This window comes from Streptomyces sp. NPDC014734 (assembly GCF_043083325.1).
In the GTDB taxonomy this organism is placed as follows: domain Bacteria; phylum Actinomycetota; class Actinomycetes; order Streptomycetales; family Streptomycetaceae; genus Streptomyces.
Window position 1 is genome coordinate 1 of sequence record NZ_JBIBYN010000019.1, and the last position, 55517, is coordinate 55517.

The window sequence follows — 55517 nt, forward strand, 5'->3', positions numbered from 1 at the left end:
AGCCTTTCAGCGCCGATGGTACTGCAGGGGGGACCCTGTGGGAGAGTAGGTCGCCGCCGGACTCCTTTTGTGGGAAAGCCCCGTGCCCTTGTGGCACGGGGCTTTTTCGCGTTCACAGGGCCTTTCCCCGGATGGGGAAGGGCCCTTTTTTGTTTCAGGCGGGGGTGCTCGGGTGAGTTACCTCTGCGGTCACGGGCGGGGCGTGCCGCGGACGCGCGGGAGGAAACGTGTTTGTGCAGGTCGGGGCGGTGGCGGCAGGATCGGTGGATGGAACATGTGATTCGGGTGGTGCGGGCCGATGAATGGCGTCGGGTGAAGGAGTTGCGGCTTGCCGCGCTGCGGGATCCGGTCGCCCCGGTGGCCTTTCTGGAGACGTACGAGCAGGGCGTGGCGTACTCCGACGCGTTCTGGCAGGACCGGGCGCTCGGCGGGTCCGAGGACGGGGGCGGCGAGGTGCGGCAGTTCGTCGCCGTGGCGCCCGACGGACGGTGGGACGGGAGCGTGACGGCGCTGATCGAGCGGCCGGACGCGGAGGTGCGGTTCGGCGAGGCGGCCGACGTCCACCAGGCACACGTGGTCGGTGTGTTCGTACGGCCGGAGGCGCGGGGCGCGGGTCTGGCCGAGGAACTGTTCCGGGCCGCGACCGGCTGGGCCTGGTCCTTGGGCGAGCCGCGGATCGAGAGGGTGCGGCTGTACGTCCACGAGGACAACCCGCGAGCGGCAGCGTTCTACCGGCGGATCGGGTTCGTACCCACCGGGGAGTCGGCGCCGGTCCCGGGGGATCCGTCGGCCCGGGAGATCGAGTACGCGGTGCGGAGGCCGGAACGGGAGCAGGTGGGCCGGAGCCGGGGCGGGAGCAACGGGCTGGAGTAAGGGGGCGGGGGAAGCCTGCTCGGTGACGGTGACGGTGACGGTGACGGTGTCGGCCGGGTGCCGACCACTTGTCACTGGGGGCCCGTGAGCTCCTGGCGCCAACGGGCGCGGGCCTGTTCACGGGAACGGAGAAGGGCAAGGGTGGGCAGGCCCATGGTGTGGCCGGTCGACAGCAGCTCCGGCAGCGCGGGGAGGGGCGCCACGGCGGCGACGTCGTCCAGCACGAGTGTCATTGGTGGGCCGAGCCGACCGTCAGTTGACCGTGCGGCCAAGCGGCGGCCGTGCTCGACCACGTGTGAGGCGAGCGCCGTGAGCAGGGGCATCGCTCCGGGGCCCGAACGGGGATCCTCGATCGGCTCACCCACCACGAAGAGAGTGCCCCCTTCGTCGATGAAAGATGCCAGCGCGAGTGAATCCGCGCGATTCGATGTGCAGGCGTTGCGGATGTGGACGGAGGAGAGCGCACCGAACGCCCGTACCGTCAGCTCCTGTGCCATCTCACGGCGTTCGGGGTGTGCGGTGAGAGCGGACTCCAGCAGGCCGGCGAGACCGGGCGCGGCCTTGGGGTGCGTACGGAGCAGACGCACCGGCTCGTGGGCGCTGCCGCCGAGGGCCCAGCGGTGGACCTGCCGGAAGGGCCGGCCGTCGACGGCGGCGGCGTGCAGCCAGCACTTCAGGAGCGTCTCCGCGGTGTCGGCCGTCGCCGCGTCCATACGGGCCTGTGGCCGTATCGGGGCCAGCAGTGCCCCGGCCCGGGCCGCGGCCGTGTCCGGGTCCTCGCACCCCGCGGTGGGGGACCAGCGGAGGCGGGCCGGGGTGTCGCAGAGGTGTCCCGGATCGTGGACGAGCACCGGGCCGAGCTTGGCCCGGGCGTCCTTCGTCTCGGCCCAGACCGTGGGGTCCGAGGTGATGACGAGCGCCGGGCCGCCGGCCTCCTGGATCGCCTGCACGACGGTGGGGCGACGGGTGGCGGGCGGCCCGTAGACGACGAGCGGGGCGGTGCCGGAGGAGGGCAACGCGGGGGCCTCCCCGGACGGCACGCGCTCCGCCGGAGACGGTACGGAAGCGGCGCCGGGACGAGGGGCCGGGGCAGTCTCGCGGTCGGGCCCGGGAACAGGTGCGGTAACGAGTGCGGAGGGGGCGGTGGTGGCCGGGGCGGGCCGCGCGGAGGACTGCGGTTCCGGTGCCGGTACGGATTCGACGGCGGCGGGCTCCGGGGCGGAGGTGTACCGCCCGGAGGGCTCGGGATCGGAGTAACGGGGCGTCGGCTCAGGGTGTTCCTGGGGCCTTTGGTGTTCCTGGTTCGGCCGTGTGGGTGTTCCGGGCCGTTGCCGGGGGTCGGGCTTCCGCCGGCGGGGCCGTGCGTCGGCGGCGGCGTCGGCCCCCGTCCCCGTCGCCGGATACGCACCGGGGTCCCCGTACCGTTCCTCGCGCATCCGTGCCCGCACCGCCCGCCAGCGGGTCACCACCCCCAGCACGAACACCGACAGCACCAACAGCACCATCAGCTCGCCGATGAACAGCCCCCAGAACAATCCGTAGCCGGAGAGCTGATCCGCCGGGGTGCTGGGCCAGGCTCCGGGGAGGTCGTGCGGGGTGGCGGCGAGCCGGCGCATCGCGGACGGGGTCTCGGTGAGGGTGACCCCGTCCGGCCAGGCGCCGTGCGCGAACAGGCCGGACAGGCCGGTTGCCGTCCACGCCAGGAGCGCCAGCCCGAGCAGAAAGGCAAGCAGGCCGATCAGCAGTCCGTCCGGGATGCCGCCGCCGCTGCCTCCGTTGCCGCCGCCGGTTCCGGTGCGTACCTCGCCGCGCCTTGCCATGTCATGCCACCGTTGACTCGGACGACTCGTTCAGCCGTTTCTGCCGCTCGATCTGTGCCGCGCGTTGCTCCGCCTCCAGATCGGCGGCGAGCATGTCGTCCGGGACGCTCTCGGCGGCGGACGACTCGGTCATCGCGCGGTCGGTGAAGACCAGGGGCCGTTCCGCCTCGGTGATCAGGTGTTTGACGACCTGAACGTTGCCGTTGACGTCCCAGACCGCGATTCCCGGGGTGAGGGTCGGGATGATCTCGACGGCCCATCGGGGCAGGCCGAGCACGCGGCCGGTCGCCCTGGCCTCGTCGGCCTTCTGGGCGTAGATCGTCCGCGTCGAGGCCATCTTGAGGATCGCCGCTGCCTCGCGGGCAGCCGCACCGTCGACGACGTCGCTGAGGTGGTGGACGACCGCCACGAACGACAGACCGAGCCGCCGCCCGAACTTCAGCAGGCGCTGGAAGAGCTGGGCCACGAAGGGTGAGTTGATGATGTGCCAGGCCTCCTCGACCAGGAAGATGCGCTTCTTCCGGTCGGGCCTGATCCAGGTGTGCTCCAGCCAGACGCCGACGATCGCCATCAGGATCGGCATCGCGATCGAGTTCCGGTCGATGTGCGAGAGGTCGAAGACGATCAGCGGGGCGTCGAGGTCGATGCCGACGGTCGTGGGCCCGTCGAACATGCCGCGCAGGTCACCGTCGACCAGTCGGTCCAGGACGAGGGCGACGTCCAGGCCCCAGGCCCGTACGTCGTCTATGTCGACGTTCATCGCCTCGGCGGACTCGGGTTCCGGGTGGCGGAGCTGCTCGACGATGTCGGTGAGGACCGGCTGCCGGTCGGTGATCGTCTCGTTCACGTACGCGTGGGCGACCTTGAGCGCGAAGCCGGACCGCTCGTCCAGGCCGTGCCCCATCGCCACTTCGATGATCGTGCGGAGCAGTGCGAGCTGACCGGTCGTGGTGATCGAGGGGTCGAGCGGGTTGAGCCGGATGCCGCCGTTCAGTGCCGCGGTCGGGTCGAGACGGATCGGGGTGAGCCCGAGCTCCTGCGCGATGAGGTTCCACTCGCCGACACCGTCCTCGCCCTGTGCGTCCAGGACGACGACCTGTCGGTCGCGGAAGCGGAGCTGGCGGAGCACATACGTCTTCTCCAGCGCCGACTTTCCGTTGCCGGACTCGCCCAGCACCAGCCAGTGCGGGGCGGGCAGTTGTTGTCCGTACAACTGGAACGGGTCGTAGATGTAGCCCTTGCCGGAGTACACCTCACGTCCGATGATCACACCGGAGTCACCGAGGCCGGGGGCCGCGGTGGGCAGGTAGACGGCCTGGGCCTGTCCCGTCGACGTACGGACGGGCAGCCTCGTCGTCTCCACCTTCCCGAAGAGGAAGGCGGTGAAGGCGTCCGACAGTGCGGACAGCGGATCTCGCATGGCGTGACCGACCTCCCTCTCGGTTCTCTCGGTCTTCTCGGTCTGCTCGGTTTGCGGAGCGGCCGGAGTGTGTCCGGGCTCTCGGTGCTCGGTGCTCGGTGCTTGTCGTGTGGTGCTTGGTGTTCGTCGGGTGGTGCGGGTGTTCTTTCCGGGTGTTCCGTTCCGCGGTCAGCGCCGGATGCCGGTGGCGAACGGCAGGGTGTTCACGAAGGCGCGGTGGTGCTCGCGGTCGCACCACTCCAGCTTGAGGTACGACTTTCCGGCGGAGGCGCGGATCGTCCGCTTGTCGCGGGCGAGTGCCTCGGGCGACCGCGAGGACACGGTGATGTACCCCACGAGGTTCACCCCGGCCGCGCCGCTCGCGAGGTCCTCGCCCCGCTGGTCGAGCCGGCCGTGCGCGGCGATGTCGCGCGGGTCGACGGTGCGGTTCATCTTGGCCTGACGGCTGGCCTCGGCCTCGTCGTTGGTCTTCTCGGTGAGCATCCGCTCGATGGCGATCTCGGTGGGTTCGAGGTCCATGCAGACCGCGACCGTACGGATCACATCGGGTGTGTGGACGAGGAGCGGGGCCAGGAAGTTGACGCCGACGGGTGTCATCGGCCACTCCTTCACCCAGGCCGTCGAGTGACACCAGGGGGCGCGGGTGGCCGACTCGCGGGTCTTGGCCTGGAGGAACGTCGGCTCCATCGCGTCCAGTTCGGCCGGCCAGGCGTTGCGCTTCGTCATGGCCTGGATGTGGTCGATCGGGTGGTCCGGGTCGTACATGGAGTGCACGAGGGAGGCGAGCCGACTCTGGCCGAGCGGCTGGCGCACCCGGATGTCGGCCTCGGCGAGACGGGCGCAGATGTCGGTGAGCTCGCGTGCCATGACGACGGCGAGACCGGCGTCCCGGTCGAGTTTCCGGCCGGCCTCCGGGCGGGCGGCACGGGCCATGGCGTTGGCCTCGGCGGCGAGCTCGCGGGTGTAGTGCATGCAGGCGACGAGGTAGGCGCGGTGCTGCTCGCTGGAGGTGGAGACCATGGACTGGAGTTGCTCGTACGAGTCCTGCAGCCAGGGCGGGGAGGTCTTGTCGCCGCGCTGGGCGACGTCCTTGGCGTGCGCGTCGGGGTCGGCGGGGAGGGTACGGGCCAGCATCTGGATGCGGGTCACGAAGCCGTCCCCGTTGGCGACGTGCTTCAGCAGGGTGCCGAAGCGGTCGACGAGTGCCTCCTGGTCCTCGCTGTCACGGAGACCGACGCCGGGGCCCTCGATCTCGATGGCGGCGGTGACGGTGCGGCGGTCGGCGTGCAGGAGCACGGCGATCTCGTCCGGGCCGAAGGGGGCGGCGAGCCAGTTGATCCGGCCGATGCCGGGCGGCGGGCCGATCTCGACCTCGCGCCCGTCGGCGCGGATGCCGGCCTCCATGGCCCCGGAACGGTAGGCCGTGCCGCGGCGCAGGGAGCGCTTGTAGCTGCGGTTGATCTCGAACCACTTGTAGAAGGTGCGCTGCTTGTACGGGACGTACACGATCGCCAGGGCCAGGAGGGGGAAGCCCACCAGCAGCATGATCCGCGGGCCCAGGTACGGGACGGCCAGCCCGCTCATCATGCCGAGGAACGCACCGGCGATGATCAGCGCGATCTCTCCGGTCTCGCGGTTCTTGCCGACGATCGCGTTCGGCCGGGCCCGGCCGATGAGATACGTACGGCGGGGCGCGATCGTGTGGGACGGAGTCGTCAACGCGCTCCACCTCCCGTGCTGTTGTTACCTGTGCTGCCTGGTCCGCGGCCGGTGCGGCTGCTGTGGGGGGTGCCCGAGGTGGGGCTCGATCCGCTGCGCGGCGACGGCGTGGCGGGGGACCCGCCTCCGGAGCCCCGCGAGCCGTGCGCGGCGACGCCGCCGCTGACCGGGTTGGCGGGCCTGGCTCCGCTGCTGCCGCCTCCGTCGTTCTGACCGTTGCGGCCGCTGTGGGTCTTGATGCCCTGGGAGACCAGTGCGGCGGGGGAGCTGATCATCGCGGCGGCCTGCGAGCCGTCCGTGGCCTGCTTGCGGTTGGTGCGCGCGCCCTGGATCTCGTCGCCGAAGCCGGGGACGAAGCGGTAGATCATCGCGGAGGCGAAGATCGCGAGGAGGATGATGGCGAGGCCGGACACGACGGCGGAGAACGCGTTCGGTCCGTCGTCCTGGGAGAGCGCACCGGCCAGTGCGAGCACGATGACGATGACGGGCTTCACCATGATCACCGCGATCATGATGCCTGCCCAGCGGCGGACGTGCCCCCACATGTTCTTGTCGACGAGCCCGGCGTAGACGACCGTGCCGAGAAGGGCGCCGACGTAGAGCAGGGCGGCCCGGATGACCAGCTCCAGCCAGAGGACGCCCGCGGCGAGGATCGACACCAGCGAGACGACGATCAGCATGATCGGTCCGCCGCCGATGTCGGAGCCCTTCTTGAGGGCCTCGGCGAACGATCCGAAGAACACGTCGGTCTGCCCGCCCGAGGACGTGGCGATGATCTCGGTGACGCCGTCGGTGGCGGAGACGACGGTGTAGAGGATCAGCGGGGTGAAGGCCGAGGCGAGGACCGTCAGCCACAGGAAGCCGATGGCCTCGGAGATGGCGGTGGTCAGGGGGACGCCGCGGATCGCGCGCTTGGCGACGGCGAGCAGCCACAGGACGAGCGTCAGGACGGTCGAGGCGGCGAAGACGATCGCGTACTGCTGGAGGAACTTGGTGTTCGTGAAGTCGACGTTGGCGGTGCTCTTCACGGCCTCGCTGAGCTTGTCGACGATCCACGCGGCGGCGTCGGCGCACCCCCTGGCGAGGGAGGTGAGGGGGTCGAGGGAGTCGTTGAGGCCGGAGCCGCCGCCCTCGGGCGGGCGGGAGACGGCGGCGTCGCCGTTCTCGCAGATCTCCTTGGCCCGTCCGAAGATGAGGTCGCACGAGCTGTTGCTCGGGGTGGGCGAGGGCGTGGGTGTGGTGGGGGCGGGGGTGCCCGAAGGAGAGGGCTCCGCGAGAGCCGGTGAGGCCAGCAGGAACAGCGTGGTCGGCAGGGCGCTCAGGACCGCGGCGACGGAACGCGCGCGTGTGCGTCGGCTATCGGGCATAGGTGAAGCCTCCGTATCCCTTGACCGCGTCGGCGATCTCGTCCGCGGTCGAGGCGCGGTTGTCGCCGTTGACGGGTGTGGGGCCCTGGGTCTGGCTCGACGACTGGATCTTCCAGTCGCCGCCGATCCACTTGAGCTTCTCCGTCACCGTGAACCACGACGCGGCGACGGGCTTGGTGGAGTCCTGCCCGGCCAGCCCGACGAGCCCCGTGCACCAGACCTCGACGGTGGCCGTGTCGCCGCTGTGCTCGACCGTCTTCGTGCCGACGGGGATCGTCCGGGAGACGAAGGTCAGGCCGTCGGGTGCGGTGCCGTCCGCGTTGAGTCCGATGTTCTGGAGGAAACCCGGCGAGTACGCCTTCGCCAGGCCGGTCAGCAGGCTCTCCACGACGGCGGGGTCGTGGGTGGCTTGGACAATGGTCCGGCGGGTGTCCGCGCCGAACATCTCGATGGATCCCAGCGCCACCGCGAAGTTGGAGGCCGCGCTCTGCGCCCCCTGCTCGTCGTGGGCGAACCCCGAGGGAAGGGAGCCGTTCTTCTCCGTGACCGGCTTCGTCCCCGTGGCCGCGGTGGACGACGAGTCCGGTTTGCCGCCGGCCTTCCCCGGTGCGCCGCCGCCACCCCGGTCGTCCCCGCCCATGTTCGCGAACGCGATAGCCCCGAAGAGAAGGACGACCACGCCGACCACCATGACGAGGGAGCGGGAGGTGCGGGCGGGGCGGCGGACGCCGCCGTAACCGTCGCCCTCGCCGTCGGGAAGGCGGGTACGGGTCTGGCGCGTCCCCCCGATGGTGCTGTAGGGATCATCGGTACGGCCCGGGCCGCCGCCGTATCCGCGCTCGTCGTCGGGACTCATGCCTCGTGCGCTCCCTCAGCCGTTTCCTCTGCCGTTGCCTGAATCAGGTAGTACGACGGTAGCCGTGCGGGCTCCCGCGCGGGCGCGGTGTGGTGACTCGACATCAGGGAGACGCAACCTCTGCCGGTGGGCACGACGGACGGATGGTGGAGGAGTGGCGGACGGGGGAAGTGGGCGGCGGAGCCGCCCCCGGCGCGGGGGGGGGGGGGGGGGGGGGCGGGGCCGGCCCCCCCCCCCCCCCCCCCCCCCCGGCCGGTCGATCGACTTTCGGGCTGTCGGTCGACTGCCGGGCTGTCGGTCGGCCGATTGGCTGTCGTACTGCCGGGCTGTCGGACTTTCCGACTGTCGGTCTGTCAGTCGGGTGGCGGGTCCGCGCCTTGACGGGTCAGCGGGTCGGTAGGTCGGCGAACGGTGGGTCAGCGGATCGGTGAGTCAGCGGGCCGTGGGTCGGCGGGTCGGCGGGGCCACGGAGTCAGACGGCCATCCCGTAGACGATGGTGAACAAGGTCCCCAGCGATCCGATGATGAACACACCGGTGAGGCCGGCGACGATCAGCCCCTTGCCCTGTTCCGCGCTGAACGTGTCGCGCAGTGCCGTGGCGCCGATGCGCTGCTTCGCCGCACCCCAGACCGCGATGCCGAGGCAGAGCAGGATGGCAATGGCCATGACGACCTCGATCATCACGCGGGCCTCGTTGCCCAGGGTCCCGAACGGCCCCCAGTTCGGGGCGATTCCGCCGATGATGGTGGTGATGTCGCCCTTCTCAGCTGCCAGGATCATGTAAGTCACCGCCCCTGTTGGGTAGTTCGATGCCCCTGTCGCACGACACGGGTCGCCCTCTATCTTCGCTGATGAAACTGCTTTCGCACGACGGCTTGACAGCTCTCTTTACCCGGATCTCGCACGTGTGACCGGTCTGACCATCCGACCGGCGGATCGAATCGGTGTATGGGCGAACGCGTGCGGTCACTCTGTGTATCACGGAGCGTGACCTCGGGCAATGACTGTCCTCGCGTCAGACCGGCCGAGACCTTGTGGGGCGCGGCCGGTGCAGCTTCCGGTGCCGTCGCCGGTCACAGCAGAGGGTGACGGCGGACCGGTGGGCGGGGAGGCGTCGTCCAGGTCGGTGGTGGCCGGAAATCGCACCAGGTGCCGTCGAAGGGAAACGTTCCGGCCTCGGCGAGTCGGGCGACCGCGCGGCCCTCGTCCCGGATGGCCGACGCCTCGGCGGCCGTCCAGTAGGCGGGGTGACCGGTCTTCTCGGCGAAGGACCGTTCGTCCTTCCACCGCCAGCTCCGGTCCGGTGCCACGTTGATGTCGAGTTCGTGGTCGACGATGTCGATGTCGTCACCGCGGTGGACCCGGTTCTCCAGATTTACGTACCAGCCGCGGAATCTCCCCCGGCGGCCGAACAGCCAGAGCACCGAGTGCGCCGCGTCGGCCGGTTGGTGGAACAGCGCGCTTCCCATCGGCCACCGGTCGGCGACCAGCGGGTATCCGTCGGCCGGCCGCTCGTGCGGCGCGATGTCCCGCAGATGCGCCCCGCGCGGGAGCTTCGTGCGCCACATGGGCGTGCCGGTCTCCATCCACACCAACTGGCCCGCCTCGGTGCGCTCGACGAGGCGGACGGGTACCGAGGCGCTCAGGTGGCCGCCGATGAAGAAGTTCCAGCGGAGTATCCGGCCCGGGTCGTCGTCCATGTCGCTGATCATGCCCACGACGGAGTGGGAGGACACGCGGTGAGATGTCGGCAGCGGGCGCGCGGCCGGCGCTCGGCGGGCGCATGACGGGGCGTCGGGGCGGGGTGGGCGGTGAGTGAGGGAGCGCTACCGGTGCGCGCGTGACGGGGCGTCGGGGATGGCCGTGCCGCGGTTCCGGGCGGTTCCGTGCGGTTTCGCGATTCGTGGTCGTGCCGCGGTTCGTGGCGGTCCTGCGGTTCGGGGCCGTGCCGCGGTTCGTGGTCGTGCCGCGGTCATGTGCCCGCCGCGTGTCCGGCGGGGCACTCCCGCGGGTGGCCGCCGTTCCGCGTCGGCGTCAGTTCCGGATGGGCGCGTCCGCCTCGTCCGGGTCCTCGATGAAGTGGTCGAACTCGCCGGCCCGTACGCCCTCGGCGAAGGCGTCCCACTTGACGCGGGTGGTGGTGACGATGTTGGCGGGATCGCCGGTCTCGCGGAGGTGGACGAGTTCGTCCGGGCCGAAGGCGATCTCGATCCAGGGGCCGGGCCCCTCGTCCCCCTCGGCGGCGGCACGGATCCAGGTCAGATCGGTGGGGATGTCAGTCATGGACGGGCTCTCCTCGAAGGCGCGCACGGGGCGGTCCGGGCGGTGGGGTGATGGGGGGCGGGATGGCGGTGGGGTGGTACGCGGTACCGGCCAGGTCGCAGGGCCCGGCGAGCCGGACGGGCCGGGGCGGGGGCTGCCGCATGTGCGTGGGACTCTCCCCCCGCGCGGGACGTACTCCCCGCGCGGGACGTACTCCCCGCGCGGGACTCGCCCCCTGCGGGACGAGGACTCCTGCGGGACGAGGGCTCCTGCACGCACGAGGACTCCTGCACGCACGAGGACTCCTGCACGCACGAGGGCGTCTGCGCGGCGCGAGGGCGTCTGCGCGGACGAGGATTTCCGCGCGGTACGAAGACGTCTGCCGTGGGCCCGTCACCGTCACGGTCCCTTCAGAGGCTCCGGGCGAGGGCGTGCACCAGGTCGCGCGACTCGGTCGCGTCCAGCGCCAGGTACTCCAGGCGGTCCAGGATCTCGCGGTACTCGCCCAGTTCGGCCTCCCCGTCCAGGAGGGCGATGCCGTGTGCCTGATCCAGTTGCACGGTGTCGAGCTGGGGCACGGGGCCGTGGATGTAGGACACCGGCTGACCGGTCCCCGGGAATCCGCCGGCCGCGAACGGGATGATCCGGATCGTGACGTTGTCGCGTTCGCTCATGGCCAACAGGTGTGTCAACTGCTGCTTGGCCACCGCCGGCCCGCCGAACAGCATGCGCAGGGCGGCCTCGTGGACGACCGAGCGGTAGGGCGCCGGCTGCTCGCGGAAGACGACGCTCTGGCGCTTGATGCGGAAGGACAGGCGGTGCTCGACGTCCGGGGGCGGAAGGGCGGGGACGGCCTGCCGGATGACCTCGCGGGCGTGGTCCGTGGTCTGGAGCAGGCCCGGCAGACCGGAGGTGTGCGAGGTGCGCAGCGCCGTTCCGTGGTGCTCCAGTTCGGCGAGGTCCAGCAACTCGGTGGGGAGGATCTCCCGGTACTCCTCCCACCAGCCGCGCCTGCGGTCGCCGGTCATCGCGGCCAGGGCGTTGACCAACGCGCCGTCCGCGCAGGCGTAGTGGCGGGAGAGCGTGCGTACCCGCTCGGCGCTGACGCCGTATCGCCCCGCTTCGATATTGCTGATGCGGGCCTGGTTGCCACCGAGGAGCCGCGCGGCCTCGGTCGCCGTGATGCCGGCGCGTTCGCGCAACTTGCGGAGCTCCGCCCCCAGTCGCCGACGACGGGCGGTCGGTGCGGTGCTGGACGCCATCACGTTCTCCCCGGCTCGGTCACCCTTACGAGGGTATCTGTCATGCAATTCATGAAATTCATGGAATCTATTCCATGTCGGGTCCTAGTGTGTGACTCAGGCCACCGGCCCGGAAGTACCCCGCTCGACGGAGCGGCCTCGTCACCGGGCAACCCGAAGCACACCTTCCCACTTCCCTCCGTGAACGGAGACCTCCATGGCCAGTGCCACGGTATCCCCGCCCTGGACGTACACCCTCCAACTTCCGCGGGATCCCCGCGCTCCCGGCGTGGCCCGCGCGATACTCCGTACGGTGCTGCGGGTGCACGGCATGGCTGAGCTCATCGAGATCGCCGAACTGCTGGCGAGCGAGATGGTCACCAATGCCTATCTGCACTCGTCGGGGCCGTATTCGCTGCGGCTGTGCGACGCCGGACGGAGTCGGATCAGACTGGGTGTACGGGACACCAGTCCGCACATTCCCGCTCCTTTCCGCCGGGTCGCCGATACCCCGACAGAGCTGGCGGAGCGGGGGCGTGGGCTGTACCTCGTGACGTTGTACGCGGAGAGCTGGGGCGCGGTTCCGTTGCGCCGAGGCCTGCCGGGCCGGGGCGGGAAGCTGCTCTGGGTGGAGTGTGCGGCCAAAACTCCCTGGTGACGAGGTGAGTGGGAGGGGCGGAAGAGAGCCTGAGCAGTTTCGTGCCCCACGGCGGCTGCCCCGCCCTACTGTTACCGGCCGTCCTGTTCCGTAGCGGCCGGGGCCGGTGCGGGCAGCGCCTGGACGAGCAGGGCGACGAGAACCGGGAAGACCACGATGACCGCGATGCCGAGGCAGAACGCCCTGGGATAGTCCGCCGCCTCGGGCGCGTTCCCGAGCGCGCCGAAGAAGACCAGCCCGACGAGGGAGACGCCGAGCGCCGTGCCGCCTTCCATCGCCGTGGACAGCACACCGGAGGCCGAGGAGGCGCGCGCCGGAGCGACGCCCGCCATGGCGGCGGCGGGTAGCGGCGAGGCGACCAGGCCCATGCCGGAGCCGGCCACCAGCAGTCCGGGCGCGACCCAGCCGGCCTCGCCGTCCACGCCGAGCTGCGCGACGACAAGGCCGACCGTTCCGTAACCGATGGCGACGAGTCCGGCTCCCATGGCGATGACGTGACGGCCGGTGCGTGCGGCGATCCTCCCGGCGAGGAACGACGAGCCGAAGAAGCCCGCGCTCATCGTCGTGAAGAGCAGACCGGACGGGAGCGGCCCCCATCCCCTGCCCTCCTGCAGGTAGATCGCGAACAGCAGGAAGAAGGAGCCCATCGACATGAAATACACGAAGTACGCGATGACTCCGACGGCGAAGCCGCGTTCGCGGAACAGCCCGGGTTCGATCAGTGGTGACCCGCCCAGCGCGGCAAGTCGTCGCTGACGGGCGATGAAGAGGATGAACAGCGGAAGGGCCGCGACCAGTGAGATCCATGTCCACAGCGGCCAGCCCTGCTCCCGGCCTTCCAACAGCGGCCATACGGCTGCGGAGAGGCCCGCCGTGCCCAGGGCGACGCCCGGCAGGTCCAGCAGCTTGGCCCCGGCGACGGCCCGTGTGTCGGCTCCGACCTCTGTTTCGGCCCGGGTTCGGGTGTCGGCTTCAGCGGGGGTGCTGACCCCGGCTCGGGCGTTGGCTCCGGCTTCGGCTCGGGTGTCGGCTCCGGCTCGGGTGGCGGGGACGCTTCGGATGTCGGGGACGATCCTCGGTGTCAGGGCGAGGATCACCAGGCCGATCGGGATGTTGACGAGAAAGACGGTGCGCCAGCCTAGCCCGGCGACGTCGAGGGCGATCAGCGCGCCGCCGATGAGCTGCCCGCACAGCCCGGACAGGCCCAGCATCAGTCCGTACGCGCCGAACGCGCGGTTCCGGGCCTCGCCGGTGTAGAGGTGGCTCACGATGGCGAGTACCTGCGGGGCCAGCAGCGCCGAGGAGAGGCCCTGAACGACGCGGGCGGCGATCAGGGGCCGGATTCCGGGTGCGAATCCGCATGCCGTCGATGCGACGGTGAAGAGGGCGAGGCCGATCAGGAACATCCTGCGGGGGCCGAAGAGATCGCCCATCCGCCCACCGGTGATGAGGCCCACGCACAGGGCGGCGCCGTAACCCACCATGACGAGTTGCGTCTCGGAGGCACCGGCGTCCAGGCCGTTCTGGATCGACGGGACGGCGACGTTGACGACGAAGAAGTCAAGAAAGGCGATGAAGCCGCCGATCAGGACGATGATCAGGGGCATCCGGGGCGGGCGGTCGTTCGAGCGGTCGGCCGGGCGGTCGACGGTCGATGAGCGGGACATGGCGTGCTGTTCCGTCCTTGGCCGTGCGAACGGCCCCTCGAAGTGGCTTTGTTGGACGGCACTCCGTCGAACGGAGGCCTTGGAACGGGCCCGTGGATCGCCACGGACCGATGGGACCGATCGGCCGAGCCGTGGACCGGGGCGCGGTCGCACGGATGTGTGGTGCGGGGTCGGGCGGACGGGATGTGTGGTGCGGGGTCGGGCGCGGTTCCTGTGGGCCCGGGCCGGGGTCGTCCGGGCGGGGTTCCGCGGTGCGGGGGCGGGTGGGGGCTGTCCCGTCGGCCAGGTGGATGGGGCCGAAACCCGCAGGGCCGGGCCGAGGCTAGATCCGGGTCACTGACACCTTCTGTCAGTGACCCGCGCATACAGTTCGTCCATGCGGGCCGGTCGGTTGGTGAGCATCCTGTTGCTCCTGCAGACGCGCGGGCGGATGACCGCGCGGCAGCTGGCGGAGATCCTTGAGGTGTCGGTGCGCACCGTCTACCGGGACATGGAGTCGCTCGGCGCCTCCGGCATTCCGCTGTACGGCGAGTCGGGCCCCGACGGCGGGTACCACCTGCTGGAGGGCTACCGGACCCGGCTCACCGGGCTCACCGCCGACGAGGCCGGGGCCCTGTTCCTGACCGGGCTGCCCGGCGCGGCGGCAGACCTCGGGCTCGGCGTCGTGGCGGCCGACGCGCGGTTGAAGCTGACCGCCGCCCTGCCGCCGGAGATGCGCGACCGTGCCGAGCGGTCCCGGGAGTGCATCCACATCGACATACCCGGCTGGTACCAGGACGCCGAGGAGACACCCCAACTGCCTTCGGTGGTCGACGCGGTGTGGAGTCGGCGGCAGGTGCGGATCAGGTACGAACGCTGGGCCGCCCCGCACGAAGTGATCAGGACCGTGGACCCCTACGGAGTGGTCCTGAAGGCCGGCCACTGGTATCTGGTGGCCGGTTCCACAAGCGGTGTGCGGACCTACCGGGTGTCCCGGATCACCGAACTGAACCCCTTGGCCACGACGTTCACCCGGCCCGTCGGTTTCGATCTCGCGGCACACTGGCGGGAGTACCTTGCGTCCTTCGACTCGCGCAGACACCTCGGCCACGCGGTTCTCCGCCTGTCGCCCGAGGCCCTCACGGGCATCGGGCAGCTACTCGAACCGGCGGCGGCCCGGGCCGCCGAGAAGTCGGCTTCGACGCCCGACGCGGACGGCTGGGCGCGAGTGGTCCTCCCCGTCGAGTCCGCCGAACAGGCACTCCCCGCACTCCTGTCGCTGGGCGCGGGCGCGGAGGTGGTGGATCCGCCCGAACTGAGGGAGAAGCTGCACCGCACGCTCACCGAGATGCTCGCCCGATACACGGGTGCCGACCCGGCACAGGGGTGAGGACGCGACACCCGTACGCGTCGACGGATGCGGAACGACGTGCCGCTCGTCGAGGCATGCCCATGGGCGTGCCGCTTCCTCGGGTGTTGTTCCGGGTGTTGTGGGGAGCGCGTGGAAGAGAGCTGGCTGTCACCGGGCCCGGAGTGAGGGGCAGTGCCGGTGCTCGTTCCGGCGTCCGTTCCGGCGTCCGTTCCAGCCTCCGTTCTGGCGTCCGTTCCGACGTCCGCTCCGACGTCCGCTCCGGGGTCCGTTTCGGCGTCCGGTCGGCCGTGACGTCCTGACGCCTCGTCGGCGAGGACGGGACCCGTCCGCAATGGCCGGTATCCATATGGTCGATGGCGGTAAGTGAACGCCGGTCACCTGGGACTTTGAGCCTGGCATTGGGCCCTGGGGCCCATGCCGCCTCCCTCGCCGATGTGGTCGCATGACATGTACCGGGGGAACTGTCGCTGCGCCCACTCACAAAGCTGGGGAGACTCGCCGTGTCTGGCATACGAGTATTAACGGTACCGGGTGGCGCCGATGTCGGCGCTGCCGAAGCCCCTCCGGGTAGACAGCCGTTGCCACGCCCCTTGCAGGCGGTGCTGGTTCTCGTACGGCTTCTCTTCGCGGTCACGCTCATCGGTGTGATCGACGCGCTCGTCGTGGCTTCGTCCGTCGATGCGGTGGACGGCCGGTTGTTGGGCATGTTGGTGTACGCGGCGCTGCCCGGTGTCACCGGGTTCGTGCTGTCGTTGTACCTGCGGACCGGTGGTGTCTGGGTTCGGCGCGGGCTCCTTGCCGTGCATGTCTGGCTCGCTCTCGGGGCGCTCGCGACCCTGCGGGACGGTGTTGCGGGACAGGGCCCGGCGCAGTTGGTGCTGCCGGTAGTCGTCGCCGTCCTGCTGTGTCGGCGCAGCTCGCGCGAGTGGTTCCGGCTGCGGCCCGAGCAGCGCGTCGAGCGTCGTCCGTTCAATGTCGCGCGGATGCTCAAGTGGCGGCGCGACGATGCCGGGCAGACCGCGATGGAGTACCTGGGCATGATCCTCGTGGTCGTGGCCCTCATCGGCGGGCTCGTGGCCACGGGCATCGGCGCGCAGCTCACCGGACAGATCCAGAACGCCATCTGCCAGCTGACCGGGAGTGCCTGCCCGCCGCCGGACGTCGACGTGGAGGCCGGTAAGGGTTCGGGGCAGACCGGCGGCGGATCCGGTTCGCCGGGCGGAGCGGGCTCCGAAGGCGCGACGGTGACCGGTGGTACCGGGACCGGCGGCGCGGACACGTCCGGTGGTTCGGGAGCCGGTGGTTCGGGAGCCGGTGGTTCGGGCGCGGGCGGTTCGGGCGCGGGCGGTTCGACGGCGGCCGGGGGCTCGGACGGGTCCGGTGGGTCCGGTCCGGGTTCCTCCGATGGTTCCGGTGCGGCGTCCGGCGGCGATTCTTCCTCACCGGTCGACGCGGGTAGACAAGAAGGGACCCCGGGCTCCTCGAACCCCTCCGAGGGCGGCTTCCTCGACGGTGTCATCGGCGACGACGGCCTGGCGGGCGACGTCAAGGGCGTCATCAAGACGGTCTTCCACCCCGGCGACGCGGTCAAGGGCATCACCACCCAGTACGGCCAGGCCGCGCGGAGCGCGGGTGAGAAGTGGGACAAGGGCCAGTACGCCGGTGCGGCCTGGGACATGGCCAAGGCTTCGGGCGGGGGCGGTGGCGCGGTCGCCGGGCTGCCCGGCTCCGGCACCCGGGTCGAGCAGGCGGTGCAGAACGCGACGCGGGACTACCTCGACGCCCGCATCCCGACCAGTGCCTCACCCGCCGACCGCACGAAGTGGTGGAACGGGCTGACGCAGGAGCAGCGCGATCAGTACGTCGACCTCTCCTCGGACAAGATCGGGTACCTGGACGGCATTCCCGCGGCGGACCGCGACCGGGCCAACCGCAAGAACCTTCCGGAGCTGATCTCGAAGCTGGAGGGGAAGACCGACTCCAAGTCGAAGGACCAGCTTGCCGGTCTGCGCGAGATCCAGCGCCAGTTGGGCGAGAAGAGCCAGCCGCCGATGTACCTGCTCGGCATCAGTGACGAGGGCAACGGGAGGGCCATCGTCTCCTACGGGAACCCCGACACCTCGCAGAACGTGTCGGCCTACGTTCCCGGGCTGAACACCTCGCTGGACGAGGAGTTCGCGAAGAGCGGCCTCAAGCGCGCCCGCGACACCGCGATCGGTGCCCAGGGTTACGACTCGTCCAGCGCGGCGATCGTCTGGCTGGGCTACGACGCGCCGCTGGCGCCGGACGGGCTGCACAGCCTGGCCGTCGCGGGCACCAAGCGGGCGGAGAAGGGCGGGGTCGCCTACAACGAGTTCATGGCGGGCATCTCGTCCACCAACCAGATGCCGGACCCGCACATCACGGCCATCGGGCACTCCTACGGTTCCCGGGCCGTGGGCGCCGCGACCCAGCAACCGGGTGGTATCCCGGGGGTGGACGACATCATCCTGGTCGGCAGCCCGGGGGTCGGCGTGGACCGTGCCGTGGACCTCGGGGTCGGTGCCGGGCACGTCTTCGTCGGTGCCGCCGAGAACGACCCGGTCACGCATCTCCCCTCCAAGGCCCAGGTCGCTGCGGGTACGGTGGGAATGATTCTGGGAGGCCCGGCCGGCGCGTACATCGCGGGCGACCTGGCCGACCGGGGCAACGACGATCTGTGGTTCGGCAAGGATCCGGCGAGCAAGGCGTTCGGGGCGCACCGGTTCCCGGTGGATCCGGGGACGCCGTTCATCAGCACCGGTGGGGTGAGTTTCGACGCGCACTCCCAGTACTTCACCCCGGAACGCGACGCCATGTCGGCGGACAGCATCGCTCTGATCGTGTCGGGACACTCCGACAGGCTCAAGATGGAGGAACAGCGATGAAGCGGAAGTTCCAGTTCGTCGCCGTGGCGCTGGCTGTCGGTTTCGCGTTGTCCGGCTGCGGTGCGGAGCACGCGGGTTCGAGCGAAAGCGGAAGTGGCAGCGCGAAGGCGTCCACCGAGGGCAATATGAGCACCAAGGACACCAAGGACACCAAGGACACGCAGGGCACCAAGGGGAACAACATGAACATGCAGGAGGCCGCGGAGCGGTCCGACAGCATGCTCGACGCCGTGCTGAAGGAGATCAACCCCGAGGTGCAGTGGGCGCACGGGCCCACGAGCACCGGCAGTTGCGACGTGACGCGTCGGCGCACCGTGATGACGATCGTGTCGGAGGCGCGCCGGCAGGGCTTCCTGGACCAGGTCGAGAAGTTCTGGGTCAAGAGCGGCTACCGCATCAAGGGCAAGAACAACGACGAGATGTTCCCCGCGGTCTACGCGAAGACGAAGGACGGCTTCGGGATCAGTGTCAGCGTCCGCGGCAAGGGCCAGGTCTTCTTCGAGGCGGACAGCCCCTGCGTGAAGGAGTCGAAGGTCGCCGCCTCCGCCTCCAGGCCGAACGGACCCGCGTACGAAGGGGTCTATCCGCTCCCGCGGCCCAATGTGCGCTCCGACTACTGGTCCACCGGAGCGTCCTGAGCGGCGATCAGTAGAACGTGCGCCCCAACGGCCGGTCAGTGCGCCCCACTGGCCGGCCGTTGCGCCCCATCCGCCGGTCGGTGCGCCCCGACGGCCCGTGAGTGGCTCCCGTGACCCGTGAGTGACTCCTGTGACCCGGACGATTCGTACACACCCGCGAAACGGGCCATGAAAACCGCCCCGATGGGGGATGGTTGAGGGGTGCGCAAATTCTGGTTGATCGGTGGTGTCGGTGCGGGCGCGGCCATGTCCTTCGTGGCGCTGCTCGTCGTCGGTACGTACTCGGCCGCCGCCGGACTCGCGAGTTCCGGCCGGAGCGGTGCCGTCGGGCTGGCCAAGGGGGCGGTGCCGGCGAAGTACCAGCCGCTGGTGCAGAAGTGGGGCAACCTCTGTCCGGCCATCAATCCGGCGCTGCTTGCCGCGCAGTTGTACCAGGAGAGCGGATGGAACCCCCGGGCCCAGAGCCCCGCCGCCGCGCAGGGGATCGCCCAGTTCATCCCGGGCACCTGGGCCGGGCACGGGATCGACGGCAACGGTGACGGCAGACGGGACGTATGGGATCCGGAGGACGCGATTCCGTCCGCTGCCTCGTACGACTGCGAACTTGCCGGGTACGTGAAGAAGGTGCCGGGCGACCAGACGGACAACATGCTCGCCGCGTACAACGCCGGGGCCTACCGGGTGATCAGGTCCGGTGGGGTGCCGAACATCTCGGAGACGAAGAACTACGTCACCATCATCCGGTCCCTGGAGAAGAGTTTCGCCCGCCCGGTGGGGCGGGTGCAGCCCTCGGTGCAGGCGGCCGGGGCGATCGACTTCGCGCAGCGGAAGCTGGGCACGCCCTATCTGTGGGGTGGTAACGGCACGCCCGAGCAGGGTGGGCGCTTCGACTGCTCGGGGCTGACCCAGGCCGCGTACCGCACCGTGGACATCGAGCTGCCCCGGGTGGCGAACGACCAGTACAACGCCGGGCCGCACCCCTCGCGCGACGAGCTGCTCCCCGGTGACCTGGTGTTCTTCTCGAACGATCTGACCAACTCGCGGGCCATCCATCACGTGGGGCTGTACATCGGAGGGGGCTACATGATCAACGCGCCGTACACCGGGGCGGTGATCCGGTTCGACAAGATCGACACGGCCGACTACTTCGGTGCGACGCGCGTGACCAAGGACGGGGCGGCGGCACTTCCGACCGATCTTCCGGGCGATCGCCCCGGGGCGTGACGGAGGTCCGGTGGTGGCCGGAACTCTCCGTAAGGCCGGGGCCCTGAGCTGCGACGATGAGTCACTCTTCGATAACGTCGTAGTGATCGTTCGGTGGAGAGTGGAACGCATGCACGGAGTGCGTCGTTCCCTGGGGGGACCGGAAGGCCCAGGGGACCGGATGCCTCCGGACGGCGGTGCGCCGATCACGCGGCGCCGACCGGACCGGCCCCGAGGGGCAGCACGGCCGGGCAGTGATCGAACCGACACGGGGGTTCGTCAAAGCGGTGCACACGGGAGTGCCCCGCGGCAGCAGACAAGGCAAGGGGCCGCAGCAGATGGCTGGACTCGCACTGGATGGGTCGAACCCCGATGTCAGCCTGCTCTACGACATCAACGGGCTCGCGAAGGCCGCTCCCGCCTGGTTCGACCGGGTCATGGAATTCGTGGGCGAGTACGGGATCATGCTCGGCATGGTCCTGGTGGTCCTGTGGTGCTGGTGGAGCGTGCGCCGGAGCGGTACGGCCGAGGACGCGGTGACGGCGGTCTCCGGGATCGTCTGGGCGCCGCTCGCCGCCGGGATCGCGCTGCTCGTCAACATTCCGATCCGTGGATTCGTGGAGCGTCCGCGTCCGTTCCGGGACCATCAGGGGCTGGACGTCCTGGTGGACGGGAAGACCGACTTCTCGTTCGTGAGCGACCACGCCACGATGGCGATGGCTCTGGGGGTCGGGCTGTTCGTGGCCAACCGGAAGTTCGGCCTCGCCGCGATCGGTCTTGCCGTGCTTGAGGGCTTCTGCCGGATCTACATGGGCGTCCATTACCCGACCGATGTCATCGGCGGATTCGCGCTCGGCACGGCCGTCGCCCTGTTGTTCGCCCCGCTCGCGATGATGCTGCTGATCCCGCTGACGGGCGCGGTGTCCCGGTCGGAGCGGTTCGGCAGGCTCGTGCGGTCGCGCCGGACCGTACGGGAGGCCGGGCCCGGTGGCCGGACCGGTGCGTTCGGAATCCCCGAGCCCCGGCCCGGTACGTGCGGCGGGACTGGGGAGAAGGACCTGGCCGCGTAGCGGGCCGGACCCGGCGCAGCGCCCGTCGCGCCGCCCGTTGCCCGTTTCTGTCGTGTTCTCCGCTTCCCATTCCGGCCCGCCTCCCTCACCTCCTCGCACGGGTGGTGACGTCCGGTCAGGGCCGGTGATTCGTTTCCTCAGGTCAGAGCGATTGCGGGAAGGCGAAGAGGCGTTCGGGGTCGTACTGCTTCTTCAGGGCCGTCAGACGATCGGCGGCGGTGCCGTAGTAGGCCCGGCGCCAGTCGCTGAGCAGCGGGTCCGCGTAGTTCTGGTAGGCCGCCCCGGACGCGTGCCGACGCATCGCCGTATGGGTCTTTTTCAGCCAGTCCCGTTGGGTGTTGCCCGTCGTGCCGGCGGTCCAGGCGCCGATGTACTGGGCGAGCACCCGGGAGCCGCGGTGGACGAACGCCGTCGCGTCCGGGGCCACCCGGTTGATGGCGCCGCCGAGCGCGGTGAGCACCAGGGAGCCGGCTCCGCCGCCCGCGGTCGCCGGGATCCGGGTGAACGCCTCGGCCCGGTCGAGCAGGGCGTCCACGCCCGCCGGGGACAGCGAACGGTCGAAGAAGTCGGACGCCGCGGCGTACGTCTCGCGTTGGAGCGCGCCCTGCTCGGTGCGGCCGGGCGTGGTGCCCGGCAGATGGCACTGGGCGTCGGTGATGCCCGCGCAGCCCGCGTATCCGAGCATCGCGTCCTGGTAGCTGCGACGGCGCAGCGAGACGGAGGAGGCGGGGGCGCCGATTCGGTCGGCGAGGCGGTCGACGGCGTTCTGCAGGTCGCCGTAGGTGCCGAGACTGAACGCCGCCACCGTGACGGTCGGGCGGCTGCCGCCCGGGCCCGCGGCGAGGTGCAGCGAGGACCAGATCTCGTCGGGCTGCGCGGGCCCCCATTCCTGCCACGCCGTGACGGCGGAGCGGGCCCGCGACCAGGGCCAGGACAGGTAGGCGGTGACGGACTGCGGGGCCGGGCGGGTGCGGAACGTCAGCTCGGTGACCACACCGAAGTTGCCGTTGCCCGCACCGCGCAGCGCCCAGAAGAGGTCCGGATGGTTCCGGTCGTCCGCGGTGAGGGTCTTGCCGTCGGCCGTGACGATGGTCGCCGCGGTGAGGCTGTCGCAGGTGAGGCCGTACGCGCGGGACGCGACGCCGTGGCCCCCGCCGAGAGTGAGACCGGATATGCCGACCGTGGGGCAGGAGCCGCCGGGCACGGTGAGGCCGTGCGGGGCGAGGCCCTGGTAGACGTCGACGAGTTTGGCGCCCGCGCCGATCGTGCCGTTGCGTTCGACGCGGGACAGGGACGAGACGTCGATGACGAGGTGCCCGTCGCCGCTCGACCACCCCGCGTAGGAGTGGCCCCCGCTGCGGATGGACACGGGGGTGGCGGTGCGTCGGGCGAAGGCCAGGCACTCGCGGATGTCCGCCGCGTGTCCGACGTAGGCGACGGCGGCGGGCTTCAGGCCGTCGAAGCGGGTGTTGTAGAGCTGACGGGCGGTCGCGTAGACCGCGTCCTGGGGGCGGACGAGCTTGCCGTCGAGGCTCGTGGCGAGGGCCGACCAGTCGGCCGGACCGGGGGCGGAGGGCTTCGTCGACGGGGAGGGCGGGGCGGTCGGTGCGGAGGAGGTGGGGGAGGCGTCGCCCGAGGAGCCCGATGTGCCCCCGCTGCCCGTGGGGTCGTCGCCGGTCCCTGGCGGACTTCCGCACGCCGTCGCGGTCGCGGTGAGGGCCACCGCGACGCCCGCGGTGAGCACGGTGCGCCGGGCGGGCGGCGGACGTCGGCCGGGCGAGGCGGGCGGGTCGGGCAGGGGCGGCAGGGTCATCGGACCTCCGGGCATGGCCCGCACGGGCCGGTCGGTGGGGGGAGAGGCCGGAAACGCGGGACGGATCAGTTCGCCGCGCGGTGTTCGGCGGCGTCCGTGCGGGCCCGGTCGCGGGAACGGCGGGCCGGTCCCGACCAGCCGCAGCCGCAGCGTGCGGTGCAGAACGAACCACGTTCCACGGTGGTGGGTTCGTGCCCGCCGGACGCGGGGGCGGGGGGTGTCGGCGGGACCTCGGTGGCGTGTCGGACGTACACGCGACCACGGTACTGGGCACCGCCACTCGGCCGTGTGGCGTATGGGGGCGGCGTGACGAGGGACACGGGCGGTCGTTATCCGGAGCGGGTGGGGGCTCGGGCAAGCGGTACGTCGTTGGGGGTTGGCAGGCGATGGTGGTGCGGCAGCACAGGTCCGGAGGCGGGGCGCGCGCCGTGTGCGCCCTCGCCGTGGTGGGTGTGATGGCGGCAGCCGCCGGATGCGGCGGCGGGAGCGGCGTCGTTGCCGACGAGCGGGGCGGGGCCGACGCGCTGGGTACGGTCCGCCGCGCGGCCGAGGTGCTCGGCGGCACGGTGTCCGGTACCGGAAAGGCGGAGGTGACCGGGGTGGCCACGCGGTCCGGGGCCCCGTTCGTGGCCGGAAGCGCCCAGGTGCGTACGTCGATGCAGACCGCGGCGGGCGGGACGCGGGTGACGATCAGGGGCCGCGGGACGTACGACTTCCGCAGACGCGCGGGTCGGCTCACGGTCGTGCTGCCGAAGGACGCCGCCGGTGCGGAGGAGCACCGTCCGATCACGGAGCTGCTGGTCCCCGGCACGCTCTACATGATGAACCGCGGCGCCGGGGTGCCCGCGGACAAGTGGGTCAGGATCGACACCGCCACCCTGGAGGACGGGAACCTGGTCACCGGTGGCGTCACCGACCCGATGGTCGCCGTCGAACTGCTGCGGGGGGCGCGGCAGGTGACGTACGAGGGAAGGACCGAGATCGCCGGGGTGGCCGTGCGGCACTACCGGGGGGTCGCGGACATCGGGAGGGCGGCCCGCGAGGCGTCGCCGGAGTCGCGCGGGGCGCTGACCGCGGCGGCGAAAGGATTTCGCACCCGCACGGTGCCGTTCGACGCGTACGTGGACGACCAGGGGCTGCTGCGCAAGGTGCGTCACCGATTCAGCTTCGCCGGCGAGGGGCCGGCCGTGGAGGTGGTGTCCACGACGCTGTTGTCGGGGTTCGGGGTGCCGGTTACCGTGCGGCTGCCGGACGACCGCGACATCTACACCGGGAAGATCCGGCAGCGATAGCGACGACGACGCGGTGGTGCGACGACGCAGTGGTGGCGGAGGGGCGGAGGGGCGGAGTGCGCCCGCGCCTCCGGTCGCCTTTCCGGTCGTCTCTCCGGTCTCTTCCCATCCGTCCTTCCGGTCGTCGCTCCGGAGGGAGACGGGACAGGCCTTGGGCAGGTCGCCGGGCGCGAAATGGTCCGTCCGTGCCATGCGCGGCGCGTGGTCCGCTCCTTACGCTGGTGCCGTGACTGGCGAAGCTTGCCGCTTGCCAGGGGGGACGGGAAGTCGGCGACGGCAGTGAGAGGTGAGTGACGTGATGACGCTCGGCACGCGGCGGACCGAATCCGACCATGTGGCGCTCGCCGAGATCGAGCTCTGCGGCGAGCTGATGATCGCCGCGTCGGCCGCGATCGGGGAGCGGCTCAGTCCGGACCGGATCGACGAGGTGCTGAACGTCCGGGTGATCGCCGAGCGGACCGCCGTGCCCCGGCACGGCGACCACCTGGGGTGAGGGCGGGCCGGGCTCGGCCTCAGGTACGGAGCAGGCGGGCGATGGCCTTGGTGGCCTCCTCGACCTTGGCGTCCACCTCGTCGCCGCCCTTGAGCGCCGCGTCGGCGACGCAGTGCCGCAGGTGCTCCTCCAGCAGCTGGAGCGCGAAGGACTGGAGCGCCTTCGTGGACGCCGAGACCTGGGTGAGTATGTCGATGCAGTAGACGTCCTCGTCGACCATGCGCTGCAGGCCGCGGACCTGGCCCTCGATCCGGCGCAGTCGTTTGAGGTGCTCGGCCTTCTGGTGGTGGTAGCCGTGTATTCCCCGGTCGTGGTCGGTGACGACAGCTTCCGCGGCCGGGGTGCCGGTGGCCGTGCCGGCACCCGTGTCCGTGCCGGTGTCCGTGCTCGTGCCGGTACCCGTGTCCGTGCTCGTGCCGGTCTTCGCGATCGCGGATGTCTCGGTGGTGGTCATGGCTGCCTCCCGTATTCCCTTTACTGCATCCATATACCCCTGGTGGGTATATCCTAACGAATTCTGTCAAAACGTGACCGGGGGCCCGTGCCGATCCCCGCGCCCCATGCGCGACACTGAAGAACGCCGGTTAGCCGTGGCCGGATGATGCGCCTAGCATCAGCCTGACCGAATCCAAAGCACCCCGAGGACCCCACGTGCGCTTTCGTCTGACCCCCAGGGAGACGAGCTTCTACGACATGTTCTCCGCTTCCGCGGACAACATCGTCACGGGCTCGAAACTCCTGATGGAACTGCTCGGGGCGGACCCAGCCTCCCGAGCCGAGATCGCGGAGCGCATGCGGGCAGCGGAGCACGCGGGGGACGATGCCACCCACGCGATCTTCCACCAGCTGAACTCCTCATTCATTACGCCGTTCGACCGCGAGGACATTTACAACCTCGCCTCGTCGCTCGACGACATCATGGACTTCATGGAGGAGGCCGTCGACCTGGTGGTGCTGTACCAGGTCGAGGAACTCCCCAAGGGCGTCGCGCAGCAGATCGAGGTGCTGGCCCGGGCGGCCGAACTCACCGCAGAGGCGATGCCGGGGCTGCGGACCATGGACAACCTCACCGAGTACTGGATCGAGGTCAATCGGCTGGAGAACCAGGCCGACCAGATCCACCGCAAACTGCTCGCCCATCTCTTCAATGGCAAGTACGACGCCATTGAGGTGCTGAAGCTCAAGCAGATCGTGGACGTACTGGAAGAGGCGGCCGACGCGTTCGAGCACGTCGCCAATACGGTGGAGACCATCGCGGTCAAGGAGTCCTGAACCACGTGGACACCTTTGCGCTGATCGTGACCATCGGGGTCGCGCTCGGTTTTACGTATACGAACGGCTTCCACGACTCGGCGAATGCCATCGCCACCTCCGTCTCCACCCGTGCGCTCACACCGCGAGCGGCGCTGGCGATGGCCGCGGTGATGAACCTGGCCGGGGCATTCCTCGGCAGTGGGGTCGCCAAGACCGTCAGCGAGGGCCTGATCGCGACGCCCGAGGGGCACAAGGGGATGGGAATCCTCTTCGCCGCGCTCGTCGGCGCGATCATCTGGAACCTCGTCACCTGGTATTTCGGGCTGCCTTCCTCGTCCTCGCACGCGTTGTTCGGCGGCATGGTCGGCGCGGCGCTCGCCGGTGGGACGATGGTGCACTGGGACGGGGTGATCGACAAGATCGTCATCCCGATGTTCCTCTCCCCGGTCATCGGTCTTGTCGTCGGCTATCTGGTGATGGTCGTGATCATGTGGCTGTTCCGGAAGACCAATCCGCACAAGGCCAAGCGCGGCTTCCGGATCGCGCAGACGGTCTCGGCCGCGGGCATGGCGCTCGGTCACGGTCTCCAGGACGCGCAGAAGACCATGGGTGTCGTCGTGATGGCCCTGGTCATCGCCGATGTCGAGAGCCCGGAAGACCCGATTCCGGTCTGGGTGAAGCTGGTCTGCGCGCTGATGCTGTCGCTGGGCACGTACGCGGGCGGCTGGCGGATCATGCGGACGCTCGGCCGCAAGATCATCGAGCTGGACCCGCCGCAGGGCTTCGCCGCGGAGACGACCGGTGCGTCGATCATGTTCGGTTCGGCGTTCCTGTTCCACGCGCCGATCTCCACCACGCACGTGATCACCTCGGCGATCATGGGTGTGGGCGCCACCAAGCGGGTGAACGCGGTGCGCTGGGGGGTCGCCAAGAACATCATTCTCGGGTGGTTCATCACCATGCCCGCCGCGGCGTTGGTGGCCGCCGCCAGCTACGGGATCGTGCTGCTGCTCTTCGGGTGACGGCCGCGCCGAACGGTACGACGCGCCGAACGGTACGACGTGACGAACAGTACGGCGTGACGAACGGCACGGAGTGCGGAGACGGGTCCGCCCCGCTCCCCCGCGAGGGGAGCGGGGCGGACCCTTTTGCCTTACGGGTGGCACCGCCATGCAGCACCCAAAGGCCATCTGTGGGGTTGCGCCCCGCTCGCGTCGGGCGGCGGGGGCGCTCGCCGGGCCGGGCCGTCGGCCGGCCGTCACCGTCGGTGGGGCCGGTAGTCGGTGGGCCGTTGTCCGAACCGGGCCCTTGTCCGATCGGGTCCTTGCCCGAACGGGTCCTTGTCCGAACGGTGCCCTTATCCGAACCGGCCCGAGATGTAGTCCTCGGTGGCCTGGACGGACGGGTTGGAGAAGATGCGCTCCGTGTCGTCGATCTCCACGAGCTTGCCGGGCTTGCCGACCGCCGCGAGGTTGAAGAACGCCGTGCGGTCCGAGACACGGGCCGCCTGCTGCATGTTGTGCGTCACGATGACGATCGTGAAGCGCTCCTTCAGCTCGCCGATCAGGTCCTCGACGGCGAGGGTGGAGATCGGGTCGAGGGCGGAGCACGGCTCGTCCATCAGCAGCACGTCGGGCTCGACCGCGATCGCGCGGGCTATGCACAGGCGCTGCTGCTGGCCGCCGGAGAGGCCGGAGCCCGGCTTGTTCAGCCGGTCCTTGACCTCGTTCCAGAGGTTGGCGCCGCGCAGCGACTTCTCGACGACGTCCGAGAGCTCGCTCTTGCGGTACGAGCCGTTCAGCTTGAGGCCCGCGGCGACGTTGTCGAAGATCGACATGGTCGGGAACGGGTTGGGGCGCTGGAAGACCATGCCGACCGTGCGGCGCACGGTGACCGGGTCGACGTTCGGCCCGTAGAGGTTCTCGTCGTCCAGCAGCACCTTGCCCTCGACGCGGCCACCGGGGGTGACCTCGTGCATGCGGTTCAGGGTGCGCAGGAAGGTGGACTTGCCGCAGCCGGACGGGCCGATGAAAGCGGTCACGGAGCGGGGCTCCACGGTCATCGAGATGTCCTCGATGGCGAGGTGGGAGCCGTAGTAGGCGGACAGGCCGCTGACGTCGATGCGCTTGGCCATCTGAATCACTGCTTCTTTCTGTTGGCCGCGTCAGCGGCCGGCCACGCGGCGGAGCCGCATATTCAGTGCTTCGGGGCCTTCCAGCGGGCGATGCCGCGGGCCACCAGATTGAGGATCATGACGAAGGCGATCAGCACCAGGGCGGCGGCCCAGGCACGGTCGTAGGACTGCTCCGTGCCGACCTTGTACTGCTCCCAGATGTAGAAGGGGAGCGAGGACTGGGCGCCTTCGAAGGGGTTGGCGTTGATCAGCTGGCTGCCGAAGACCAGCAGCATGATCGGCGCGGTCTCGCCGGCGATGCGGGCGATGGCGAGCATCACACCGGTGGTGATGCCACCGAGCGCGGTCGGCAGGACCACCTTCAGAATGGTGCGCCACTTCGGGACGCCGAGGGCGAGCGATGCCTCACGCAGCTCGTTCGGGACGAGCTTGAGCATCTCCTCGGTGGAGCGGACCACGACCGGGATCATCAGGATCGTGAGCGCGAGCGAGCCCATCAGACCGGACGGCTGGGTCTTGGTCATCAGCATGATCGAGAGGATGAAGAGACCGGCGACGATGGACGGGATGCCCGTCATGACGTCGACGAAGAAGGTGACGGCCTTGGCCAGTGCCCCCTTGCCGTACTCCACCAGGTAGACGGCGGTCAGCATGCCGAGGGGCGCGGAGATCAGGGTGGCGAGGCCGACCTGCTCCAGTGTTCCGATCAGCGCGTGGTAGACGCCGCCGGTCGCCTCGGAGCCGAGGACCCCGGCCATCGAGTGGGTGAGGAAGTAGCCGTCGAGGCGGCCGGCGCCTCGGCTGATCGTCGTCCACAGCAGCGAGGCGAGCGGCACCACGGCCAGCAGGAAGCACACCCAGACGATGCTGGTGGCGAGCCGGTCCTTGGCCTGGCGGCGGTTCTCGACGACCGAGGTCGTGACGTACGAGATGACCACGAAGAGGAGCGCGGAGAACAGTCCCCACTGGGTGCGGCTGTGCCAGCCCGCGAGCGCGCCGGTGCCGACGCCCAGCACGAGCGCGACGGCGGCGAAGCCGAGGGGCGCCCAGCGGGGGAGCGACCGGGTGCCGATGCTGCTGCTGCGGGGAGCGGTGGCCACGGGGGCGGGGATCTCCTGGATGCCGGTGTTGGCTGCCTGGCTCATGCGTTGGCCCCCGAGTACTCCTTGCGGCGGGCGATGATGAGCCGGGCCGCGCCGTTGACCAGCAGGGTGAGGACGAAGAGGACGAGGCCGGAGGCGATCAGGGCGTCCCGCCCGTACTGGTTGGCCTCGTCGAACTTCGCGGCGATGTTCTGGGCGAACGTTCCGCCGCCGGGGTTGAGCAGATGCCCGGAGACGATGAAGCTCGGCGACAGGACCGTGGCGACGGCCATCGTCTCGCCGAGCGCGCGGCCCAGGCCCAGCATCGAGGCGGAGATCACGCCGGAGCGGCCGAAGGGGAGCACCGAGAGGCGGATGACCTCCCAGCGGGTGGCGCCGAGTGCGAGGGCGGCTTCCTCGTTCATCCGGGGGACCTGGAGGAACACTTCGCGGCTGACACTGGTCACGATCGGCAGGATCATGATCGCGAGCAGGATGCCGACGGTGAAGAGCGAGCGGGCGACGCCGACCTCGGTCTTCTCGAAGAGGTAGGTCCAGCCGAAGAAGTCGTCGAGCCAGAGGTTCAGGCCCTCCAGGTACGGGACGAGGAAGAGGGCGCCCCAGATGCCGTACACGATGCTCGGCACGGCGGCGAGCAGATCGACGACGTAGGCGAGGGGCGCGGCAAGCTTGCGCGGCGCGTAGTGCGAGATGAACAGGGCGATGCCGACGGCGACCGGGACGGCGATGGCCATCGCGATGATCGAGCTGACGACGGTGCCGAAGAGCAGGACCGCGATGCCGAAGACCGGCGGGTCGCCCGCCGGGTTCCAGTCGAAGGTGGTGAAGAAGTTGCCCTCGTTGTCGGCGATGGCGAGCGAGGCGCGGTAGGTGAGGAACACGGCGATCGACGCCATGAGAACGAGCAGCAGGATGCCCGAACCCCGGGAGAGCCCGAGGAAGATCTTGTCGCCCGCGCGCCCGGTCCTGGGCCTGGCGCGGCCGGGCGCCACCGGCGAGGCCGGCGGCGTGTCTATCGGTGTGGTGGAGGCCATGGTCTTTCCGGTCTGTGTGGGGGAGCGGAGTGGCTCCCCTGGCGGCGGTGCACCGGATGGGTGGGGCGGGACCGGTCCGGAGGGGTGCACCGGACCGGTCCGCCGGGTGTTGCTGGTGTTGCTTCGGGTGGTTCGGGTGGTTCGGGTGGTTCGGGTGTTGCCGGTGTTGCTTCGGGTGGTGCTGGTGTTGCCGATGTCGCTGGTGGTGCGTGCGGGCCTCGGCCGTGTGCCTCGGCCCGCCTGCTCCGGTTACGAGAGGGAGGCGATGGTCTCGCGGACCTTGGCGTTGATCTCGGCCGGGATCGGCGCGTAGCCGGCGTCGGTGAGGAGCTTCTGGCCCTCGTCACCGGCGGTGTAGTTCAGGAAGGACTTGACCGTCGGAAGGGTCTCGGCCTTGTTGCCCTTGTCGCAGACGACCTCGTACGTCACCAGGACGATCGGGTAGGCGCCGTCGGCCTTGGTCGCGTAGTCGAGCTCCAGCGCCAGGTCCTTGCCGGTGCCCTTGATCTTGGCGGCGGCGATGGCCTTGGAGGCGTTCTCCGGGGTGGCCTTGACCGGGGCGGCGGCACCGGTGGAGATGTCCACGGTGGAGATGGACTGCGAGGTGGCGTAGCTCAGCTCGAAGTAGCCGATCGAGCCGTCGACGGCCTTCACCTGGGAGGCGACACCGGAGGAGCCGGAGGCGGCCTGGCCACCGGGGGCCGGCCACTTCTTCTCGGCCTCGTACTTCCAGTCGCTCGGCGCGGCGGCGTTCAGGTACTTGCCGAGGTTCTGCGTGGTGCCGGAGTCCTCGGAGCGGTGGAAGGGCTGGATTGCCTTGTCCGGAAGGTTCACGCCGCTGTTGAGCTTGGCGATCGCCGGGTCGTTCCACTTCTTGATCTTCGTGTCGAAGATCTTGGCGAGGGTGGGGGCGTCCAGCGTCAGGCTGTCGACGCCCTCCAGGTGGAAGCCGATGGCGATCGGGCCGCCGACCATCGGGAGGTTGATGCCCTGGCCGTCCTTGCAGATCTTCTTGGAGTCGGCCACCTCCTCGGGCTTCAGCGCCGAGTCGGAACCGGCGAAGCCGACCGTGCCCTGGTTGAAGGCGACGATGCCCTCACCGGAGGAGGACGACTTGTAGTTGATCTCCACGCCGGAGCAGCCGGCCATGTAGTTCTTGGCCCAGAGGTCCATGGCGTTCTTCTGCGCACTGGAGCCGGAGGCGGGCAGCTGGCCCTTGGCGTCGTCGCACTTGATGTTCGACGCGGCGCTGGTCTTGCCGCCGCCGTTGCCGCCGGTGGACCCGTTGCTGTTGTCGTCCGAACCGCACGCCGTGAGGACCAGGGCGCCGGAGACGGCGAGGGCACCGAGCGCGGTGGCACGAAGCCGGTTCTTGCGCTGAAGCTTCACTTTCGGGTGTTCCTTCCAGGAGCCGCCGAGGCCATTTCGTTCTACGACGGCGCGCGATGTGGTGGGTGCTCCGGCATTGCGCCGTGCACCGTGCACTGCCGAAGTTAGGCAGCACAGATGAAGTGGTTTACGGGGGTTGGTGAACGGGAGGTGAACCGTGTCGAACGGTGCGGTTCCGGCCACCTGCCCGGGGTGTGCGGGTCCACACCCCGGGCTCGCCACGTCCGCCGGGCATGTGCCGGGCAGACGCCGAAGACGCCGAAGACGCCGAAGGAGGCGGATGGGGCGGGCAGGGCGGATGGGGCGGGCGGGTCCCGGTTCTTGAGGCGGCCGGTGGCTCTTGAGGCATCCGGTGGTTTCGGTGCTTCAGGCATCGGGCGGCACGGCGAGCCAGGCGTCGAGCAGATCGCGGTCGTGCTGCCGGGTGAGCCGGTCCCGGGCCGCCGCCGGGGCGAGCCAGCTCACCCTGTCCACCTCGGAGCCGGGCACGAACACGCCGCCGGTCGCCTCGGCCGCCCAGTAGAAGACCTCCTTGGCCCGCCCGTTCACGAGGTACCGGACGGTGGGGAGCGCGGCGCCCGGTGCGCAGTGGTGACCGGTCTCCTCCAGGACCTCGCGGCGCGCGGCGTCCAGCGCCGGCTCGCCGCGCTTCAGCTTGCCCTTGGGATGCGACCAGTCGTCGTAGCGGGGCCGGTGGACCAGGCAGACCTCCAACGTGCCGGAGTGTTCCGAGCGACGCCACAGCACGCATCCCGCGGCGCGCACGGGCCGGTCCGCGGACCGTTTGCCGACGGTCTTTCCGGTACGGTCCCACACCGTCCCTCCCCCGGAGCGCCCCTCGATTCCTCCCTCGATCCTTCCCCCGGTTCCTCCCCCGGCGCGTGCCCCGGCGCGTCCCGCGGTCCCTCCCGCGGTCCCTCCCGCGGTGCGTTCCCCGGGTGCGGACGGGCCGCTCATGACGCGGTCACCGCCGCCGCGTACGGCCAGCTCGTCCGGAACATCGCGCGAGCCGCCCGCACCTCGTGCCGCTGGTCGGCGTGGAGCACTCCGAGGGCGTACGCGGTGGCGGGGGCGATCCGGGGTGTGCGGGCCGCCGAGGCAGCCGCGGCGGCGGCCTCCGCCGCGTCCCGGTGCAGGTCGAGCGCGCGCCCGGCCGCGGCCAGGACCGGGTCCGGGGCGCCCCGGACCACCTCGTGGGCGTACCGGTGCAGGCGCAGCAGCAGCCGGGCCCGGTGCCAGGGCGCGTCCTGCGCCTCGTTGTACGGCTCGCCCGCCTCGTCCGCCGACAGCGCGGCCACCGCACCGAGCAACTGCTGCTCGGCCCGGTCGGCGGGGAGGCGGAGCAACTCGTCGGCCGGGGCACCGGCCGCCGGGACGAGCGGGACCTCTGAGGCGAGCAGCGCCACGGCGTCGGCCACGGCGTGGAAGCGGGAGGAGCCGAGTGCCTGGAGCGCGGTGGAGTGGGCGCGGGTCCGGGCGAGGGTCAGCTGCCGTTCCAGCAGGGCTCCGGCGCGGGCCGCGCCGACGCCGAGAGCGGCGCGTTCCTTGTCGGCGGGGCCGGTGCCCGGTCCCTTGCGGGCGGCGGGCAGCGGGGTGCCGGACAGGTTGTGCAGCGCTTCGAGGAGCCGGTTCAGCCGGGTCGCGCAGGCGTGTTCCCGGGCCAGGGTGCCGGACAGCCAGGCGAGTTCGGCGCGGAGCTGTTCGGCCCAGGCCGGGTCCAGCGCCGCCCGGAAGGTGTGCAGGGTGCCGCCGATCCGCCGGGACGAGCGGCGCAGCGCGGCGACGGCCTCCTCGGCGGTGTGGGGTCCGGTGTCCGTGGGGGCGCTGTTCTCGCGGTGCAGGCGCAGGCTGCGCAGGAACGCGGAGGCCTGCTCCTGGAGGTAGGGCGCGAGCACCGCCCCTGCCGTAACGTCCGCCTGCGTCGTCGTGTGGTGGTCATGGCGTCGCACGCCGGCGCCTCCGGGCATCAATGAGCATTTCCTGTACGTGCCGCAGCGGTTGGCCGTCCGCGTCCGTGGCGTGCCGGGTCCAGTTCCCGTCGGGACCCAGGTGCCAGGAGGAGGTGGTGTCGGCCATGCCGGTCTCCAGGAGACGGCTGAGCGCGGTGCGGTGGGCGGGGTCGGTGACCCGGACCAGGGCCTCGATCCGGCGGTCGAGGTTGCGGTGCATCATGTCGGCGCTGCCGAACCACACTTCGGGTTCACCGCCGTTGCCGAAGACGAAGACCCGGGAGTGTTCGAGGAAGCGGCCGAGGACCGAGCGGACCCGGATGTTCTCGGAGAGGCCCGGTACGCCGGGGCGGATCGCGCAGATGCCGCGTACCCAGATGTCCACCGGCACGCCCGCCATCGCCGCCCGGTAGCAGGCGTCGATGACTGCCTCGTCGACCATGGAGTTGACCTTGATGCGGACGTAGGCGGTCCGCCCGGCCCGCTGGTGGGTGATCTCCTTGTTGATCCGGGTGATCAGGCCGTCGCGCAGAGATTTCGGGGCGACCAGGAGGCGGCGGTAGGTCTCGCGGCGGGAGTAGCCGGAGAGCCGGTTGAACAGGTCGGAGAGATCGGCCCCGACCTGCGGGTCCGCCGTCAGCAGGCCGAGGTCCTCGTAGAGCCTTGCCGTCTTGGGGTGGTAGTTGCCGGTGCCGACGTGGGCGTAGCGGCGCAGCGTGTCGCCCTCCTGGCGCACGACCAGCGAGAGCTTGCAGTGGGTCTTGAGGCCGACGAGTCCGTAGACGACGTGGCAGCCGGCCTCCTCCAGCTTGCGGGCCCACTTGATGTTGGCCTGTTCGTCGAAGCGGGCCTTGATCTCGACGAGCACCAGGACCTGTTTGCCGGACTCGGCCGCGTCGACAAGGGCTTCCACTATCGGCGACTCGCCGGAGGTCCGGTACAGGGTCTGCTTGATGGCGAGGACGTCGGGGTCGGCGGCGGCCTGTTCCAGGAACGCCTGGACGGAGGTGGAGAACGAGTCGTACGGGTGGTGCAGGAGCACGTCGCGTTCGCGCAGCGCGGCGAAGATGTCGGGCGCGGAGGCGGATTCGACCTCGGCGAGGTCGCGGTGGGTGCCGGCGATGAACTTGGGGTACTTCAGCTCGGGCCGGTCCAGCGAGGCTATGCCGAACAGTCCGGTGAGGTCGAGTGGTCCCGGCAGCGGGTAGACCTCGGCGTCGGACACCTTCAGCTCGCGGACCAGCAGGTCCAGCACGTACGGGTCGATGGACTCCTCGACCTCCAGGCGGACCGGCGGGCCGAAGCGGCGCCGCATGAGTTCCTTCTCCAGGGCCTTGAGGAGGTTCTCGGCGTCGTCCTCCTCGACCTCCAGGTCCTCGTTCCTGGTGACCCGGAACGTGTGGTGGGCGAGGACCTCCATGCCGGGGAAGAGCTCTTCGAGGTGGGCGGCGATGACGTCCTCTATGGGCACGTACCGCTGCGGCGACGCCTCCAGGAAGCGCGTCAGCAGCGGCGGCACCTTGACCCGGGCGAAGTGGCGGTGGCCGCTGACCGGGTTGCGGACGACGACGGCGAGATTGAGCGAGAGCCCGGAGATGTACGGGAAGGGGTGCGCCGGGTCGACGGCCAGCGGCGTCAGCACGGGGAAGACACGTTGCCGGAAGAAGGTGAAGAGGCGGGCCTGTTCCTTCTCGGTCAGTTCCGGCCAGCGGATCAGCTGGATGCCCTCGTCGGAGAGGGCGGGGGCGACGTCCTGCTGGAAGCACGCGGCGTGCCGGGCCATGAGCTCGCGCGAGCGGGTCCAGATCAGGTCGAGGACCTCGCGGGGCTGGAGGCCGGAGGCGGAGCGGGTGGCGACGCCGGTGGCGATGCGACGCTTCAGTCCGGCCACCCGGACCATGAAGAACTCGTCGAGGTTCGAGGCGAAGATGGCGAGGAAATTAGCCCGTTCGAGGAGGGGGGTCGTCGGGTCCTCGGCCAGTTCGAGCACTCGTTCGTTGAACGCGAGCCAACTGCGTTCCCGGTCCAGGAACCGGTCGTGGGGCAGCTCGTCTCCGTCGATGTCGGGCTCGTACGCGTCGACGTCGTTGTCGATGTCGGGGTCGAGGTCCGCGGCGGTCGACAGCGCGGCGCCGTTGTGCGAGGACGCGGCGACGGCGCGAGGCCGGTGCGCGGCGAGCGAGCCGACCGACGGCTGCACAGCGGGCTGGACCGGGACCTCGGAGCTGGGCTGCTGGCTCATGAACCCATTCTTCCGCGTCGAGCGCTTCCCGGGCGCGCCGGACGGGGTGGAGACCGCCGGGGATACCGGGCCCGAGCTGTCGGTGCCGGTGGAGGCCGGACAGTCCGTGCCGGTCGGGCGTTCCGTGCGCGCGGTGCGATCGGTGCGTTCCGTGGGCGCGGTGCGTTCCGTACGGTTGGCGCGTTCCGTGGGCGCGGTGCGTTGCGTGCGCGGGGTGCGCTCCGCGCGGTCGGTGCGTCCTGTGCGGTCGGTGCGTTCTGTGCGGTTCGTGGGGCTCGTGCGGTTCGCGCGGTCTCCGTCGGGATTTCTCCCGTTGCGGGGGGTCGGCACAGCTGGCTGCATTCTGTGAGGGTGGCAAGCCCTTCTGAATGGTTGGTAACGGCGACATGACGTGCAGGAAGCGGTGTGTCGTGCGGGGGAGGCCGACACACGGCCGAGCACACCGCTTCCTGCTGCTCGACGGTGTGCTCAGCCGTGCCGAGGGGGCGGCGCCCAGCCGCCGCCGCCCCCGTTCCGGTACCCCATGTGCCCCATGCGCTTCATGCGCCTCAGGTGTTTCGGGTGCTTCTCGTCGAGGCCGACGGCTTCGGCAAATGGACACACGCCGTCCGAGTGACGCCGCCCCTCCGCGGAGCCTCCGACGGGTCGCCGACGTGGCCCCCGGCGATCCCGCCCCCGGAGAACCCGCCGCCGGGGCCTTCGGCGGGGTCTCCGTCACGGTCGGGTACGGGCTCAGCTCTCCGTCACGGTCGGGTACGGGCTCAGGTCTCCGTGCGGTACATGGCTCAGGTCTCCGTGCGGTACATGAGGTCCACCTCGTGCGTCGCGAAGCCCATTCGTTCGTACACCGTCAGGGCCGCCTTGTTGTCCGCGTCGACGTAGAGCATCGCGGTCGGCAGCCCCTGCGCCGCCAGGTGGCGCAGCCCGATCGCGGTGAGCGCCTTGCCGAGCCCACCGCCCTGCGCGTCCGGCCGGATGCCGAGGACGTACACCTCGCCGAGTCGCTCCTCGGCGTGTGTCTTCGTCCAGTGGAAGCCGATCAGCTCGCCGTCGCGCTCGGCGAGGAAGAAGCCCTTCGGATCGAACCAGGGTTCCGCTTTGCGGTCGTCCAGGTCACGCTGGGCCAGCGCCCCCTGCTCGGGGTGGTGGGCGAAGGCGGCGCGGTTCACCGCCAGCCACGCGGCATCGTCCTGGCCGGGCACGAAGGCGCGGACGGTGACACCGGGCGGCAGTACCGGCTCGGCGATGTCCAACGGGGTCAACGAGCGGCGCAATTGGCGCAGTTCGCGGAAGAGAGAGAGCCCGAGGACCTGGGCCAGGTGCCGGGCCGCGGACTTCCCGCCGTGCGCCCACACCCGCAGCCGCTTGCCCGTCACGGCGAGCAGCGCCGCCCCCAGGGCCCGACCGTGTCCCTGCCCGCGGTACGCCGGATGCACCACCAACTCGGCGGCCGGCGCCTCGACCGGGTCGGTGTCCTCCAGCTGCGCGTACCCCACCAGGGTCGGCCCGCTGCTGAGCAACAGATGCCGCACCCCTTCGCGCCGCCCGCCGCGCAGTTGCAGCCGCCCCTGCTCGGACACGGCTTGCATGCCGTCGGACCGGGCCGCCTCGGCGAGCAGTTCGGCCACGGCCCCGGCCTGTTCGGTGGAGAGCGCGTCGAGCGTCTGGATCTCCCGTCCGGGAGCGGGCAGAGGTGCGTCAGTCGTCATGTGCACGAGCGTACGGGGGCGAGGCGTGGGTTGGGGGCGCTTGCGCGGGCGGGCCGGGCCGGGAGCCCGAACTCGGCCGTTTGTGACGGTGCCGGTTCCCGGCGCGGGGCGGAGTGCCCCCGGACGACCCGGGACAGATCCTCCGAACTCGGCATCGGCTCCCGGACCCGATCGTGTGGGGGGCGTCGTGAGTTCGTTCTCCACGGCGTACGGGCTTCCGGGGTTCACGCGGACCGTGACGAGTTTGTGCACATATGTAAGCCGTGCGAGTGAGAGAGGGGCATTGCTCCCGATTCCGACCGCGTGGCAACCAGTTCGTAACCACGAACATCTGTCGCGCTACGCGCGTTGACCCTAGGCTGCGCACGACGTCTCCAGACTCGTCACCACCCTCAGAACTCCGCTGAACTCACAAGGGGACCGATGTCAGCGACACCGCAGAAGAACCGTGCGTCCCGGCGGGTGCTCGCCGCCGCGGCCGGGCTCGCCACCGTCGGCGCGCTCGTCGCCGCGATGCCGGCCAGTGCCCATGACCGGGGCCACGGCCACGGTCACGGCCAGGGGCACGGGCACCACAAGCCGGCCAACACCGTCGATGTGCAGCTGCTGTCCTTCAACGACCTGCACGGCAACCTGGAGCCGCCGGCCGGCTCGGCGGGCATGGTCGACGAGAAGCAGCCCGACGGCATGGTCAAGTCGATTCCGGCCGGTGGCATCGAGTACCTCGCGTCCTCGCTCCGCACCGCGCGCAAGGGGCACCCGTACTCGATCACCGCCGCGGGCGGCGACATGGTCGGCGCGAGCCCGCTGCTGTCCGGTCTCTTCCACGACGAGCCGACGATCGAGGCGCTCAACAAGCTCGACCTCGACGTCACGTCGGTCGGCAACCACGAGTTCGACGAGGGCGCCACCGAGCTGGCCCGCCTCCAGAACGGTGGCTGCCACCCGGTCGAGGGCTGCTACGAGAAGGGCAAGAAGTTCAAGGGCGCGGACTTCCCCTACCTCGCCGCCAACGTGACGAAGGAGAAGACCGGCAAGCCGATCCTCAAGCCGTACACGGTCTGGAAGAAGAACGGCGTCAAGATCGGCTTCATCGGCGTGACCCTGGAGGGCACCCCGGACATCGTCACGGCCAACGGCGTCAAGGGCCTGAAGTTCCACGACGAGATCGAGACGATCAACAAGTACGCCAAGGAGCTGGACCGGCAGGGCGTCAAGTCCATCGTTGCGCTGATCCACGAGGGCGGCCTGCCCGCCTCCACCGCGTACAACTACGACTGCGACAGCTCCGGCACCGGTGACGGCATCTCCGGCCCGATCACCGAGATCGCCAAGGGCATCACGCCCAAGGTCGACGCGCTGGTCACGGGCCACACCCACCAGGCGTACGTCTGCACCATCCCGGACCCGGCGGGCAACCCGCGCATGGTCACCTCCGCGTCGTCGTTCGGCAAGCTGTACACGGACACGACCCTCACCTACGACCGCCGCACCAAGGACATCGTCCGTACGTCGGTGAAGTCGGCCGGTGCCCGCAACCCGAAGTCGGTCAACCACATCGTCAGCCGGGACCAGCCCAAGGCCAATGACATGACGGCCCTGATCGCGCGCTGGAACGCCCTCGCGGCCCCGATCGCGAACAGGCCGCAGGGCTACATCACCGCCGACATCAACGGCCGCGGATCCACGGCCCCCGAGAAGCCGCTCGGCGACCTGATCGCGGACGCGCAGTTGGAGGGCCTGGCCGCGGAGGACAAGGGCGGGGCTGTCGTCGCCCTGATGAACCCGGGCGGCATCCGCGCGGACCTGGTCCACAAGGCGTCCGGTGACGAGGGCGACGGCGTGGTGACGTACGGGGAGTCCTTCACCGTGCAGCCCTTCACCAACATGATGAACGTCGTCGACCTGACCGGCGCCCAGCTCGTCACCGCGCTCCAGCAGCAGGTCAGTGGCTCGAACGAGGCAAGCCCGAAGATCCTCCAGGTTTCGAAGGGCCTCGCCTACACCCTGGACATGACGAAGTCGGGCGCGGCCCGCGTGGTCACCGACACCATCAAGCTGAACGGTGAGGCGATCGACCCGGCGAAGACCTACCGCGTCGCGATGAACGAGTTCCTCGCGGGCGGCGGCGACGGCTTCGCGGCCCTCGGCCAGGGCACGAACAAGCTGGTCGGCCCGTCCGACCTCGACGTGTTCAACGCCTACCTGGCGGCCCACTCCTCGGCCGCCGCACCGCTGGCCCCGCCGGCGGCGGACCGGATCACGGTCATCCAGTAACTCCGGTACACGTGAACGACGAGGGGCGACGGGCCGGAGAGGCCCGTCGCCCCTCGTCGTTGCCCGGATCAGGCCTTGCGTCCGGCCTCGTGGGCCTTGTGGGCCTCGCGTTCCAGCCGGTCCCGGTGCCTCTGCCACCACTGCGCGTCGCCCGGCGGCATGCTGTCGTTGTCCTTGTTCATCCCGACGGCCCCGTCCGCGAGTTCCCGGAGGATGTCGGCGTGTCCGGAGTGCCGATGGGTGTCCGCGATCACGCGGACCACGGCGTGGTGCAACGTCACCCCGTCCCGGTTTTCCGGCCACCACGGCACCCTGCCGACCGTGTCCAGAGGAAGCGCGTCGATCGTCGCGTCCGCGTGCGCCCAGGCCCGCCGGTAGAGCCCCACGATCTGTTCCCGCGACTCGTCGGCGGTGGCCCACATGTCGGCGTTGGGCTCGGCGTCATCGTCGATCCAGGGCAGCGGTATGCCGGACGGCCGCCCGAACGTGTCTCCCAGATAGCCGAGTTCGACTCCGGCCACGTGCTTCACCAGGCCCAGGAGGTTGGTGCCGGTCGGTGTGAACGGGCGGCGGACGTCGTACTCGGAAAGCCCTTCGAGCTTCCACAACAGGGCGTCGCGTGCGGACTGGAGGTAGTAGTGGAGATCGTTCTTGCTGTCCGGTGCGGTGGTCATGGGGTCAGTCTGCGGCAGGGCCGGTCGATACCGGGCCCGTTCACCGCTGCCGGCGGCCGGCCCCGGCGTCTCCGGCGGCCGACGTCGCGCCGCGGCTCTGAAAGCCGAGGGGGACGGGAAAAGATTTTCGCGTTTTTGATAAAATAATCTCCGGTCTTTCGGTCGGCTGAGGGCTGTCCCGTAATCCGCGGTGGATCGGTGCGCGGCGTCGGATGCGGTGCGTGGCAAGGCGGAGGGGCGTCCTCCTGCTGGATGTATGCGGATGTTCCGGCAACGCCGCGAGGTGCTGTGGCCGTCGTCGCGCGCCCGCCAGGGAATGCGGGACAGCCCTTGGGGGCGGGCGTCATCCGAAAATGCGCTGATGCGGTGCGGGAAGGTGATGTCTCCGGTCTTTTGCGGGGCAATATTTATGCGAGGGGTGTGGTCGTGGCGTTTGTTTTCGTTGTCTCCTTCATTATTGTCGCGGGCGGTATTTCGTATATCGTCCGCCTCTTCGTCCGTGACGAAAAGATCAGGTCGCAGGGTCGGGATATCCGGGCCCTGGTCGAGGACGTTCGCTACGTCAGTTCGAACGATGGCGGATCCACCACCATAAAATACCGGCTTTCATGGCAGGAGGACGGTGCGACCACATACGTGGAAGGCCGCGACACCATTTCCGCCTTCCGCTCCTCGCAGGTGCAGAAAGGCTGTGAGGTCGATATCAAGTACCTGGATGACGACCACATCCTGTTCGTTTTCGACAAGTAGGCCGCACAGGAGCGCCGACCGCCGTCAGCAGCCGCTCTCCTGTTGCCGCGACAGCTCGTCACCGGATGTGTCGCTCCCCCCGCCCCCGGCGTGCCGGTCGTCGTCGGTGGTGAACAGCCTGTCCAGGTGTTGATCGATGGCGGTGAGCACGTCCCCCGGTGCGATCACGTCCAGTTCGAGGAGGGTGGCGAAGCCGGTCAGGGCGAGAAGCAGATGGGTCTCGACCTCCGGATCGCGGTCGGAGCCCATGTGTCCGTCAGCGATCGCCTGACGGAACAACTGCTCCACCATGGCGCGCCCCTGGATCATTCCGTCACGTGCCCGGGCGTGGAAGTTCTCGTTGTGCAGGGCCTCCAGGACGAAGGCGGCACTCATCCGGCTGGTCGCGCGGGCGTCGGCGTGCAGCGGGAGCATCTCCGTGAGCATCACCCGGAGCACGTCACGGGGGTGCGGCCGGTCGCCGAGCCCCGTGAGGCCACGGTCGACGCGTGACGCGGCCTGCTCGGACGCGAAGTCCATGGCGAAGGAGAGCATCGCCTCCCTGGAGCCGAAGTAGTGCTGCAGCTGCCCCAGGGAGATGCCCGCCTCCTGGGCGACCACGCGCATGGTCAGATGCGCAACCCCGCGCTGCTCCACCACCCGCCACAGCGCTCGCGCGATCGTCTCGCGGCGCTCGCGGTGATCCACCTGTTTCGGCATCGTCGGCTACTCCGTGGGCCTCGTTCTCGCGCTGTTGACATAATACAGCTGACTGAAATAATACGGTTGACCTATAACGCTGGGAGTCCGCGGTAGAGGGAGGCGACATGCCCGAGCAGCCGACGGTGCGTACGGCGGAGGGTGTGGTGGAGGGGCGTCTACGACGGGGGCACGCGGTGTTCCGCGGCATTCGCTACGCGGAGCCACCGGTGGGAGCGCTCCGCTTCGCGGCACCCGTGCCGCCTCGGCCCTGGGAGGGGACGAGGCGGGCGGTGGAGTTCGGACCGGTGGTACCGCAGTCCGGGCCGGTTCGCGCGGGTTCGCCGAACGGCACGGACTGGTTGACGCTCAACGTATGCACCCCGGACCCCGGAGCGGCGGGGCTGCCGGTACTGGTGTGGATTCCCGGTGGCGGCTACATGGCGGCCGATTCGAGCGACCCGATGCTCGACCCGACGGCGCCGGCCGGGGCCGGGCTCGTCGTGGTGAGCATCAACTACCGGGTGGGCGCCGAGGGTTTCGCGTACCTGGACGGTGCCCCGCCGAACCGCGGATTCCTCGACCAGATCGCGGCGCTGCGATGGGTGCGGCGGAACATCGCCGCCTTCGGAGGTGACCCCGACCGGGTCACGATCGCCGGGCAGTCCGCCGGGGCGGGGTCGGTCGCCGCCCTGGTGACGATGGAGTCGGCGCGCGGCCTGTTCCGGCGGGCCATCGCCCACTCGGTGCCGGGCCTGCACTGCACCCGCGCACTGGCACGACGGGTCGCCGCCGAACTCGCGGACCGGCTCGGCAGGGTGCCCACCGCCGCAGCCCTGGCCGACGTCGAACCCTGGCGCCTGGCCGAAGAGGTGACCGCCCTCAGCGCCGACCTCCACGGCTACCGCGAGAGCTGGGGGCGGCTCTCCAAGACGGGTGTCGCCATCTGCCCCGTGGTCGACGGCGACGTCCTCGCCGAGACGCCCTGGTCCGCGCTGGACAGTGGCCGCGCAAGCGGGATCGAACTCCTCGTCGGTCATACCCGCGATGAATTCCGGCTGTTCAGCGTCATGTTCGGACGGCTGGGCACGTTCACCGAACAGGACGTCCGAACCGCCCTGGAGCTGTTCGCCCCGGCACCGGACGGCGCGGACGCCTACCGTACGGCCCACCCGCACGCCGGCCCGGAGGAGTTGGTGGAAACGGTCTACTCCGACGCCGTCTTCCGGATGCCCTCCATGCTGTTGGCCGAGGCGAACGCCGCGGCCGGCGGCACCTCGTTCCTGTTCGAGCTACGACTTGCCGCGTCGGCCTCGGGAGGAGTCCTGGGCGCCTGCCACAGCCTCGATGTGCCCCTGGCGTTCGGTACCCCGGACAGCCCCATCGGCCGCCAGCTCTTCGGCGACCGGGCCGCCCCCGAGGTCCTCGCCGTATCGCGCGAACTCCAACGGGCATGGGTCGGTTTCGCCACCACCGGCGACCCCGGATGGGCCGCCTACCATCCCGACCGGCAGCTCACCCGCGTCCTGGACACCGACTCGAACACCATGCCCTACCCCGAACAGGCCTCCCGCCGGATTTGGAAGGGCCGAGCCCCCGCTCCCTTCGACCTCGTGCAGGGCGGGTCCCGGACGGCCCCGGCCCACTGATCCCCGCAGATACCCGAAGCTCCCTACTGATCCCTGCTGATCCCCGCTGATCCCCCGCTGATCCCGGCTGATCCCCGCCGCGTCCGCCCGCCGTCGCCGTGGCTTGCCCCGGTGGGCGTCCGGGGCCGGACCTCACGCGGTCACGGTGTCGACTCCCGTCCGCCGAGGACGAACCAGACGGTCTTGCGGTCGGGGGCGTGGCCGCCGAGGACGTTGGCGCCCCAGGCGAGAGCGAGTCTGTTCACCAGGAAGAGCCCCCACCCGTGTTCCCCGTCGGTCCGCGCGTACGGAACGCCGAGCGTGGTCGGTGCCGTGGGGGCGTTGTCCGTGACCTGGACGGTGACACGATCCGCGCCGATCGTCACCTGGACGCGGATCAGGGGGGAACGGGTGTGCCGGTACGCGTTGGTGACCACCTCGGAGATGCAGAGGCGGGCGTCGTCGACGAGGTCCGGGTGTCTGTTCACGTTCAGCAGTGAGGTGACGAAGTCACGCGCGATCCTGGCCGCGCCCGCGCTGTTGGGCAGCGTCAGCCGGTAGGTGGTGTCGTCGAGTGGCCCCGACGGCAGGGGAGTTGCGGTGGCGGTGGTCATGTCGTTCTCCCAACGCGGTGCGGTTTGAACGGGCGCGCCGCGCGCTGCCCGTGGCGGTGGCCGTACGGGGGTGCGTATCAACGCACCTTTGTACGGCTGCACTTCGGACGTAGCGGAGTGCAGCGCGGCGTGTGGTGACCATAGCGCAAGCGCCTCACGCGTTGGACGTCCCTGTGTAAAGTCATTGACGGTATGCGGCCCGGCTGGGCTGCGGGCCACACTGGTTCTCAATGAGAGGAGGGGTTGATGCCGTCGAGGAAGGCTCCTACGGTGCGTCAACGCCGACTGGGCGCCGAACTGCGCAAGATGCGGGAGCGCACGGGGCTGTCGCTCACAGACGCGGCGAAGATGCTCGGTACAGACCGAACCACGGTGAGCAACATCGAATCGGGCCGGTTCGGTGTGAGCGCGGAGCGTGTGCGGACTTGGTCCGAGAGCTATGGATGCCCTGATGGGCCCTACATGGACGCGCTTGTGGGCATGGCCACGGAACGCGTGAACGGCTGGTGGGAGGAGTACCGAGGTGATCTCAACAGTGGTGCGCTCGACTTGGCGGAGCTGGAGCATCACGCTGTTGGAATCAGATCGGTGCAAATAATGCACATCCCGGGGCTGCTTCAGACCGAAGAGTATGTGCGCGCCCTGTTTGCAGGTTCTGTTCCGACGCCAAGTCCGGTGCGTCAGCGGCGACAGCTGTCGCATCGTCTGAAGCGGCGTGACGTGCTGGATCGGGCTGATCCGCCCGCGTGTACGTTCCTCATTCACGAGGCGGCACTGCGGATGTCCTACGGTGGAGCGGAGGTGACTCGCCACCAGCTCGACCACTTGTTGAAGGAGTCGGAGCGGGAGAATGTGACCGTTCGAGCGATCCCGTTTGCGGCCGGAGGTTTCCCGAAGGCCAGTGTCGCGGCGCAGTACGTATACGGTCGCGTACCGCAGCTCGATACCGTCCATACGGACACCGCGAGCGGTGCCGAATTCTTGGATGCGGAGACGCCGTTGGCGAACTGGCGGGCCATCATGGATCGCACGGAAGAACTGTCCCTCGATCCGGAAGGTTCGAGGGACTTCATTTGCGGGATTGCGAAGCAGGTATGAAAGGTTTGAGAACCGTGGAAATTCAGTGGCGTAAATCCTCTAGGTCCTCGGATGACGCGGACTCCCATTGCCTGGAACTTGCTCAGCGCGGAGGCGAGGTTCTGTTGCGTGAGAGCGACAATCCCGATGTGGTCATCCGTACGAGTCGCGCCAAGCTCCGGGCCTTCCTTGACGGTGCGAAGGCCGGTGAGTTCGACCACCTGGCCTGACTTCGACGCGATGACGCTTCGGGCGGCTCCTGTCCCTGTGGGCGGGGGTCGCCCCGTTGTGTGTGGCTGGCTGGGGTCTGGTGGAGCCGTATGTGCACGCGCGCTCCCGCCTCACTCGTTAGACGTCAAACACTTGAAGCGGTGCCGTCTAACGCGCTAGCTTCCGTGGGTCGCTTGCCGACGGGTCGCCGCGGCCGTAATTCCCCGACGGCTCCAGCCAGTTGGGGGCTCGGTCATGGTTGCCCCTACTTGCGCTCACCACGCCGGTGGTGGGCAGGGGGCGGCGCGAGACTGCATCGGGAGGCCTTCATGTACGACTCGGGGCACACTGCCGTTTCCCCCGCACGCCTGTTCCGGTGCGAGCGTGTTGTCCACTGGCACCTGGCGGACACCGCGGCCGACGAGGTGACGGACGTGTCGCAGCACACGGTCGCCGAGCCCGCCGAGGCGGTCCGGAGCATCCGCCGGGCTGTCCGCGACCTTGCCTGCGTACTGCCGCCCGCCGAGCGTGACCAGGCGTTGAACTGGGTGGACGGGGGCGGGTGGATCGGCGCGCTCGGCGCGCTGTACCGGGGCGAGTCCTGTGGCTTCTCGCTGAACCATCGCGGACGCCGGATCGAGTGGACCGTGCATCCGTACCTCGGATTCCGGGTGGATACCGGGGATCTCCTGCCTGTCGTCCGGCCTCATGGATGAGCCGACGTCCTGCTGAGTGGCAGCCCGGCCTGGAGTAGGCCCTGCGCGGGCTACGGGGCCTTGCGCACCGGGGTTGTCGCGACGCGCACGCGCGCCGGGGTGCGACTCCGGTGGCCGATGCGGTCGGCGGACGGATGCGGCAGATGCCGGTGGCCGACGCCTGGTGCCGCATCGAGCGACGTTCGCCCTCAACTGGTGCCGCCCCCGCCCACTACCGGGAGCAGGGCAGCGTGATCCGCCGCTGGATCATCTGGCGGAACAAGCACGCTGCCGACGAACGCCTCGGCCCAATCGCCCCCGCGGCGAACGACGCCTGACGCGGCCCTGGAGGGCCCGTCTCGCTGGTGTGGCCGGGCCGCGAGCGAGACAGTGTGGAAACTCTTGTTTCCATTTGGCGATTCGGAAACTATAGTTGTCGCATGGCAGTCTCTGAGATCACCCCGGAAGAGCAGGCGGAACTCGACAAGGCGCTGTACGACGCCCTGAATCCGCTGGCCTCGGCGATTCGCTCCCAACAGACCGGGCTGTCCGTGGACCGTATGTGGGAAGCGGATCCCGCCGAAGTGGCACTGTCCGTCCTGGCCGCCTGGAAGGTGATGGATGCCGAGGTCAGGCGGTTGACCGCGCACGCGGCAGCAACCGCTGGCTCCTACGGCGCCAGTTACGAGCAGATGGGGGCTGTCTGGGGCATCACCCGGCAGGGTGCCCGTAAGAAATGGCCCGACGCCCTCAGCCGCTCAGCGCCCGCGACAGCGGGCAGGAGCACGCTCGCGCTCTTCGGGGGGACTGCCGAACTGGTGCAGGCGCCTTCCGGTGAATGGAGTTGGGCAGGCGTGGGCGCTGATGGGGCATCCGCCGCGGTCACCGATGAGATGCGCTACGCGACCGCGGAAGAAGCCGCAGCCCATGCGGGCGTTTTCCTCAAAGAACACGCCCTCGACGCGGTCGACCGTTCCTAAGGGCGGATTACGGGACAGCCCTTGGTATCAGGCAACGTTCACCCTGTTCGCGATCTCGCGGAGGAGTTCGTCGGAGGCGTGCTTGTTCCGCCAGAAGATGTAGCGGCGGATCGCACTGCCTTGATCTTCGTGGCCGGCGTGGTCGGTGCCGTCGAGGGTGAAGCAGCGCAGGGCGGTGAACTGGGCCTCGATGCGGTTGAGCCGGGAGCCGTTGGCCGGGGTGTACGCGATCTCCACATTCTGACCGCCCGCTGCCGCTCGCGGAGCAGCCGACGCATCGTCACAGGGCGAACGTTGCTCGATGCGGCACCGGTAGTGCTTCGTACGAGCGGCATCGGCGCTGGTCCGCAGATGGGACCTGGGGTTTCGACAACCGCGCCCACGTCTTCCTCGGGACTGTCAGCGTTGCTTCGATCCGGCCCCGGCTCCGTGGATGGATCAAGTATCCCAACATTCGGACGCGTCTGTCACCGTCCTTCGGGAGGAGATTTTCTCATGATTTGCGCACCTAAGGTTTCGGATGACCAGTGAGAGTTTCGATCTGACGTGGAGTAGGGATGGCATCCGACGTTGCCGCAGTGGCTGCGGAGCTCACCGTGATGGTTGCGGCAGATCACCAGGCCGCGCGCCAGGCGAACAGCGATGACCCGGCGGAGCAGTTGGCCTGGCGTCGCTTGACCGCGCAGCACGCGGATCGGCTCAGCGAGATCATGGACGCTTACGGGTGGCCGACCGCGGAACTGGTCGGTGAGGATGCGGCCCGGGCTGCGTGGCTGATCGCGCAGCACGCCGACCGGCAGCTCGACGTTCAGCGGCGCGCGCTGCGGCTGATGGAGCAGGCGGTGTCCAACGGCGCTGCCAGCCCCCGAGATCTGGCCTTTCTGCGTGATCGGACGCTTGTGAACGATGGACGGAAGCAGATCTACGGTACGCAGATCGCCGGAGTGAAGGACGGCTCGCCGGTTCCGTGGCCCTGCGAGGAACCCGAGCGCATGGACGAGCGCCGTGCAGAAGTCGGAATCCCGCCGTTCGCCGAGTACATCGCTCAGTTCCCGATCGCCTGAGGCACTCCGGCATCCGGCGGATCTCGCTCACGCCTGATCCGCCGGACAGACGCCGGCTGTTGCGGGCCAGGACGTTCATGACGCTTCGGCAGGGCGGATCCCTCCGGCTGCTGAGCCGGGGCTCGTGGCTCCCCGGCGGGTGCAGTGGAGCCGAGGTCTTGCCTCAGGTTGTCGGGTCCCAGAGCCCGTCGGCTGCACCGCGGGCGAGGTGCTCGGTGTAGACGGCGACCTTCCAGGTGATGACGGACCGGCACTCCTCCAGTGCCTGGATCTGTGCGTCGACGCGCTGTCGATGGGCGTCGAGCAGGTGCAGGCGTTCCGCTTCGTTGCCCGGTCCGCGGCGTACCAGTTCGGCGAAGTGCTTGAGGTCGGCGAGCGGCATACCGGACTCGCGGAGTTTGACGCAGATCAGCAGCCATTCGACGTCGAGGGGGGTGTAGCGCCGTCGGCCGCCCGAGGTGCGCTGGACCGGCCCGACGAGCAGGCCCTCACGTTCGTAGAAGCGCAGCGCGTGCACGCTCAGCCCGGTCCGCTCGGCCACCTCACCGATGCTCAGCGACGGCGCGGCAGCCTGGGTGGTCGTCATGCTGCTCACCCCTCGACTTGATCTAGACCTCGCTCTAGATCGTAGCGTCCGCGGCATGACCATTACTGATCAGCAGCCGCTCGGCTCGCCCTTCTCCGCCTCCACCACCGCCGAGGACATCGTGGCCGGCCTCGATCTCTCCGGAAGGACTGCCGTGGTCACCGGCGGCTACTCCGGGCTCGGCCTGGCGACCACCCGCGCGCTGGCGGTCGCCGGAGTCCGGGTTGTCGTGCCCGCCCGCCGCCCCGACGTTGCCCGTGATGCCCTGAAGGAGGTGAAGAACTGCGAGGTCATCCCCATGGACCTGACCGACCTCGCCAGTGTCCGCTCGGCCGCCGCGCACCTGAGCGACCGTCTCGACCGGCTCGATGTCCTGATGGCTGTCGCCGGGGTGATGGCCACCCCGGAGAGGCGCATCGGGCCCGGCTGGGAAGGCCAGCTCACCGCCAACCACTTCGGGCACTTCACCCTCGCCTGCGAGCTCTATCCGCTCCTGGCCGCCGCGGACGGCGCGCGCGTCGTCGTCAACAGCTCCGCCGGACACACTCTGACCGGCATCCGCTGGCATGACCCGCATTTCCATACCGGCTACGACAAGTGGCTGGCCTACGGCCAGGCCAAGACCGCCAACGCCCTGTTCGCCGTGCACCTCGACACCGTCGGGCAAGGCGACGGTGTCCGGGCCTTCGCCCTCCATCCTGGCAGAATCATCACCGGCCTCCAGCGCGAGATGGCCTTGCAGGAACAGATCGAGCGCGGCTGGGTGGACGAGCACGGCAACGTCATCGGCGAGGGCTTCAAGACCTCCTCTCAGGGCGCCGCCACCGGCCTGTGGGCCTCCACCTCGCCGCTCCTCGATACCCGGGGCGGCCTCTACCTGGAGGACTGCGACATCGCGCGCGTCTCCGCTCCCGGCACCCCCATGGACGACGGCGGAGTCCGCGCCTACGCCATCGATCCCGACGAGGCGGCCCGGCTCTGGTCGATGTCTCTCGCCGCAACCGGCGCCACGCCGATCAACCGATGAACCCGCGCTCTGCCATCTGCCCTGCTGCCCGCTGCTGCGGCGGGCCGCGGGGTGCGGACCGTCCCCGGGCCGGTCACGGCCGCGCCGGACAGAGACGTCCGGCCCTCGTCCGGACCCCGGTTCCCCGCAGCCGCCCGAGCGGCTGGGGGAACCGGCCCCCGTCCGGTCCCTGCGCGGCCCGGCGCGCTGGTGCGCACAGGGCCGAATAGGTGCTTTCGCCCCGGGGCGACCGGGGCCACCCTCGAATGCGTTGCGTGTTCCATGGTCGGGGGCGGGCCGGAGGACGGCGATGTGTTCGGCCGTGACCGAACCATGGGGGCGCGGGAGCCGTGAGGTGAGGCCGGGAAGAAGCCCGCGCCGGGGAACGAGGGGGACGGATGTTCAGGGTGCGACTGACACCCGAGGACTTACTGGGGGTGACCTTCGCCGCCGGGCCCGCACCGTTGATGGAGCTGGTCCTGGTGGCGGCGATGGCTCAGCGGGAGGTCTCGCCGGTCTTCGGACGGTGGCGGCACACGATCCGCGCGGGCTTCCCGCGCGAGGCGCGCAGGCTGCTGGAGCTGGTCCCTCCGACGGCGACGGGCCCGATGTTCCTCGACCCGATGAGCCGCGGACTGGAGGACGGCCTCGACGCCGTGCTGTCGGCCCGCACGGACACCGTGCGCACGGAGCTGGCACGGGTGTGCCGGACGAGCCGTCCCGTCACCCCGTGGATCCGCGGACTGGCGGACCGGGACCGGGACGCCTGGCAAGAACTGGAACGGGTGCTCCGGTCCGCGCACGCGGGCTTCGTGGAACCGTCCTGGAGCCGCATCCGGTCGGGATTCGACGCCGAACGCGCCTGGCGCACACGGCAATTGGCCGAACAGGGGATACGCGCGACGCTGGCCGGTCTCGTCCCCGGCAGCCACTGGGAGGGGACGACCCTGGTCCTCGCCTGCGACAAGGAGGCCGACGTCGCCCTGAACGGGCACGGCCTGGTGCTGCTGCCGTCCGCGATGTGGGACGGGCCGCCCCTGATGGCCGTGCACGACGACTCCCCGAGCACTCTCATCTATCCGGCGCTGACTCCCCTGCCGCTGCTCCAGGCGCACGACGAGGACGATCCGCTGACCGCGTTGCTGGGGCGGACCCGGGCCGCGGCCCTCGGTTTGCTCACCCGTCAGCTCACCACCACGGACATCGCGCGGGAGCTGGACATCAGCAAGTCGTCGGCGTCCGAACACGCGAAGGCGCTCCGGGACGCGCGCCTCATCGTCACCCGGCGCGAGGGCAAGGCGGTCTGGCACTCCTGCACCCCGCTGGGGCTGGACCTGCTCGGCGGTCCGGTCCTGAGCCGATGACGCGCGTCGGCCATGGAGGCGCCGCGCTCCGTGCGGGAGCGGGTTCCTCCCGCACGGGCCGGTTCCGTGACGCACGCGGCCCCGTTCCGTCACGCGGCCCCGTTCCGTCACGTGGCCGGTTCGGTGGCGCGGCCCTGTTCCGGCTATGACGTGGACCCGACATAATCCGAGGGCTTCGCCCCCCACCGCAGACGGAGGCATCCCCGCATGAGCCCGTACACCGCGTACACCGGTTCGCGTCGTACCTTCCTGGCCGGCGCGTTCGCCGCCACCGCCACCGTTCTCCTCGGTGCCGGACAGGCCTCGGCCGGGACGCGGCAGGCCCTCACCACCCGGGACTGGATGGGCGCCCTTCCCGACGCCACCGCGCTGCAGCGCCTGACGATTCCCGGTTCGCACGACTCCGGCGCCCGGTACGGCGGGCCCTGGACCGAGTGCCAGAACACCACGATCGCCGAGCAGTTGGACAGCGGGCTGCGCTTCCTCGACGTACGGTGCCGGGTCACCGACGGCTCCTTCGCCATCCACCACGGGGCCTCGTACCAGAACCTGATGTTCGGCGACGTGCTCGGCGCCTGCTGGGACTTCCTTGCCGCCCACCCCGCCGAGACGGTGCTGATGCGGGTCAAGCAGGAGTACTCGGAGGACGGCGACGACACCTTCCGTCGCATCTTCGACGACTACCTCGACGTCCGGGGATGGCGCCCCCTCTTCCACATCGACCCGGCGCTCCCCTCGCTCGGTCAGGCGCGCGGCAGTGTGGTGCTGCTCGCCGACAACGGCGGTCTCCCCGGGGTCCGTTACGCCGACTCCGCGCTGTTCGACATCCAGGACGACTACATGGCGGAGCCGTTCGGCAAGTACCCCGAGATCGAGTCCCAGTTCCGCAAGGCGGCCCAGCAGCCGGGGAAGCTGTACATGAACTACGTCAGCACCGCCGCCCTGATGCCGCCGCGCTGGAACGCGGACCGGCTCAACCCGCAGGTGCAGTCGTTCCTCGACGGTTCCGAGGCGTCAGGCTGGACCGGCCTCGGAATCGTCCCGCTGGACTTCCCCGCCACCCGGCCGGGGCTCGTCGAATCGCTGATCCGGCACAACCCGCTGGATCGGTGAAGCGGGGCCGGGGGACCGGCGGAACGCGGGGCTGAGCGGCCCGAGCGGGTGGGGGAGGCGGACGTGATCGGTGGTCGTGCCCGGCCCGGAAGCGGTGAGGAATCCGTCGGCCGGGGCAACCGACGTTGTCCGCCCGGCAAGCGCATGCTGCCCCTCGAACCCTGGCCCCGGTGAACGAGCGCGGGTACCCAGGAGAAGTCGCATTCCTGCGTGGGAAGAGGTCCCGTGCACGCCCGAGAGAACGACAGGATGTCCACGTCCACGACCGTGTCCGCGAACGGCCGTACGCCGTCGGCCCGGCCTCTCTCGGCCGAGGAACAGGTGCCGTTCCCGGGGCTCGCCGCGCTCCAGGGCAGCGTCGGGAACGAGGTCGTCGTCCAGATGCTCCGTCTTGCGGGCCGCCTCGGGGAGGACGGCCGGCATCGGCACGACGCCGACTGCGGGCACCCGGCCGAGCGGCAGCCCCGGGTGCAGCGCTCCGCCGTCCACGGTGTTCTCCGTGGCAGCGGTAGGCCCCTTGACGAGGCCACCCGTACCGAGATGGAGGACCGGCTCGGCGCGGACTTCACCGACGTCCGTATCCACGACGACGCCGCAGCGAGGGCGTCCGCCGCCGAAGTCGGGGCCCGCGCCTACACCTCCGGCAGCCATGTGGTCATCGGCCACGGCGGGGCTGACCCGCATACCCTCGCCCACGAACTCACACACGTCATCCAGCAGCGCCGGGGCCGGGTGTCCGGCACCGACCACGGCGACGGCCTGAGCATCAGCGACCCGCACGACCGTTTCGAACGCGAGGCCGAGGCGAACGCGTCCCGTGCGATGTCACGGCCCGCCGGGCATCCGCCGGGGCGGCAGCGCGGCGGCTCCGTACGTACGGCGCCGGTCGGGGGTACCGGGGCGACCGGCCCCGCGATCCAGCGGGTACCCGTCCGGGTCGCGGCCGATTCCATCGGCTCCCGATCGGCCGGCACCCAGGCGACCGGGGAACGCGGAACCTTCCACAACCAGACGGTCGGGTACCTCTACAAGAATTCGCAGTACACAAGAAAGGAGGGGAATTACGGGCCGAACCCCGTCGCCCACTACACGTGCGGGGTCTGCGGAAAACCTGTGGAGCAGCGTGAGGCGGATCTGGACCACATCGTCTCTTGGGAAAATCTCAAGGACAAAGGATTCTCCCGGTACCAGGACGACCCGAACGTGTACCCGGTGAACAATCGTCGGCAGGAGTTGCTGATCTACAACGACCTGGAAAATCTCCAGATCGTGCATGCGGTCTGCAACAATCGGAAATCGGGGGACAAGGAACGTGCCCAGATCGTCATGGACATCGATTTCCTGACGGATCGGGGTGTGTACCGACCGGACAAGCACCTCAGCAGCCAACCCGTCGTGGCGCAGGCGACTGCGGGCGGGAAGGCGAAGCTGGCGAACGCCGCGATCGGTTCCCGCTCGCTGAACAGTCCGGCGACCGGTAGGCGGGCCAGTTTCGCGCCGGAAACGCTCATGTACGTCTACACCGAAACGCCGCACGAAATGAGAACCGGGCAGTTCAGTCCGGAGCCGGTCGCGCACTACGACTGCGCCCTGTGCGGAAATGCTGTGGAACAGCTGAATTCCGAGGTCGACCACATCGTCTCCTGGGATTCGATGGTCAGCAACCAATTTGAGAAGTATCGGGGTGATCCGGCACTTCATCCGGTGAATTCGCGCGGGCAGGAAGTAATGATGTACAACGACGTGAGGAACCTTCAGATCGTGCATGCCTGGTGCAACAACAGAAAGTCGAACAAAATGACCAACACGCAGTTCAAGATGGACGTGGAATTCCTCACCGGTACCGGTGCGCACGCCTCCGATCGCCACCTGCCGTGAACCGTCGGCGCGGGCATCGGGACGCCCGTCCCGTCCCGTCTCACAGCCCCGGCGGCGGGTGCGGGGCGCCCGGCAGCCGGATCGATGCCACCGTGCCGTACCCGGCCGCCCCGTCGTCGCCCTCGTCCGGTGCCGGTCGGCGCAGGGACACCGTTCCGCCCGCCGCCTGGACCGTGCGGGCGACGATGGACAGGCCCAGGCCCGAGCCGGGGAGCTGGCGGGCGGACGGGGAGCGCCAGAAGCGTTCGAAGACGTGGGGGAGGTCCTCGGCGGGGATGCCGGGGCCGTGGTCCCGCACGGTCAGCTCGCCGTCCCGCAGGACGACCTCGATCGTGCCGTGCGGCGGGCTGAACTTGACCGCGTTGTCCAGGACGTTGACCACCGCGCGCTCCAGCGCCGCGGGTTCGGCCCGTACGTACCACGGGGTCAGGTCGGCCCGGATGGTCAGCTCGGGGCCGCGCAGACGGGCGCGCTCCAGGGCGGTGTCCGCGATGTCGTGCAGGGCGACGACCTGGAGCGGGCCGGGCGTCGCCGCGTCGGGGCGGGCCAGTTCCTGGAGGTCGCCGATGAGCGACGCCAGTTCCGTCATCTGGGCCTTCACCGACGTCATCAGGGCCCTGCGGTCGTCGGGCGGGATGGCCCGGCCGGTGTCGTCGCTGCGGGCCAGCAACTCGATGTTGGTGCGCAACGAGGTCAGCGGGGTCCGCAGTTCGTGACCGGCGTCCGCGATCAGCTGGGCCTGGCGGTCCCGGGAGCTGGCGAGGGAGGCGGTCATGGAGTTGAACGAACGGGACAGCCGGGCGATCTCGTCCTCCCCCTCGACGGGGATGCGGACGGTCAGGTCCTCGGTGCGGGCGACGTGCTCGACCGCCTCGGTGAGTTCGTCGACGGGCCGCAGCCCCGTGCGGGCGACCCACAGTCCGGCCGCGCCCGCACCGACGACACCGATGCCGGAGACCGCCAGGAGCACCCAGGCGAGCGTGGACAGCGGGTCGTCGATCTCGCTGAGCGGGCGGGCGATGGAGACGGCGATCCGGCCGGTGGTCCCGCTCGGCAACTGGGTCACCTGCACCAGCGGGTAGGTGTAGACCCGCATCCTGGTGCCGTTCTCGGCCCTCGCCGAGTGCAGTGCGTCGGGCTCGTCCTGGTCGACCACCGCCATGTCGGCCGCGCTCACCGGGAGCGGGGACACACCGGGGGAGATGCACACCGTGCCCTGGGAGTCGAAGAGCTGGACGGTGTACTTCCCGGCGAACGGCCGCGGCGGCAGCGCCGTGGTGCCCCGGCAGTAGTCGTACAGCTTCGACAGGTAGGTCGGGTCGACCTTGGAACTGCGCAGCGAGGAGTCCAGCTGGTCCTCCAACTGCTGCCGGGTCACGAACCAGCAGGCCGCCGCGACCGCCGCGACCGCTACCGCCACCGCCGTCGTCACCAGCAGCGCGAGCCGGGTGCGCAGCGG

At 70.0% G+C, this 55517-nt stretch carries 50 protein-coding genes and 1 pseudogene (1 of these 51 running past the window's edge); 24 read left to right on the plus strand and 27 right to left on the minus strand.

The window, feature by feature from the left end:
* Nucleotides 1-267 precede the first annotated feature (267 nt).
* Nucleotides 268-873 (plus strand): GNAT family N-acetyltransferase, encoded by a 606-nt coding sequence (locus ACF1CT_RS26315; RefSeq protein WP_391786430.1) that lies wholly within the window; start codon nt 268-270, stop codon nt 871-873.
* Between the two features lie 71 nt (nt 874-944).
* Here the strand turns inward: ACF1CT_RS26315 and ACF1CT_RS26320 are convergent, their stop codons facing one another.
* From ACF1CT_RS26320 to ACF1CT_RS26360, 9 genes are all read right to left on the minus strand, one after another.
* Nucleotides 945-2693: a type VI secretion protein gene (locus ACF1CT_RS26320; protein WP_391786431.1), complete on the minus strand. Its 1749-nt coding sequence runs from the start codon at nt 2691-2693 to the stop codon at nt 945-947.
* A gap of 1 nt (nt 2694) precedes the next feature.
* Nucleotides 2695-4113 carry an ATP-binding protein gene (locus ACF1CT_RS26325; protein WP_391786432.1) on the minus strand — a complete coding sequence of 473 codons (1419 nt, stop codon included), beginning with the start codon at nt 4111-4113 and terminating at the stop codon, nt 2695-2697.
* A gap of 168 nt (nt 4114-4281) precedes the next feature.
* Entirely contained in the window at nt 4282-5832 is a 1551-nt protein-coding gene (locus ACF1CT_RS26330; RefSeq protein WP_391786433.1) for an SCO6880 family protein, read from the minus strand.
* A complete protein-coding gene (locus ACF1CT_RS26335; RefSeq protein WP_391786434.1) occupies nt 5829-7199 on the minus strand; it encodes a hypothetical protein in 1371 nt (456 codons plus the stop codon). Before ACF1CT_RS26335 ends, ACF1CT_RS26330 begins: the two co-directional genes overlap by 4 nt.
* Nucleotides 7189-8055 (minus strand): hypothetical protein, encoded by an 867-nt coding sequence (locus ACF1CT_RS26340; protein WP_391786435.1) that lies wholly within the window; start codon nt 8053-8055, stop codon nt 7189-7191. The genes ACF1CT_RS26335 and ACF1CT_RS26340 overlap by 11 nt, the downstream gene beginning before the upstream one ends.
* 472 nt (nt 8056-8527) lie before the next feature.
* Complete coding sequence (locus tag ACF1CT_RS26345) at nt 8528-8836, minus strand: hypothetical protein (protein WP_018101695.1); 309 nt, start codon at nt 8834-8836, stop codon at nt 8528-8530.
* Between the two features lie 293 nt (nt 8837-9129).
* On the minus strand, nt 9130-9768 hold the full coding sequence (locus tag ACF1CT_RS26350; protein ID WP_391786602.1) for a DUF402 domain-containing protein: 639 nt from the start codon (nt 9766-9768) through the stop codon (nt 9130-9132).
* Between the two features lie 322 nt (nt 9769-10090).
* Entirely contained in the window at nt 10091-10339 is a 249-nt protein-coding gene (locus tag ACF1CT_RS26355) for a DUF397 domain-containing protein (RefSeq protein WP_391786436.1), read from the minus strand.
* 389 nt (nt 10340-10728) lie between these two features.
* Complete coding sequence (locus ACF1CT_RS26360; protein ID WP_391786437.1) at nt 10729-11580, minus strand: helix-turn-helix transcriptional regulator; 852 nt, start codon at nt 11578-11580, stop codon at nt 10729-10731.
* Between the two features lie 196 nt (nt 11581-11776).
* On the opposite strand from ACF1CT_RS26360, the gene ACF1CT_RS26365 reads away from it, so the two are divergent.
* A complete protein-coding gene (locus ACF1CT_RS26365) occupies nt 11777-12217 on the plus strand; it encodes an ATP-binding protein (protein ID WP_391786438.1) in 441 nt (146 codons plus the stop codon).
* A 71-nt stretch (nt 12218-12288) separates the two neighbouring features.
* Here ACF1CT_RS26365 and ACF1CT_RS26370 read toward each other — a convergent pair whose 3' ends face one another.
* Nucleotides 12289-13884, minus strand: coding sequence for an MFS transporter (locus ACF1CT_RS26370; protein WP_391786439.1), 1596 nt, complete (start codon nt 13882-13884; stop codon nt 12289-12291).
* Between the two features lie 376 nt (nt 13885-14260).
* On the opposite strand from ACF1CT_RS26370, the gene ACF1CT_RS26375 reads away from it, so the two are divergent.
* The 5 genes from ACF1CT_RS26375 (at nt 14261) to ACF1CT_RS26395 (ending at nt 21052) form a co-directional block, all read left to right on the plus strand.
* Nucleotides 14261-15253 carry a helix-turn-helix transcriptional regulator gene (locus ACF1CT_RS26375; RefSeq protein WP_391786440.1) on the plus strand — a complete coding sequence of 331 codons (993 nt, stop codon included), beginning with the start codon at nt 14261-14263 and terminating at the stop codon, nt 15251-15253.
* Between the two features lie 560 nt (nt 15254-15813).
* The gene (locus tag ACF1CT_RS26380; RefSeq protein WP_391786441.1) at nt 15814-18141 is read left to right on the plus strand and encodes an alpha/beta hydrolase; all 2328 of its coding nucleotides are present in this window, start codon (nt 15814-15816) and stop codon (nt 18139-18141) included.
* On the plus strand, nt 18138-18779 hold the full coding sequence (locus ACF1CT_RS26385) for a hypothetical protein (RefSeq protein WP_391786442.1): 642 nt from the start codon (nt 18138-18140) through the stop codon (nt 18777-18779). Before ACF1CT_RS26380 ends, ACF1CT_RS26385 begins: the two co-directional genes overlap by 4 nt.
* Before the next feature lie 246 nt (nt 18780-19025).
* A complete protein-coding gene (locus ACF1CT_RS26390) occupies nt 19026-20003 on the plus strand; it encodes an NlpC/P60 family protein (RefSeq protein ID WP_391786603.1) in 978 nt (325 codons plus the stop codon).
* A gap of 317 nt (nt 20004-20320) precedes the next feature.
* Nucleotides 20321-21052 (plus strand): phosphatase PAP2 family protein, encoded by a 732-nt coding sequence (locus ACF1CT_RS26395; RefSeq protein WP_391786443.1) that lies wholly within the window; start codon nt 20321-20323, stop codon nt 21050-21052.
* 142 nt (nt 21053-21194) lie between these two features.
* Here ACF1CT_RS26395 and ACF1CT_RS26400 read toward each other — a convergent pair whose 3' ends face one another.
* Together ACF1CT_RS26400 and ACF1CT_RS26405 are read right to left on the minus strand one after the other, a co-directional pair.
* Nucleotides 21195-22865: an FAD-binding oxidoreductase gene (locus tag ACF1CT_RS26400; RefSeq protein ID WP_391786444.1), complete on the minus strand. Its 1671-nt coding sequence runs from the start codon at nt 22863-22865 to the stop codon at nt 21195-21197.
* 65 nt (nt 22866-22930) lie between these two features.
* Entirely contained in the window at nt 22931-23119 is a 189-nt protein-coding gene (locus ACF1CT_RS26405) for a hypothetical protein (RefSeq protein ID WP_391786445.1), read from the minus strand.
* A gap of 132 nt (nt 23120-23251) precedes the next feature.
* Between ACF1CT_RS26405 and ACF1CT_RS26410 the strand changes: the two genes are divergently transcribed.
* Together ACF1CT_RS26410 and ACF1CT_RS26415 are read left to right on the plus strand one after the other, a co-directional pair.
* The gene (locus tag ACF1CT_RS26410) at nt 23252-24157 is read left to right on the plus strand and encodes a hypothetical protein (RefSeq protein ID WP_391786446.1); all 906 of its coding nucleotides are present in this window, start codon (nt 23252-23254) and stop codon (nt 24155-24157) included.
* 298 nt (nt 24158-24455) lie between these two features.
* Nucleotides 24456-24650: a hypothetical protein gene (locus ACF1CT_RS26415; RefSeq protein WP_391786447.1), complete on the plus strand. Its 195-nt coding sequence runs from the start codon at nt 24456-24458 to the stop codon at nt 24648-24650.
* Nucleotides 24651-24669: 19 nt separating this feature from the next.
* On the opposite strand, the gene ACF1CT_RS26420 is transcribed toward ACF1CT_RS26415, so the two are convergent.
* On the minus strand, nt 24670-25104 hold the full coding sequence (locus ACF1CT_RS26420; protein WP_391786448.1) for a metal-sensitive transcriptional regulator: 435 nt from the start codon (nt 25102-25104) through the stop codon (nt 24670-24672).
* A 197-nt stretch (nt 25105-25301) separates the two neighbouring features.
* Here ACF1CT_RS26420 and ACF1CT_RS26425 point away from each other — a divergent pair, with 197 nt between their 5' ends.
* Both ACF1CT_RS26425 and ACF1CT_RS26430 read left to right on the plus strand, forming a co-directional pair.
* A complete protein-coding gene (locus ACF1CT_RS26425) occupies nt 25302-25922 on the plus strand; it encodes a DUF47 domain-containing protein (RefSeq protein WP_391786449.1) in 621 nt (206 codons plus the stop codon).
* A gap of 5 nt (nt 25923-25927) precedes the next feature.
* Entirely contained in the window at nt 25928-26926 is a 999-nt protein-coding gene (locus ACF1CT_RS26430; RefSeq protein WP_391786450.1) for an anion permease, read from the plus strand.
* Between the two features lie 335 nt (nt 26927-27261).
* Here the strand turns inward: ACF1CT_RS26430 and pstB are convergent, their stop codons facing one another.
* From pstB to mshD, 8 genes are all read right to left on the minus strand, one after another.
* A complete protein-coding gene (gene pstB, locus ACF1CT_RS26435) occupies nt 27262-28038 on the minus strand; it encodes a phosphate ABC transporter ATP-binding protein PstB (RefSeq protein ID WP_391786451.1) in 777 nt (258 codons plus the stop codon).
* Nucleotides 28039-28100: 62 nt separating this feature from the next.
* A complete protein-coding gene (gene pstA / locus ACF1CT_RS26440; RefSeq protein WP_391786452.1) occupies nt 28101-29183 on the minus strand; it encodes a phosphate ABC transporter permease PstA in 1083 nt (360 codons plus the stop codon).
* Nucleotides 29180-30175, minus strand: a complete 996-nt coding sequence (pstC, locus tag ACF1CT_RS26445) for a phosphate ABC transporter permease subunit PstC (RefSeq protein WP_391786453.1) — start codon at nt 30173-30175, stop codon at nt 29180-29182. Before pstC ends, pstA begins: the two co-directional genes overlap by 4 nt.
* Before the next feature lie 249 nt (nt 30176-30424).
* Nucleotides 30425-31564 carry a phosphate ABC transporter substrate-binding protein PstS gene (gene pstS, locus ACF1CT_RS26450; protein ID WP_391786454.1) on the minus strand — a complete coding sequence of 380 codons (1140 nt, stop codon included), beginning with the start codon at nt 31562-31564 and terminating at the stop codon, nt 30425-30427.
* Nucleotides 31565-31930: 366 nt separating this feature from the next.
* Entirely contained in the window at nt 31931-32380 is a 450-nt protein-coding gene (locus ACF1CT_RS26455) for an NUDIX hydrolase (RefSeq protein WP_391786455.1), read from the minus strand.
* Nucleotides 32381-32517: 137 nt separating this feature from the next.
* Entirely contained in the window at nt 32518-33531 is a 1014-nt protein-coding gene (locus ACF1CT_RS26460; RefSeq protein WP_391786456.1) for a CHAD domain-containing protein, read from the minus strand.
* Nucleotides 33500-35755, minus strand: coding sequence for an RNA degradosome polyphosphate kinase (locus ACF1CT_RS26465; RefSeq protein ID WP_391786457.1), 2256 nt, complete (start codon nt 35753-35755; stop codon nt 33500-33502). The genes ACF1CT_RS26460 and ACF1CT_RS26465 overlap by 32 nt, the downstream gene beginning before the upstream one ends.
* 785 nt (nt 35756-36540) lie before the next feature.
* Entirely contained in the window at nt 36541-37464 is a 924-nt protein-coding gene (gene mshD / locus ACF1CT_RS26470) for a mycothiol synthase (RefSeq protein WP_391786458.1), read from the minus strand.
* Between the two features lie 423 nt (nt 37465-37887).
* On the opposite strand from mshD, the gene ACF1CT_RS26475 reads away from it, so the two are divergent.
* Nucleotides 37888-39741: a bifunctional metallophosphatase/5'-nucleotidase gene (locus ACF1CT_RS26475; RefSeq protein WP_391786459.1), complete on the plus strand. Its 1854-nt coding sequence runs from the start codon at nt 37888-37890 to the stop codon at nt 39739-39741.
* Between the two features lie 68 nt (nt 39742-39809).
* Here ACF1CT_RS26475 and ACF1CT_RS26480 read toward each other — a convergent pair whose 3' ends face one another.
* Entirely contained in the window at nt 39810-40415 is a 606-nt protein-coding gene (locus tag ACF1CT_RS26480; RefSeq protein ID WP_391786460.1) for a DinB family protein, read from the minus strand.
* Nucleotides 40416-40703: 288 nt separating this feature from the next.
* Between ACF1CT_RS26480 and ACF1CT_RS26485 the strand changes: the two genes are divergently transcribed.
* On the plus strand, nt 40704-41165 hold the full coding sequence (locus ACF1CT_RS26485) for a hypothetical protein (protein ID WP_391786461.1): 462 nt from the start codon (nt 40704-40706) through the stop codon (nt 41163-41165).
* Nucleotides 41166-41189: 24 nt separating this feature from the next.
* Here the strand turns inward: ACF1CT_RS26485 and ACF1CT_RS26490 are convergent, their stop codons facing one another.
* Nucleotides 41190-41864 carry a TetR/AcrR family transcriptional regulator gene (locus ACF1CT_RS26490; RefSeq protein WP_391786462.1) on the minus strand — a complete coding sequence of 225 codons (675 nt, stop codon included), beginning with the start codon at nt 41862-41864 and terminating at the stop codon, nt 41190-41192.
* Nucleotides 41865-41971: 107 nt separating this feature from the next.
* On the opposite strand from ACF1CT_RS26490, the gene ACF1CT_RS26495 reads away from it, so the two are divergent.
* Nucleotides 41972-43492: a carboxylesterase/lipase family protein gene (locus tag ACF1CT_RS26495; protein WP_391786463.1), complete on the plus strand. Its 1521-nt coding sequence runs from the start codon at nt 41972-41974 to the stop codon at nt 43490-43492.
* A gap of 140 nt (nt 43493-43632) precedes the next feature.
* Here the strand turns inward: ACF1CT_RS26495 and ACF1CT_RS26500 are convergent, their stop codons facing one another.
* Nucleotides 43633-44085, minus strand: coding sequence for an ATP-binding protein (locus ACF1CT_RS26500; protein ID WP_391786464.1), 453 nt, complete (start codon nt 44083-44085; stop codon nt 43633-43635).
* A gap of 246 nt (nt 44086-44331) precedes the next feature.
* Between ACF1CT_RS26500 and ACF1CT_RS26505 the strand changes: the two genes are divergently transcribed.
* From ACF1CT_RS26505 to ACF1CT_RS26525, 5 genes are all read left to right on the plus strand, one after another.
* A complete protein-coding gene (locus ACF1CT_RS26505; RefSeq protein WP_391786465.1) occupies nt 44332-45183 on the plus strand; it encodes a Scr1 family TA system antitoxin-like transcriptional regulator in 852 nt (283 codons plus the stop codon).
* On the plus strand, nt 45180-45392 hold the full coding sequence (locus ACF1CT_RS26510; protein WP_391786466.1) for a DUF397 domain-containing protein: 213 nt from the start codon (nt 45180-45182) through the stop codon (nt 45390-45392). The genes ACF1CT_RS26505 and ACF1CT_RS26510 overlap by 4 nt, the downstream gene beginning before the upstream one ends.
* A 309-nt stretch (nt 45393-45701) precedes the next feature.
* A complete protein-coding gene (locus tag ACF1CT_RS26515; protein ID WP_391786467.1) occupies nt 45702-46088 on the plus strand; it encodes a hypothetical protein in 387 nt (128 codons plus the stop codon).
* A gap of 110 nt (nt 46089-46198) precedes the next feature.
* Entirely contained in the window at nt 46199-46405 is a 207-nt protein-coding gene (locus ACF1CT_RS26520) for a hypothetical protein (RefSeq protein ID WP_391786468.1), read from the plus strand.
* 102 nt (nt 46406-46507) lie between these two features.
* Entirely contained in the window at nt 46508-47047 is a 540-nt protein-coding gene (locus ACF1CT_RS26525; protein WP_391786469.1) for a hypothetical protein, read from the plus strand.
* Nucleotides 47048-47074: 27 nt separating this feature from the next.
* On the opposite strand, the pseudogene ACF1CT_RS26530 reads toward ACF1CT_RS26525, so the two are convergent.
* Nucleotides 47075-47299, minus strand: a pseudogene (locus tag ACF1CT_RS26530) (transposase); the annotation flags it as partial.
* A gap of 305 nt (nt 47300-47604) precedes the next feature.
* On the opposite strand from ACF1CT_RS26530, the gene ACF1CT_RS26535 reads away from it, so the two are divergent.
* Nucleotides 47605-48111: a DUF6624 domain-containing protein gene (locus ACF1CT_RS26535; protein ID WP_391786470.1), complete on the plus strand. Its 507-nt coding sequence runs from the start codon at nt 47605-47607 to the stop codon at nt 48109-48111.
* A 163-nt stretch (nt 48112-48274) separates the two neighbouring features.
* On the opposite strand, the gene ACF1CT_RS26540 is transcribed toward ACF1CT_RS26535, so the two are convergent.
* Nucleotides 48275-48697 (minus strand): MerR family transcriptional regulator, encoded by a 423-nt coding sequence (locus ACF1CT_RS26540; RefSeq protein WP_391786471.1) that lies wholly within the window; start codon nt 48695-48697, stop codon nt 48275-48277.
* Between the two features lie 55 nt (nt 48698-48752).
* Between ACF1CT_RS26540 and ACF1CT_RS26545 the strand changes: the two genes are divergently transcribed.
* The 4 genes from ACF1CT_RS26545 to ACF1CT_RS26560 all read left to right on the plus strand — a co-directional run bounded on the left by ACF1CT_RS26545 (nt 48753) and on the right by ACF1CT_RS26560 (nt 54058).
* Nucleotides 48753-49724, plus strand: a complete 972-nt coding sequence (locus ACF1CT_RS26545; RefSeq protein ID WP_391786472.1) for an SDR family NAD(P)-dependent oxidoreductase — start codon at nt 48753-48755, stop codon at nt 49722-49724.
* A 386-nt stretch (nt 49725-50110) separates the two neighbouring features.
* Complete coding sequence (locus ACF1CT_RS26550; RefSeq protein WP_391786473.1) at nt 50111-51067, plus strand: ArsR/SmtB family transcription factor; 957 nt, start codon at nt 50111-50113, stop codon at nt 51065-51067.
* A gap of 207 nt (nt 51068-51274) precedes the next feature.
* Complete coding sequence (locus ACF1CT_RS26555; protein WP_391786474.1) at nt 51275-52180, plus strand: phosphatidylinositol-specific phospholipase C; 906 nt, start codon at nt 51275-51277, stop codon at nt 52178-52180.
* Nucleotides 52181-52720: 540 nt separating this feature from the next.
* Nucleotides 52721-54058 carry a DUF4157 domain-containing protein gene (locus tag ACF1CT_RS26560; RefSeq protein ID WP_391786475.1) on the plus strand — a complete coding sequence of 446 codons (1338 nt, stop codon included), beginning with the start codon at nt 52721-52723 and terminating at the stop codon, nt 54056-54058.
* Nucleotides 54059-54098: 40 nt separating this feature from the next.
* Here ACF1CT_RS26560 and ACF1CT_RS26565 read toward each other — a convergent pair whose 3' ends face one another.
* A protein-coding gene (locus tag ACF1CT_RS26565) for a sensor histidine kinase (protein ID WP_391786476.1) crosses the window boundary here: on the minus strand, nt 54099-55517 show its 3' portion. Its footprint extends 33 nt past the window's final position; only the last 1419 of its 1452 coding nucleotides appear in the window; its start codon lies off the right edge, out of view; its stop codon occupies nt 54099-54101.

What these genes read in the sequence shown, in the direction of transcription:
- ACF1CT_RS26315 (WP_391786430.1), top strand. Translation starts at nt 268, where the DNA reads ATGGAACATGTGATTCGGGTGGTGCGGGCCGATGAATGGCGTCGGGTG.
- ACF1CT_RS26320 (WP_391786431.1), bottom strand. Translation starts at nt 2,693, where the DNA reads ATGGCAAGGCGCGGCGAGGTACGCACCGGAACCGGCGGCGGCAACGGA.
- ACF1CT_RS26325 (WP_391786432.1), bottom strand. Translation starts at nt 4,113, where the DNA reads ATGCGAGATCCGCTGTCCGCACTGTCGGACGCCTTCACCGCCTTCCTC.
- ACF1CT_RS26335 (WP_391786434.1), bottom strand. Translation starts at nt 7,199, where the DNA reads ATGCCCGATAGCCGACGCACACGCGCGCGTTCCGTCGCCGCGGTCCTG.
- ACF1CT_RS26340 (WP_391786435.1), bottom strand. Translation starts at nt 8,055, where the DNA reads ATGAGTCCCGACGACGAGCGCGGATACGGCGGCGGCCCGGGCCGTACC.
- ACF1CT_RS26345 (WP_018101695.1), bottom strand. Translation starts at nt 8,836, where the DNA reads ATGATCCTGGCAGCTGAGAAGGGCGACATCACCACCATCATCGGCGGA.
- ACF1CT_RS26350 (WP_391786602.1), bottom strand. Translation starts at nt 9,768, where the DNA reads ATGATCAGCGACATGGACGACGACCCGGGCCGGATACTCCGCTGGAAC.
- ACF1CT_RS26355 (WP_391786436.1), bottom strand. Translation starts at nt 10,339, where the DNA reads ATGACTGACATCCCCACCGATCTGACCTGGATCCGTGCCGCCGCCGAG.
- ACF1CT_RS26360 (WP_391786437.1), bottom strand. Translation starts at nt 11,580, where the DNA reads ATGGCGTCCAGCACCGCACCGACCGCCCGTCGTCGGCGACTGGGGGCG.
- ACF1CT_RS26365 (WP_391786438.1), top strand. Translation starts at nt 11,777, where the DNA reads ATGGCCAGTGCCACGGTATCCCCGCCCTGGACGTACACCCTCCAACTT.
- ACF1CT_RS26370 (WP_391786439.1), bottom strand. Translation starts at nt 13,884, where the DNA reads ATGTCCCGCTCATCGACCGTCGACCGCCCGGCCGACCGCTCGAACGAC.
- ACF1CT_RS26375 (WP_391786440.1), top strand. Translation starts at nt 14,261, where the DNA reads ATGCGGGCCGGTCGGTTGGTGAGCATCCTGTTGCTCCTGCAGACGCGC.
- ACF1CT_RS26385 (WP_391786442.1), top strand. Translation starts at nt 18,138, where the DNA reads ATGAAGCGGAAGTTCCAGTTCGTCGCCGTGGCGCTGGCTGTCGGTTTC.
- ACF1CT_RS26390 (WP_391786603.1), top strand. Translation starts at nt 19,026, where the DNA reads ATGTCCTTCGTGGCGCTGCTCGTCGTCGGTACGTACTCGGCCGCCGCC.
- ACF1CT_RS26395 (WP_391786443.1), top strand. Translation starts at nt 20,321, where the DNA reads ATGGCTGGACTCGCACTGGATGGGTCGAACCCCGATGTCAGCCTGCTC.
- ACF1CT_RS26400 (WP_391786444.1), bottom strand. Translation starts at nt 22,865, where the DNA reads ATGACCCTGCCGCCCCTGCCCGACCCGCCCGCCTCGCCCGGCCGACGT.
- ACF1CT_RS26410 (WP_391786446.1), top strand. Translation starts at nt 23,252, where the DNA reads ATGGTGGTGCGGCAGCACAGGTCCGGAGGCGGGGCGCGCGCCGTGTGC.
- ACF1CT_RS26415 (WP_391786447.1), top strand. Translation starts at nt 24,456, where the DNA reads ATGACGCTCGGCACGCGGCGGACCGAATCCGACCATGTGGCGCTCGCC.
- ACF1CT_RS26420 (WP_391786448.1), bottom strand. Translation starts at nt 25,104, where the DNA reads ATGACCACCACCGAGACATCCGCGATCGCGAAGACCGGCACGAGCACG.
- pstB (WP_391786451.1), bottom strand. Translation starts at nt 28,038, where the DNA reads ATGGCCAAGCGCATCGACGTCAGCGGCCTGTCCGCCTACTACGGCTCC.
- pstA (WP_391786452.1), bottom strand. Translation starts at nt 29,183, where the DNA reads ATGAGCCAGGCAGCCAACACCGGCATCCAGGAGATCCCCGCCCCCGTG.
- pstC (WP_391786453.1), bottom strand. Translation starts at nt 30,175, where the DNA reads ATGGCCTCCACCACACCGATAGACACGCCGCCGGCCTCGCCGGTGGCG.
- ACF1CT_RS26460 (WP_391786456.1), bottom strand. Translation starts at nt 33,531, where the DNA reads ATGCCCGGAGGCGCCGGCGTGCGACGCCATGACCACCACACGACGACG.
- ACF1CT_RS26465 (WP_391786457.1), bottom strand. Translation starts at nt 35,755, where the DNA reads ATGAGCCAGCAGCCCAGCTCCGAGGTCCCGGTCCAGCCCGCTGTGCAG.
- mshD (WP_391786458.1), bottom strand. Translation starts at nt 37,464, where the DNA reads ATGACGACTGACGCACCTCTGCCCGCTCCCGGACGGGAGATCCAGACG.
- ACF1CT_RS26475 (WP_391786459.1), top strand. Translation starts at nt 37,888, where the DNA reads ATGTCAGCGACACCGCAGAAGAACCGTGCGTCCCGGCGGGTGCTCGCC.
- ACF1CT_RS26480 (WP_391786460.1), bottom strand. Translation starts at nt 40,415, where the DNA reads ATGACCACCGCACCGGACAGCAAGAACGATCTCCACTACTACCTCCAG.
- ACF1CT_RS26490 (WP_391786462.1), bottom strand. Translation starts at nt 41,864, where the DNA reads ATGCCGAAACAGGTGGATCACCGCGAGCGCCGCGAGACGATCGCGCGA.
- ACF1CT_RS26495 (WP_391786463.1), top strand. Translation starts at nt 41,972, where the DNA reads ATGCCCGAGCAGCCGACGGTGCGTACGGCGGAGGGTGTGGTGGAGGGG.
- ACF1CT_RS26500 (WP_391786464.1), bottom strand. Translation starts at nt 44,085, where the DNA reads ATGACCACCGCCACCGCAACTCCCCTGCCGTCGGGGCCACTCGACGAC.
- ACF1CT_RS26505 (WP_391786465.1), top strand. Translation starts at nt 44,332, where the DNA reads ATGCCGTCGAGGAAGGCTCCTACGGTGCGTCAACGCCGACTGGGCGCC.
- ACF1CT_RS26510 (WP_391786466.1), top strand. Translation starts at nt 45,180, where the DNA reads ATGAAAGGTTTGAGAACCGTGGAAATTCAGTGGCGTAAATCCTCTAGG.
- ACF1CT_RS26515 (WP_391786467.1), top strand. Translation starts at nt 45,702, where the DNA reads ATGTACGACTCGGGGCACACTGCCGTTTCCCCCGCACGCCTGTTCCGG.
- ACF1CT_RS26525 (WP_391786469.1), top strand. Translation starts at nt 46,508, where the DNA reads ATGGCAGTCTCTGAGATCACCCCGGAAGAGCAGGCGGAACTCGACAAG.
- ACF1CT_RS26535 (WP_391786470.1), top strand. Translation starts at nt 47,605, where the DNA reads ATGGCATCCGACGTTGCCGCAGTGGCTGCGGAGCTCACCGTGATGGTT.
- ACF1CT_RS26540 (WP_391786471.1), bottom strand. Translation starts at nt 48,697, where the DNA reads ATGACGACCACCCAGGCTGCCGCGCCGTCGCTGAGCATCGGTGAGGTG.
- ACF1CT_RS26545 (WP_391786472.1), top strand. Translation starts at nt 48,753, where the DNA reads ATGACCATTACTGATCAGCAGCCGCTCGGCTCGCCCTTCTCCGCCTCC.
- ACF1CT_RS26555 (WP_391786474.1), top strand. Translation starts at nt 51,275, where the DNA reads ATGAGCCCGTACACCGCGTACACCGGTTCGCGTCGTACCTTCCTGGCC.
- ACF1CT_RS26560 (WP_391786475.1), top strand. Translation starts at nt 52,721, where the DNA reads ATGGAGGACCGGCTCGGCGCGGACTTCACCGACGTCCGTATCCACGAC.